The sequence below is a fragment of the Pseudomonas sp. GW822-FHT04H02 genome (assembly GCF_058800645.1).
Map to the genome: position 1 here is coordinate 68857 of NZ_JBXAMM010000005.1, position 55704 is coordinate 124560.

Genomic DNA, 55704 nt, shown 5'->3' on the forward strand with positions numbered 1-55704 from the left:
ACCAGGAAAAATGCGAGGGCCGGGCCGGTCGCCGCCACGGGGCGGCGACCGAAGCGGATCAGCGCTTGGTGTTGGAGCGGATGTTCCAGCCGTACTTGATCGGGCCGCCGTCCTTGGTGCCGTCGGCTTTCTGCGGCTGGTACTCGACCATCACCTGAGCGAAGTTCAGGGTGATGTTTTCGGTCAGGCGGTCATCGCTGCCCGAACCGCCGGTGCTCAGCGAAGTGATCAGCACTTCTTCCAGATCGATGATCATGTACTCGACCTGGCTTTCGCCGCCGGCCTTGCGCACGGTCAGGCGCACCTTGTCGATGTGCTTGCCGCTGGAGCAATGCATCATCAGGTTCGGCGATGCCTTGTCCACGTACTTGGTCAGAGACAGGTCCTGGATGTTCACCTTGCCCGCGCCGCCGCCACCGCCAACGTGCATGTTGCCGGACTGGGACATGCCCCAGCTCCAGTTCAACACGTCGATTTCGTCCTTGTGGGCTTTGTCCATGGACTCGCCCTTGATGTCACCGATCTTGATGAAAATATCAACAGCCATGTTTTCTCCCTGTGTGGCACTTGCCACGATGTTGATTCAGCTTCTGTTGCCGCTGCGCGAGGCCCTGTGGACCTCGCGCGGCCTGTGGCTGCGGCCGCAGGTTTGAGTCGGTTATGGGTTAGGCGCCCTTGGCGGACGGCAGTTTGGATACCAGGCGCAACGACACGGTCAGCCCTTCGAGCTGGTAGTGCGGGCGCAGGAAGAACTTCGAGTTGTAGTAGCCGGGGTTGCCTTCGACTTCCTCGACCACCACCTCTGCCGCGGCCAGTGGGTGCTGGGCCTTGGTGGTTTCGGTGGAGTGCGCCGGGTCACCGTCGACGTAGTTGAGGATCCAGTCCTGCAGCCAGCGCTGCATCTCGTCCTTCTCTTTGAAGGAGCCGATCTTGTCGCGCACGATGCACTTCAAGTAGTGAGCGAAGCGGCAAGTGGCGAACAGGTACGGCAGGCGCGCGGCCAGGTTGGCGTTGGCGGTGGCGTCCGGGTCGTCGTATTCGGCCGGCTTCTGCAGCGACTGGGCGCCGATGAAGGCGGCGAAGTCGGTGTTCTTCTTGTGCAGCAGTGGCATGAAGCCGTTCTTCGCCAGTTCCGCTTCACGACGGTCGGAGATGGCGATCTCGGTCGGGCACTTCATGTCCACGCCACCGTCGTCGGTGGGGAAGGTGTGGGCCGGGAGGTTTTCCACCTCGCCACCGGACTCCACGCCGCGGATCCGCGAGCACCAGCCGAAATGCTTGAACGAACGGTTGATGTTCACGGCCATGGCGTAGGCGGCGTTGGCCCAGGTGTACTTGGAGCTGTCGGCGCCGTCGGTGTTTTCCTCGAAGGCGAAGGCTTCCACCGGGTCGGTCTTGGCGCCGTATGGCAGGCGCGCCAGGAAGCGCGGCATGGTCAGGCCGATGTAGCGCGAGTCTTCCGATTCACGCAGCGAGCGCCAGCCGGCGTATTCCGGGGTGGTGAAGATCTTGGTCAGGTCGCGCGGGTTCGACAGTTCCTGCCACGAGCCCATGCCCATCACGGTCGGCGAAGCCGCGGCGATGAACGGCGAGTGCATGGCGGCGCAAACCTTGGACAGCTCGCCCAGCAGCTCGACATCCGGTGGCGACTGGTCGAAGTAGTAGTCGCCCACCAGGCAGCCGTAGGGCTCGCCGCCGAACTGGCCGTATTCCTCTTCGTACATCTTCTTGAAGAGCGGGCTCTGGTCCCAGGCCGTGCCCTTGAATTTCTTCAGGGTCTTGTGCAGCTCCGGCTTGGAGATGTTGAGCACGCGGATCTTGAGCTGCTCGTCGGTCTCGGTGTTGTTCACCAGGTAGTGCAGGCCGCGCCAGGCGCTTTCCAGCTTCTGGAATTCCGGGTGATGGATCACCTGGTTGACCTGGGCGGTGAGCTTGGCGTCGATGGCGGCGATGATCGACTCGATCGACTTGATGGCGTCGTTGGACACCAGGTCGGTCTGCGCCAGGGCCTGTTCGGCCAGGGTCCGCACCGCGGTTTCCACGGCTTCGCGAGCACGCTCGGTCTTGGGCTTGAATTCCTGCAGCAGCAGCGATGCGAATTCGCTGGCCTGCTCGGTGGCGCCGGGTTGCGCCTGATTGTCACGCATCAATTCGGTCATGATCGTTGGTCCTGATTTACGCGTTCGGCTCGGAGTCAGCAGGCTTTGGCGCACTGGCCAGGGCCTGGAGCAACGCCGGATCCTTGATGGCTTTCATGATGATTTCTTCGGCGCCGGTCTTGCCGTCCATGTAGGTCAGCAGGTTGGCCAGCTGGGTGCGGGCTTCCAGCAACTGGTTCAACGAATCGACCTTGCGCGCCACGGCCGCCGGGCTGAAGTCGTCCATGCTCTCGAAGGTGATGTCCAGGCTCAGGTTGCCTTCGCCGGTCAGTTCGTTGGGCACGTGGAAGGCCACCCGAGGCTGCATGGCCTTGAGGCGCGAGTCGAAGTTATCGACGTCGATTTCCAGGAACTTGCGATCGGCCACGGCCGCCAGGGGCTCCACGGGCTTGCCGGCGAGGTCGGCCATCACGCCCATGACGAAGGGCAGCTGGACCTTTTTCTCGGCGCCGTAGAGTTCGACGTCGTACTCGATCTGCACCCGGGGCGCGCGGTTGCGCGCGATGAACTTTTGAGAACTTTGCTTCGCCACGTTGTGCTCCTGGTCGCTGCTGCGACGGTGTTGGCGTCGGTCGGTGGTTGCCGCTGACGATACTGCTCGGCTGTTCCGGGGTTAGTCGGATTCAGGGCCGCGCAGGTTTTCAAATTGGGACATGCCGTCGGGAATCAGATTGCGCACGATGGCCGCGAAGTCGGCGTTGACCAGGTTCTTGGCCCGGTTGAGCAGCACCGGCAACGGGCTCGAAGGCTCGTGGCGGCTGTAGTAGGCCAGCAGCCGGTCAAGGCTGCGCAGCACGTCTTCGCGGCTGCTGATCTCGCCGGAAATCCGTACCGGGGCTGGCGCTGCGGGCGCACCTGGCTCTTCGGTGGACGGCCCATCGGCGTGTTCCTCGACCGCGTTCTGCGCGCTTTGCGGGGCGTGCTGGCCCAGCACCTGCAGCGCCAGGCGCAGGGGTTGCTTGAGGGCCGTGAGGTCTACACCGCTGGCCGAGCCTACTTGTTCGCTGACCTGTTTCTCGATGCTTTCGGCCGCCGAGCGGGCTGCGCTCAAGGCGCTGCGAATCGCATCCAGGTGCTCGGGGTCGCTGTCTTGCAGGGCGCCGGCCAGGTGGTCGGAGCCCAGGCTCTCGCCGGAAAAGTGCTGCAGGCCGGCGGCGTTCAGCGCGGCTCGCAGGCTCACCGGGCCGAAGGTCCGGGAACGGGTCAGGATGGCTTCGCGGAGCAGGCCGATGGTGGTGTCGGACGCCAGGCCGGCCAGGGCGTTGATACGCACCGTGGGGTCGTTGTCGTCGTCGGCGTCCAGGCGCGGATGCAGGTCCGCCCAGTAATCCCGGAGCAGGCCGTCGATCAGTTCGAGGCTGGTGGCCAGGCCCGGCAGGCCTTCGAGGGCCAGGGTGCTCTGCAGGAGGAAGTGGGTGATGCGCAGGTCTTTGCTGCGCGCCAGCAGGTCTAGGCTCTGTTGCTGGATGCTGCGCCAGTCCGGCGGCTCGGCCGGCAGGATCGAGTCGCCCATGCTGCGCTCGGGCTGGCCCTGTGCGGCCCGCTCCAAGTGCAAGAAATCCGCGTCATATTCCAGGTCTTCGCCACAAGGCGAAGTTGCTGAAACCGCGGCGAGCAACATCGGTACATCCACCTGGTTTGATCTCCCTATCAGCCTGCAGGACAGTCAGGCAATTAATGCACTAGTTTGTTTGTGAACTCGCGCACATTTCTTGGTTTATATGGACTCGTTGATACTAGTGAGCCATCATCCGTGTTCAAGAAGTTGTGCATTTTTGGTGTAGTAGTTGTGCCTTGTCAAGGTAAGCTATTCGCCCCGCATGACAGTGTTATGTCGCCTTATTAGTTCCTTGACCGGCGAGTCAGATCGGGGCGGTACGAAAGGCTTTTGTCATGCGTGTAGTTTAAGTTGAGCGATCATGCTGTGAACGGCGCTGTTTAAAGGATTTTTTGCGGACTTTTCATTTTTTCACGGAACTTTTTTCCCTTCGCCGGTTCGCACGCGGAAGTACAGCAAGGAGGCGCGATGTCGCTGTGTTTGACTATCACTAGTTATCACAAGATTACCCCTGGTCAATGCCCTGAAAAACTAATGGACCAGGGAATGATGGCAATTGGCCGCAGTTCCGATAATGACTGGGTACTTCCTGATCCCGAACGCTTAGTTTCCGCGCGGCACTGTGTCATCCAATACAAGGATGGCCGTTATTATTTGACCGATAACAGTACTAATGGTGTGGAGTTAGTCCGTGCCGGTATTCGTATGCGCCGGGGTAGCAGCGAGCCACTGGAAGATGGCGAGGTTATTCGCATTGGCGATTATGAAATCAGTGCGCGCATCGATTTCAGTCTGAACCGCCCGGGGGCTGAACCCTTTTCCGGGGACAGCTCCAATAGTTTCGAGGCGCTGATGGGGCGTCAGGCGTCGTCGCCGACCCCTATCGAACCGATTTCCATGGCCCCGGTGGCGCACTTCCAGGGTGCCTCGGCCCAGGACACCTTTCCCGATCTGTTCGACTTTCTCGCCCCCAGCGCGACCCCGCCGGCCACCCAGCCGGACCACGTGCCGGCCGAGCAGCACGATTTTCGCCCGCCGACCCCCACCGCGGTGCCCCAGCCCGTGGCACCACCAGAGCCATCGGCGCCCCAGGGCGGGGCGATGATTCCGGAGGACTGGGACCTGTTCGGCTCGACGCCCGCAAGCCCTGCGCCAGTGTCCAGTGCGCCGCCCGTGGTTGCCCCGCCGGTGGTTGCCGCCGCGCCGATTGCCCACCAGGCCTCGTTTGCGGCAGAACCCGCGCAGCCGCAGCCGCAGCCGCAGCCGCAGCCGATCGCCCAGGCGCCCGTGGCACCGGTGGTTTCCGAAGTGGAGCTGGCTCCTGTTGTCACGCCCGCGCCGGCCCCGGTCGCCCCCCAGGGGGATCTGCTCCAGGCCTTCCTGCGCGGGGCCGGGCTCGATCAACTGCGTATCGAGCCGCAGCAGGCCCAGGCCCAGATGGAAAGCCTGGGTCGCAGCTACCGGTTGATGGTCGAGGGCCTGATCGATGTGTTGCGTGCCCGCAGCAGCCTCAAGGGCGAGTTCCGCATGCAGCAGACGATGATCCGCCCGGTGGAAAACAACCCGCTGAAGTTCGCCCCCAATGTGGACGAGGCCATGCTCCTGCTGCTGCGCCACAGCAACCAGGCATTCATGGCTCCGGATCAGGCCGTGCAGGACAGCTTCGATGACCTGCGGGCCCACCAGCTGGCGGTCATGGCCGGTGTGGAAGCGGCCATCAAGCACCTGCTGGGGCGCTTCGAGCCCACTGAACTGGAAGCCCGCATGGCTCGCCCCGGCGGCCTGGGCAACCTGTTCAGCGGCTCGCGCCAGGCGCAGAACTGGCAGCAGTTCACTGCACTCTACAAACAGATTTCCCAAGAGGCCCAGGACGATTTCCAGGACCTCTTCGGTCGTGAGTTCAGCCGCGCCTATGAAGAACACACCCACCGGCTGCGCCGTTCCTGAGCGCGCCTGGAACACCCGAAAAACACGGATACACGGACAGCTGATACGTCATTGAGGACGCAGGATGATTCAACGATTGCTGACATTGGTTGCCATGCTGGTACTGGCGGCCTGTGCCAAGGACACACCACCTCCCGGCGAACTGGCCAAGGAAGCGCCCGGCGCCACGACTGTGGAGCTGCATTTCCAGGCGGTCAGCGGGCTCAACCCCGGGCCTGATGGCCAGAGCACGCCGGTGCGGGTACGGATCTTCGAGCTGAAGAATCCGGCCACCTTCATGCGCGCCGACTACTTCGCCCTGGCGGAGCGGGCGCCGGCTACCCTCGGCCCGGACCTGATCGACCAGGATGAAGTGCTGGTCAAGCCCGGCGACCAGTTCACCCTCAAGCGCACCCTGGACCCGGCCACCCGTCAGGTCGGCCTGCTGGTGGGCTATCGCGAAGTGGACCAGGCCCTGTGGCGGGTCGGGGTCAACACCGCGCAGCGCCTGAGCAACCAATATCAGATCGTCCTCGACGTCCGCGCGGTCAGCGCCGAGCTCGTGGCATCCCCATCCAGCCCTGCCCAATAGGCAATCGGAGCAACCATGTCCTGGAACAATCGCGTGGTCTGGTCGGAAGGCATGTTCATTGGAACCCAGCACTTCCAGCAGCATGACCGTTACCTGGAAAACCTCATCGACGCCCGCAGCCGCCCGCTGTCGACGGGAGCCTGGGGGTTCTCCGAGCTGCGTATCGATCAGGGCCTGCTGGCCCAGGGCAAGCTGGCCATCGTCAGCGCCCGTGGCCTGCTGCCCGACGGCACGCCGTTCAACATTCCCCATGACGACCTGGCGCCCAGCCCGCTGTGCATCGACGACAACCTGCGTGACGGCCTGGTGTACCTGGCGCTGCCCCTCAAGCGCGCCGGCGCCCGGGACACCGTGGACGAGGGCGAAGAGCTGGGCGGTGCCCGCTACCTGAGCCAGGTGCGCGAGGTGCGTGACGACAACGCACCGTTCGAGAACCGCGCGCCGGTGGCCGTGGGCTCTCGGGCCCTGCGCCTGCTCACCGCCCAGGACGGCCTCAGCGACTACGCCGCCATTGGTGTGGTGCGGGTCAAGGAGAAACGCGCCGACCGTGCTCTGGTGCTGGACGACAGCTACATTCCGCCGGTGCTGGACGTGGCCGCGTCCAAGCCGTTGAGCGCCTTTCGCAGCGAACTGCTGGGCCTGCTGCACCAGCGCGGCGAGGCCCTGGCCGGGCGCGTGGTGGCATCGGGCGCGGGGGGCGCTTCGGAAATCGCCGACTTCATGCTCCTGCAGCTGGTGAACCGTGCCCAGCCCCTGGTCAACCACCTGAGCCAGATCAGCCCGCTGCACCCCGAGCGCCTGTTCAGCGAGCTGGTGAGCCTGGCCGGCGAGTTCTCGACCTTCACCCACAGCGCCCGGCGCCCTGAGCAATACCCGCAGTACCAGCACGATGAGCTGGCCATGAGTTTCGCCCCGGTGATGCAGGCCCTGCGTGAAGCGCTGTCGATGCTGATCGACAGCAAGGCAACGCCGATCCCCATCGTCGAGAAAGCCTACGGCGTACACGTGGCGATGCTGGCCGACCGCACCCTGCTGGAGAACGCCAGCTTCATCCTGGTGGTGCGTGCCGACGTGCCGGGCGAAACCCTGCGCGGGCGCTTCGCCCAGCAGAGCAAGGTGGGTTCGGTGGAGCACATCCGCGACCTGGTCAACCTGCAGCTGCCGGGCATCGGCCTGCTGCCGCTGCCGGTGGCGCCGCGGCAACTGCCGTACCACGCAGGCTCGACCTACTACGAGCTGGACCGTGGCAGCGAGCACTGGAAACAACTGGTTCACTCCGGCGGCTTCGCGTTCCACGTCGCGGGAGAATTCCCGGGCTTGAACCTGGCCTTCTGGGCCATTCGAGGATAAGTCGCGATGCATCCTTTCGACGATTCGCCAGGGCAGCCGTCCCCGCCCAACGACCGTACCCAATTCATGCCGCGCCCCGGTGGCCGTGCTCCCGAGCCCGGGCGCCCGGCTGCTGCGCCCGCGCCGTCGCTGGCCATGCCGGCGGCGCCGCTGCCGGCCGGCCAGGCCCGTGGCCTGAACCCCCTGGAAAGCGCCGCGGGCCCACTGCTGGCCTTGCTCACAAGGCTGCGCAGCACCCTGGCGCACCCGGCGCCGGCCAGCCTGCGGGCGCAACTGCTGGCCTACCTGCGCCAGTTCGAGGAGCGCGCGGAAGCCGCCGGCGTGCCGCGCAACGACGTGCTGCTGGCGCGCTATGCGCTTTGTACTGCCCTGGATGAAGCCGTGCTGAGCACGCCCTGGGGCAGCACCAGCGACTGGGGCAAGCAGAGCCTGCTGATCACCGTGCACAACGAGGCCTGGGGCGGCGAGAAGGTCTTCCAGCTGCTGGAGCACTGCCTGCAAAGCCCGCGCGAGCGCCTGTACCTGCTGGAGCTGTTGTACCTGTGCATGTGCCTGGGTTTCGAAGGCCGCTACCGGGTGATGATCGATGGTCGCAGCCAGCTCGAGGCCCTGCGCGAGCGCACCGCGGCCACCATCCGCAGCGCCCGTGGCGAGCACGAGCGCGAGCTGTCGCCACACTGGCGCGGGGTCACCGTGGCCCGTGACCGGCTGGCCCAGTTCATGCCGCCCTGGGTCGGCATCGCCATCGGCGTGGCCCTGCTCCTGGCGCTGCTGTTCGGCCTGCGCCTGAAACTGGCGGCGGACGCCGAGCCGGTGTTCAAGAACATCCATGCCCTGGGCGAGATCCCGGTGCAGACCCTGGACCGCCCGGTGATCCAGCCGAAGATTGTCGAGCGTCCGCGCCTGGCGGGCTTCCTCGCCGAGGACATCAAGGCCGGGCGGGTGGCGGTGGAAGATGCCGTCGACCGTTCGGTGGTGACCATCCGTGGCGACGAGTTGTTCGCCTCGGCCAGCGCCAGCATCCTCGACGACTACCAGCCGCTGATGCTGCGCATCGCCGACGCCGTGCGCAAGGTCAAGGGCCAGGTGCGGATCACCGGCCACAGCGACAACCGACCGATCGCCACCTTGCGCTTCCCGTCCAACTGGAAGCTGTCCCAGGCGCGCGCCGAATCGGTGCTGCAGATCCTCGCGGCGAAGACCGGGCAGCCGGAGCGCTTCAGCGCCGAAGGCCGCAGCGACACCGAGCCACTGGCAACCAATGCCACCGCCGAAGGGCGGGCACGTAATCGTCGGGTAGAAATCAGCGTATTGGCGGAGGGGGTCGAGTGAAGGCGTTTTTCAGTTTTGTGATTCGCTGGGTGATCCCGCTGCTGGGGCTGATCGCCCTGAGCCTGATCATCTGGTTCATTGGCCCGTTGCTGGAGTTCCTGGTACCGGAAGGCCGGCGTTGGGCGCTGATCATTTTCATCTTCGCGCTATGGATCGGCTACCGGGTGTTTTGCATCATCCAGGCCCGTCGGAATGCGGCCAAGGTCTTGCAGAGCCTGGCCGCCGACACCCCGCCGGACCCGGACAGCGTGGCCACTGCCGAGGAACTGGCCGCCCTGCGCCAGCGCATGGACGAAGCCCTGGCGCTGCTGAAGAAGGCCAAGCTCGGCGGTGACGAGCGACGCAATCTCTACGAGCTGCCGTGGTACGTGATCATCGGTCCGCCGGGTTCCGGCAAGACCACCGCACTGGTCAATTCCGGCCTGCATTTCCCCCTGGCCGCCCAGTTGGGCGCCGGTGCCGTACGCGGCGTGGGCGGCACCCGCAACTGCGACTGGTGGTTCACCGACCAGGCCGTGCTGCTCGATACCGCCGGCCGCTACACCACTCAGGACAGCCATGCCACGGTGGACAAGGCAGCCTGGCTGGGCTTTCTCGACCTGCTGAAAACCCAGCGCTCGCGGCGGCCGATCGATGGCGCCTTCGTTGCCATCAGCCTCTCCGACCTGCTGCTCGGCAGCGAAGCGGAGCGCGCTGCCCACGCCGCAGCGATCCGCCTGCGGATCCAGGAGCTGTACACCCAGCTGGGAGTGCGCTTCCCGATCTACCTGATGCTCACCAAGCTCGATCTGGTGCCGGGTTTCATGGAGTTCTTCGACTCCCTGAGCAAGGAAGAGCGGGCCCAGGTCTGGGGCATGACCTTCGCCCTGGACGACGGCAAGAGCGGTGACAGCCCCCTGGCCCACCTGCCGGCGGAACTGGCGGCCCTGGAGCAGCGGCTCAACGAGCGCCTGGTGGAACGCCTGCAGCAGGAACGCGACCCGGCGCGGCGCGACCTGATCTACGGCTTCCCGCAGCAGTTCGCAGCGCTCAAGGAATCCTTGCAGAGCTTCCTGGAAGGGGTGTTCAAGCCCAATGCCTTCGAAGAGCGGGTACTGCTGCGCGGGGTGTACTTCACCAGCGGCACCCAGGAAGGCAGCCCGATCGACCGCCTGATCGGCGCCATGGCCCAGAGCATGAACCTGGACCGCCAGCACCTGGCGCGGCAGACCGGCACCGGGCGCAGCTACTTCATCGAGAAGCTGTTCAGTGCCGTGGCCTTTGCCGAGCGCGGGCTGGTGGGGGTCAATCCCAAGGTCGAGCGCCGGCGCCAATGGATCGCCCGTGGCGCCCTGGCTGGCACCGTAGCCCTGGTGCTGGTGGTCAGCACCTTGTGGATCATCAGCTACAGGGCCAACCAGGCCTACATTGCCCAGGTCGACCAGCGCGTCGGCCCGGTGCGCCAGGACGTGCAGAACCTCAGCCCGGCCCAGCGCGATGTGCTGGCGGTGCTGCCGCTGCTCAACGCCACCCGCCACCTGGCCGGCGACGCACCGGGCTGGGCCGAAGGCCTGGGCCTGTACCAGGGCGACATGCTCGAAGCCGAGTCCGCCAGCGTCTATCGCAAGCTGCTGGTGGCGGTGTTCGCCCCACGGTTGATGACCCGCATCGAAGAGCAACTGCACAGCGGCGGCAACTCGGACTTCCTCTACGAGGGGCTCAAGGCCTACCTGATGCTGGCGGACAGCGAGCACTACGACCCGGACTTCATCAAGGCCTGGATCACCCTGGACTGGGATCACACCCTGGCCCGCGACCTGCCGCCCGAGCAACGCCAGGCCCTGACCGGCCACCTGCAGGCGCTGTTCGAGAAGCATCCGCCCAACGCGCGCCTGGACCAGCGCCTGATCGACGACCTGCGCCGCCAGCTGCAACAGCTGCCGGTGGCCCAGCGGGTGTATGACCGGGTCAAGCGCGCCAAGCTGCCGGACGGCGTGCCGGACTTTCGCCTCAGCGAGGCCGGTGGCCGTGACGCCGCGCTGGTGTTCACCCGCAAGAGCGGCAAGCCGTTGAGCGAGCCCCTGAGCGGGCTGTTCACCGCCAAGGGCTACCGCCAGGGCTTCCTCCTGGCCAGCCTCAACCAGGCAGGCACCCTGGCGGAAGAACAGTGGGTGCTGGGTCGCGATCAGGCCGACCAGCAGAACGTCGCCAGCCTTGCCGCCGACGTGCGCCGCCTGTACTTCCAGGATTACCTGCGCCAGTGGGACGCCCTGCTGGCGGACATCGACTTCGTGCCGATCACCAGCGTGGCCCAGGCCGCCGACGTGCTGCGGATTCTGTCCGGGCCCACTTCGCCGCTGAAGAAGCTGCTGGTGGCCGTGGCCAAGGAAACCGACCTGCAACAGGAAGAACGCCTGCTGGCGGCCCAGGGCCAGAAGGTCGAGGGCGGTGTGGACCAGCTCAAGCAACGCCTGGGTAACCTGCTGGGCCAGGAACAGTCGGCCAACCCGGCTGCCGTGGCCAGCAGCGAAGACCCGGTGAGTGCGCACTTCGCCGAACTCAACAGCCTGGTGAGCAAGGGCGAGGGCGAGCCGGCGGCCATCGACGGCCTGCTGGCGGACATGAACGCCCTGTACGTGCAGGTCAGCGCCATGGTCGGAGCCAGCGGCGACGCGCTGCTGGGCGAGGCCAAGAACCAGGCCAGCGCCGCTGCGGCGCGGGTCAGCCTGACCGCCGAGCGTCAGCCTCCGGTGGTCCAGGGGCTGGTCAAGTCGGTGGTGGGCTCCACCACCAACACCATGATGGGCGGGGTGCGCAACCAGCTGAACGCGGCCTGGGTCAGCGAAGTGGTGAACGTCTATCGCCAGTCCCTGAGCGGCCGTTACCCGATGTCGCCGGGCAGCTCCCGGGACGCGACCCTGGAAGATTTCGGCCAGTTCTTCGGCACCGGCGGGGTGATGGACAACTACTTCCGCAAGTACCTGCAGCCCTACGTCAACACCTCGACCACCACCTGGAGCTGGCAGCCAGGCGCGGCGCAGAAGCTGGGGATTTCCCCTGGCGTGCTGCAGACCTTCCAGCGCGCTTCGAACATTCGCGACGCCTTCTTCCGCTCCAGTGGCGGTACCCAGCCGGCCGTGCGTTTCGAACTCAAGCCGGTGGCGATGGACGCCAATATCAGCCAGTTCCTCCTCGACCTGGACGGCCAGCAACTGAGCTACGACCACGGCCCGAGCCGGCCGGTGGCCATGCAATGGCCCAACCCGGGGAGCATCGGCGTGGTGCGCCTGTCGATCATGCCGCCTTCGGCCACCGGGCGTTCCGGGATCACCCTGGATGGCCCCTGGGCCTGGTTCCGCCTGCTGGAGCAGTCGGACCTGACCGCCACCAATTCGCCGGACCGCTTCAACCTGCGGCTACGGGTGGACGGTGCGAGCATTTCCTACGAGCTGCGGGCCAGCAGCGCCTTCAACCCGTTCAAGAGCCGGGTGCTCAGTGGCTTCAGCCTGCCGGAGCGGCTATGACGGCGCCGGGCCTGTACGGCAAGTTGGCCAGCCGCGGCGATTTTGTCAGCCGTGGCCTGCCGCAGAGTTTCATCGGCCCCTGGGACAGTTGGCTGGCGGCGGGGCTGCTGGCCAGCCAGAACGCCCTGGGCGAGCAGTGGCTGAACGCCTACCTGATCAGCCCGTTGTGGCGCTTCGCCCTGGCCCCCGGGGTCTGCGGGCCCCAGGCGGCGGTCGGGGTGGTGATGCCGAGCATCGACCGGGTGGGGCGCTATTTCCCCCTGACCGTGGCTGCACTGCTGGAGCCCGAGGCTGACCTGGCTTCGTTGGTCGGCGGCCCGGAGCAGTGGTTCGAACAGGTGGAAGAGCTGTTGCTGGCGACCCTGGAAGAGGGCGCCAGTTTCGAAGCCCTGGAAGAGGGCTTGCAGGCCCTGGGCGCGCCAAGCCCGGCCAGCCGGATCGAAGGCAGCCACTACGCCGGCCTGCAGCGGTTTTACGTCAGCGATCCACAGGCCCGGGGCGCGGTACTTGCAGCCCAGGCCTGCGCGGGATCGAGTGCCTGGTGGGGGCGCGGTTCGCAGTACATCAGCCCAATGCTGTTGCGCTGCCAGGGCTTGCCGCCGGCCAGTGAATTTGCGCAATTTTTGCTCGGACAAGAGGGTGCCGTCTAAATGCGTTCAGCGCCGCAACTGTCCTACCAGTCCGCCAGCTACAGCCATGTCGGCATGGTGCGGAAAATCAATGAAGACGCCTGGCTCGAAGCCCCGGAGACCGGCCTGTGGCTGGTGGCCGACGGTATGGGCGGGCACGCCGCCGGGGACTATGTCAGCAGCCTGATCGTCGACAGTCTGCGGGCGGTTCCGGCCGCCGACAGCCTGGACGACTATGTCGCCGCGCTGCGCAACGGCCTGGCCGCGGTCAACGCCGCGGTGCGCGAGGAAACCGCCAACCGTGGGGTGACCATGATGGGCAGCACCGTGGTGCTGCTGGCGGTACGCGGGGCCCGGGCCGTGTGCCTGTGGGCCGGCGACAGCCGCCTGTACCGGTTGCGGGACGAACAGCTGGAAGGCATTTCCCGGGACCACAGCTACGTCCAGGACCTGCAGGACAGCGGCCTGCTCAGCGAGGCCGAGGCGCGGGTGCACCCGCGGGCCAACATCGTGACCCGGGCGATTGGCGTCGAGGCCCAGCTGGAGCTGTCCCAGATTGACCTGCAGGTGCAGGACGGCGACACCTTCCTGCTGTGCAGCGACGGCCTGAACAAGACCGCCGAGGACTTTGAGCTGCGTGACGTACTCAGCCACAGCGAGCCCAATGACGTGGTGCGCAGCCTGATCCACCTGGGCCTGACCCGGGGCGCTCCGGACAACATCACCGCCATCGTGATCAAGGCCGCAGGACACTGACCATGGACATTCTGATTCCCGGCTTTGACATCCAGGGCGAAATTGGCGAAGGCGCCATGGCCAGCGTGTACCTGGCGACCCAGCGTTCCCTGGAACGCAAGGTGGCACTCAAGGTGATGGCCGCGGCGCTGGCCGCCGACCCGAGCTTCTGCGAGCGCTTCCTGCGCGAGGGCAAGACCCTGGCGCGGCTGTCGCACCCGCACACCGTGACCATCCACGACATCGGCAATGTCGGCGAGCTGTACTACATGGCCATGGAGTACCTGCCCAATGGCACGCTGAAAGAGCGCATCGCCGCCGGGCTGACCCCGGAGCAGGGCCTGACCTATATCCGCCAGATCGCCTCGGCCCTGGGCTATGCCCATGCCCAGGGGCTGGTACACCGCGATGTGAAGCCGGCCAACATCCTGTTCCGCGCCGACGGCACCGCGGTGCTCTCGGACTTCGGCATCGCCAAGTCCCTGGACGACCGCACCCAGTTCACCCAGGCCGGTTTTGCCGTGGGCACCCCGAGCTACATGAGCCCCGAACAGGCTCGTGGCCAGGACATCGACGGCCGCGCCGACCTCTATGCCCTGGGGGTGGTGCTGTATGAAATCCTGGTGGGCGAGCTGCCTTACAACGGCACCGACGCGCTGTCCACGGCCCTGGCCCACCTGACCGAGCCGCTGCCGGAGCTGCCGCTGCACCACGGTCGCTACCAGCACATCCTGCGCAAGCTGCTGGCCAAGGACCCGGCCGAGCGCTACCCGGATGCCGCCGCCTTGCTGGCGGCCCTGGACAACCTGCCGGCCGCCACCGCCGAGGTGGAAGCGACGCTGATCCAGCCCTTGCCGCTGCCACCCCAGGCTGCGTCGCAGCCTGTACCTCAGGGCAACGACCTGGCCGGGCTGACCCCGGTGTCCATCGAGATCCCGCAGCAGGCGCCCCGACCGGCGCCGCGCCGCGAGCCGCCCGAGGAGCCGCCTGCGCCGCCGCGCACGGCCAATCTGCCGCCAGCCGGCAGCGGGCCTTCCGAACAGCGGCGCGGCCCGGTGCTGGCCCTGGCCGGCGTCGCTGTGGCGGTGGCCCTGGCAGTGGCGGGCGCCGGTTACTGGTGGCTGTCGGGCGACAGCCCGGCGCCAGAACCCAAGACCGCCTCGACAGCCGGCACCACGCCTGCGGTGGTGGCGCCCCCGGCCAGTCAGCCGGTGGCCGCGGATGTCGACGGCGGCCAGCGACCGCTGCTGATGCCGGGCAAGAAAACCCTGTTCCAGCGGGTGCTGAGCAAGCCAGGGGCGAGTTTCTCCAGTGAGCCTGGGGCTGCGCCGGGCCAGGCGGTGCCGGCGTTCTCGGTGCTCTACGTGTATCAGCGCAAGAACCTCGACGGCCACTCCTGGCTGCGCCTGGGGGCCGCCAGTGACGGTCGCAGCGCCGGCTGGTTGCCGGCCGAACAGGTCAGCGACTGGAAGCAGAGCCTGGTGCTGAAATTCACCGAGCGTTCCGGTCGTGCACCGGTGATGTTCGTGCGTCAGCCCAGCGAGCTGGAGCGTTTGTTGGCGGACCCTGCGGCGGCCAAGAACCTGCTGCTCAAGGCACAGAAGAATCCCCAGGACGAACAGCAGGTGCTGGCCCTGGAACCCAATGCCAGCGCGGTGCCCCAGGACCAGTTCTACCTGCTGCCGATCTTCGATTCCAAGGAGAGTTTCGACGACAACGGCCAGCCGGTGCAGTTGCTCAATGTGGCTTCCATCGACCCGGGCAACAGCCAGCAGAGCATCAGCGACAGTAGCGGCAAGCGCCTGCCGGCCAATGCTCCGCCGGCGGCCGGCGATGCCTTCCGCACTGCGGTGGTACTGGTGGTGGACACCTCGGTGTCGATGCAGCCCTACATCGACCAGGTGCGCGATGTGGTGCACGAGCTGCAAAGCAAGATCGCCCAGCGCGGCGAGCTGGACAGCGTCAGCTTCGGCCTGGTGGGCTTTCGCAACAACACCAGCAAGACCCCGGGCCTGGAGTACGTGACCAAGACCCTGGTGACCCTGGACCAGGGTCGCGATCCCCAGCGCTTCCAGGAGCTGGTGAGCCAGGTCAAGGCCACCAGTGTCTCCAGCCATTCGTTCAACGAAGACGCCTTTGCCGGCGTGATGCAGGCCGTGGAGGGCATGGACTGGAAGGGCTATGGCGGTCGCCTGATCCTGCTGGTCAGCGATGCCGGGGCGCTGCGCAAGAACGACCCTTACAGCCGCACCCAGATGAACGAGGCGGAAGTGCGCCAGGCAGCCCTGGGCAAGCAGATCAAGATCTACGCCCTGCACCTGCGCACCGATGCCGGCAAGAAGAACCACGCCCAGGCGGAAACCCAGTACCGGGTGCTGACCGCCGACGCCAACCCGAAGATCGGCGACCTGTACATTCCGGTGCCCGGTGGCGATGTGGGCAAGTTTGGCGAGCGGGTCGACGAGATCGGCACGGTGTTCGCCGACCTGGTGCATCAGGTGCGCAGCAACCAGAGCCAGGAAGTCCCGGTGCTGGCGGCGGCGCCGAGTATCGCGCAGAAGTCGGCGGCCATCGGCTACGCCATGCACATGGATTTCCTCGGCCGCAAGTCCGCCAGCCAGGCGCCCCAGCTGGTCAGCGCCTGGACCGCCGACCGCGACCTGACCAACCCGGCGCTGCCGGCGTTCCAGGTCTGTGTGATGCTCACCAAGCTGCAACTCAACGACTTGCAGCAGTCGCTGAAACTGATCGTCGACGCGGCGCGCAAGACCCAGACCTCGCCCAAGGATTTCTTCCAGGAAATCGCCAGCGCCAGTGCCTACATGAGCCGCGACCCGTCGGCCCTGCGCAAGGGCGGCAACCTGGCCGACGGCGGCGTGCTGGGGGAATACCTGGAAGGCCTGCCGTACCGCAGCAAGTCGCTGAACATGACCCAGGACCTGTGGCTGTCCCTGAGCGTGGCCGAGCAGGAAGACTTCATCGACGAGCTGGATTCGAAGATCCGCCTCTACGAAACCTTCCACAACGACCTGGCCAACTGGGTGCGCTTCGGTGATGCCGAGCCGGGTGATGCCCTGTACCGCGTTCCGTTGTCGACCCTGCCGTGATGCTCAATCTGGCGCAGGTGCACAAGAGCCGCGGCGAGGGTCGCCAACGCTACAGCCTGGTGATCCCCAGGCTGCAACTGCGTGCCGGTGATCAACTGGCGGTGGTCGGCCCCAGCGGTTGCGGCAAGAGCACGCTGCTGGACCTGCTGGCGCTGGTGCTGGCCCCGGATTCGGCGGCGCGCTTCGAGTTCTCCCCGGCCAGGGATGCCATCGACATTGCCGGGATCTGGCGCGGCGACGGCCACAGCGCGCTGGCACAGTTGCGCAGCCGGCACCTGGGTTATGTGCTGCAGACCGGCGGCCTGCTGGGCTTTCTCGACGTGCGCGCGAATATCAGCCTGCCCCGGCAGTTGCTGGGGCTGGCGGACGAGGGCATTCCCCGGCGCCTGGCCGAGCGCCTGGAGATCGCCGACCAGTTGCACAAGAAACCCGCCGCGCTGTCGGTGGGCCAGCGCCAGCGGGTCAGCTGCGCCCGGGCCCTGGCCCACAATCCTCAGGTACTGCTGGCGGACGAGCCGACAGCGGCCCTGGACCCCTTGAACGCTCAGCGGGTGATGCAACTGCTGGTGCAGCAGTCGCGGGACCAGGGGGTGTGCTGTGTGATCGCCACCCACGACGAACCCCTGGCCCGGGCCAACGGCTTGCAGGTACGACGCATCGCCTGCCAGCGCGACGCCGATGGCGGAGTCACTGCCACGCTTGGGGAGGCCTGCTGATGCGCGCCTCCCTGACCGCGGCACTGGCCTGGCAGGACTACCGGGCCGACAGTTGGCTGTCGGCCTGTTCGGTGCTGGCCCTGGTGGCGGTGATCGCCCCCTTGCTGGTGCTGTTCGGGCTCAAGTTCGGGCTGGTGAGCAGCCTCACCGAGCGCCTGGAAAAGGACCCGGCGGTGCGCGAGATCATTCCCCTGGGCGGCGGGCGCTTCAGCGCCGACTTCATCGCCCAGTTGGGGCAGCGTCCGGACGTGGCCTTTGCCTTGCCGCGTACCCGGCAGATCGCCGCCACCGCGGACCTGTCCCGGGGCACGGGGGATATCGGCCTGACCGTGGAAATGCTCCCCACCGCGGCCGGCGACCCCTTGCTCGGGCGCTTGCCGGCGCCCCGGGGCATGAGTGGCGTGCTGCTCAGCCGCACCGCCGCCGAGAAGCTTGGGGTGCAGCCGGGGGACTGGTTGCAGGCGACCTTTGGCCGGCAGGTGGCGGGGCGCAGCGAGGTACAGCGGACCCGGGTCCAGGTGGAGGGCGTTCTGCCGCTGGAGGCCTTTGCCCGGGACGCGCTGTTCGCCCCGCTGGCGCTGCTGGAGGCCGCCGAGGATTACCGCGACGGACGCGCTGTGGCGGCCCTGGGCTGGCTCGGCGATGCCCAGGCAACTGCCGGGCAGCGGGTTTACCCGGCGTTTCGCCTGTATGCCCGCGACCTGGGGGATGTCGAGCCATTGCGTCTGTATTTCGCCGAGCGCGGCCTGCTGGTGTCGACCCAGGCCCAGACCATAGCCCAGGTGCAGTCCTTGAGCCGCAACCTGGCCATCGTCTTCTGGGTGATCGCCGGGCTGGCCCTGGCGGGTGCCTTCGCGGCGATCTTCGCCGGGGCCCTGGCGGCGGTGGAGCGCAAGCGCCGGGAGCTGTCGGTGTTGCGCCTGCTGGGGTTTTCCACCGGTGCGCTGCTGCTGTTCGTGGTGGCCCAGGCGCTGTACAGCGCCGGTTTTGCCGCGCTGTTGAGCGGCGCCCTGTATGGCCTGGCCCAGGCCGGGCTGAATCATTTGTTCATGCAGGCGCCCGGCGAATACGCCAGCCACCTGCTGCCGGCCCATTACGGGCTGGCCCTGTTGGCGACGCTGGGCGTCAGTACCCTGGCCGCCGCGCTGGGCGGCTGGCGGGTGTCGCGCATAGAAGCCTGTGAAGGAATTCGCGATGTATAAGTTGATCAGCACCGTGCTGGCCATGACCCTGGCCGGGGCCGTGTGGGCCGAAGAACCGGCGAACAAGATGGACAACCCCAAGCCGTTGCCGGACGACGTCAGCCTGCCGCTGCCCTGCGACGGCGAGATGGTGTTCCGCTACGTCTACGTGCTGGCCCAGGGCACCCTGGACGACCGTGAGGTGAACCTCGGCTACCCCTTCAGCGAGGGTGAGAGCGGTTACCAGCAGTCGTTCATTTCCGGCTATCGCCGGGACTACATCAACGGCCAGTTCACCCTCAAGGACCTGCCTGGCGCCTGGGGCAAGACCATTGGCCCGGCGCTGCCGAAAAGTGGCGCCGGGGTGCCCCTCAAGCCAATGCTGTATTTCATCGGCAAGTACGAGGTCACTGCCCGCCAGTACGCTCAGGTCATGGCCCAGGCCCAGTCCCTGGCCAGCGGTGATCCGGCCCCGGCCTGTGAGGCGCCGGAGGGCCTGCAGGGGCGCCTGCCCAAGGTCAAGCTGTCGCGCTTCGAGGCCGAGCGCTTTGCCGCGGTGTACAGCGCCTGGCTGATGAAGAACCACCGCGACCTGCTGCCGGTCAGCGGCCGTGGCAGTTCCTCGGAAGACGGTGGCCTGGGCTTTGTGCGCCTGCCCACCGAGGTGGAGTGGGAATACGCCGCCCGCGGCGGCCAGGCGGTCAGCCGCCAGGAGCTGGAAGGCCGCCTGTTCCCGCGGCGCGTGGAGGGCAGCGAAGACGACGGCCCGCTGGCGGACTGGGCGGTGTTCAACCAGGTGGCCGGCGGCACCGGCCAGGCCGCGCGCCTGATGCCCATCGGCACCAAGCTGCCCAACCCCATCGGCATGTTCGACGTGATCGGCAACGCCGCCGAGATGGTCCAGGAGTCCTTCCAGCTGGTGCGCGCCGGGCGCCGCCAGGGCACCTACGGCGGTTTCGTGGTCAAGGGCGGCAACTACCTGGAAGGCGAAGGCACGCTGTTCACCGGGATGCGCCGCGAGTACCCGCTATTTGGCGCCGACGGCACTGAGCAGAGCAACGAAACCACCGGTTTCCGGGTGGCCATCGGCGCGCTGTCGGCGCCCCGTTCGCGCTACAAGGAGCTGTTTGCCCAGTGGCAGAAGGAGGGCCGCCTGGCGTCCCTGACCGATGCCATCGACGACGCCCAGGACCCCACCAAGCGCCTGGACGCCATCATCGCCGCCAGCGTCGACCCGCGCCTGCAGGCGGAGCTGGGGCTGGTCAACGAAGAGCTCAAGCGCAACGTCTCGCTGATCGCCCAGCAGCGCGAGGAGGCGGCCGGCAACCTGATCCAGTCGTCGGCCCTGGTGGCCGAGACCATCAACAACTACAACATCCGCCTGACCAACCTGAAGAAGAGCCAGCAGCAGGCCATCGATGCCAAGGACGAGCCCAGCGCCAAGCTGTTCGCCGAAGCCATCGACAACGGCCGCAGCGCGCTGGACGGGGCGGTGGCGATCTACATCGACAACCTGGCCACGGGCACCCGTTACACCGACGCGGTGATCCAGGCGCAATTTCAACGAATCAAGGAAGAGCTCAATCGCAAGCCGGTGCTCGGCAAGAGCCTGGTGACGCGCGCTACGTTATTCGTTCGCCATGTCGGGAATTATCGCCAGCAACGGCGAGCCGACCCGGCGACGATTTTGAAGGAACTGCTCGCATCGACCGGTCAGAAGTCATGACCGGCCGCTGTCTGTCGAGCCTGGAGGATCTCGGACGACATTGCGTCGCGCCGAGTTGGTCAAACTTAATCGAGATCACGAACATGCTTTTTTCCCGCAACCCATTTGCTTCAACGTCCAAGCGTCACCTGCTGTTGGTTGCCGCCGGGTTCAGCACCGTATTGACCGGTTGCGCGACCTCTCCGGTGTCCAAGGTCGCCTCGACCACCAAGGTCGAGTACTACCCGAGCTGCTACGAGCCGGTGCAGCACCTGCGCGCCACGGATTCGGACATGACCAAGTCGGTGGTCACCGGTGCTGCCCTGGGCGCTGCCGGCGGCGCTTTGCTCGGTGCCCTGACCGGTGACGGCGACCACCGTGGCCGCAACGCCGCCATCGGTGCCGCAGGCGGTGCCCTGGCCGGTGGCGCAGCCGGTTACTACACCGAGCGCCAGAAGCAGATCGCCGACGACAACCAGCGCATCGCTTCCTACGCTGCCGACGTCAACAAGAGCGCGGCCGACATCGACCGCAGCACGGCCTATGCCCGCGCTTCCCAGACCTGCTACCAGCGCGCCTTCGACAGCCTGATCAGCTCCCGCAAGGCCAACACCATCAATGACGTGGAAGGGCGCAAGCGCCTGGCGGAAATCGTCAGCGGCCTGAAGGAGTCCAACGACCTGATCACCGCGGTGAACGGCCGTGCCAGCGAAGACCTGAGCAAGTACAACCAGGCCTACGAGCAGGATCTGCAGCAAGTGGGCGTGCAGCGTACCGACGTGGTGAAAGTCGCCACCGCCGATACCACCACGGTGACCACCGGTGGCAAGAGAAAACAGCCACAGAAGGTCAAGCAGCCCAAGCTGCCGACCGTGCCTCAGGAAGCGGTGAGCACCGAGAGGTCGATCCAGGATGCCAAGATCAAGCAGGCCGAGAGCAACAAGGTCGCGACCACCGGCCAGACCCAGGTCAACAGCATGTGCAAGAACCCGGACCTGGGTGACTGGGCACCGGTGCCTTGCCCTAACGTCTGAGTTGGCGATTGTCTGACAAGATGTCGCGATAAGCGTTGAACGCCAGCCGATCTCCGAGCAATCGAACAGATCGGCTGGCGCTCTTCGAGTTACAGGTTAAACTGCGCCGGCCATCCAATAATTCCACTGAGGCGCCGTGCATGAAATTCCGTTTTCTTCTCTGGGTGCTTGGCCTGTTGATGGGCAAAGCCAGCCGCAACAATCCTGCTTTCCAGCAACAGTTGGGTGACAAGGAGCTGGTGTTCCAGCTGCAGACGCTCGACGGCAAGGTTGCTCGGCATTTTTTCGTCAAGGACCAGCGCGTCACCAGCCGTTCGGGGTTCTATCCCGAGCCGGCATTCGCCATCGCCTTCAAGGATGCCGCCTACGGCTTCGCCACCCTGCAGGCGAAGAACAAGCAGTTGGCATTCATGACCGGTATTCAGGACAAGTCGATCCAGATCAAGGGCAACCCGGCCCTGGTGATCTGGTTCCAGGGGCTGACCAAGTACCTGAAACCGAAAAAGGCCAAGCCCAAGGCTTGACCGGGAAACTTCGCCGGCAAGCCGCCTCCTGCAGGAGTGGGCGGGCCGGCGAATGGACTCAGGCCTGGCTGAACTGCGAAGCCAGTTCCCGCAGCAGTACTTCGGCTTCCAGCACCTTGCTCACCACGTCGTCCGCCTTGTCCCGGGTCAGGCCCAGGCGTTCCAGCAGGGCGTCGGGGATATCCTCGTGGGGCCCGGAGCCGATGCCCCGGCTGCGCAGCAGGCGCACGGCCAGGCACACCAGGTTCGGGTACTCGGCATAGGCGCCGTCGTAGCTCGGGTCGTGCTGGAAGCGCAGGGCGGTGCACAGCTCTTCCGGCATGTCCCAGTAGCGCATCAGCCAGGCGCCGATCTGTTCGCGGCTGATACCCAGCAGGTGCTGCTCGACGTAGCTGTGGCACAGGTGCGGGTTGACCTCCAAATGCCGGCAGATCAGCGAGAAGTGCGGCGGGAACACGTGGGCCAGTAGCAGGTAGCCGAAGTTGTGCAGCAGGCCGGCCAGGTAGGTTAGGCCGGCTTCCGGGCGCTGGGCACGGGGCATGGCGCGGGTCAGGCCCTCGATCACCGCGGCGGTGTAGATCGACTGCTGCCAGTAAGGCGTGGCGTGCTGCGGCTGGTCCTTGGGCAGGCTCAGGGTCTTGCCCAGGGCCAGGCCCAGCGCCAGGTTGATCACCAGGTCGAAGCCCAGCACGCGGACGATGGCGTCTTCCACCGAGCGGATCTTGCCGGGCGAGGCGTAGTAGGGCGAGGCGGCCCAGCTGACCACCTGGGCGGCCAGGGCCGGGTCGGTTTCCACCACACCGGTGATGTCGTCGATGGTGGCGTTGGGGTCGACCCGCAGCTTGATGATCTTCTGCGCGGTTTCCGCCAGGGGCGGGATCTCGATGGTGGCTTCCAGGCGCTGCTGGATGCGCCGCGCGGTGAAGGCCTGCATCGCCTGGGAGATCTCCTCGCGGTCATCGTCCGGGCGGTCGAGGTTGGGGCGAATGCTGCTCAGGGGCTCGCCGAAGTTGCCGGCGCTGGCTTTGCTGAGCATGCTCTTGAAGGCTTCGCTGGTGATCTCCAGCAGTACCCCGGGCTCGCCGGAGTTGATCAGCAGGCAGGGCTCGCGCAGCAGGCTTTCTTCGTACAGGCACGGTGAGCTGGTGAGCGCCGGCAGGCCGGGCAGCAGGCTCAGGCTGTGCTTGCCGAGCATGCGCTCCAGGCGTTCGGTGGAAACGGCGGTCAGGCGGCGGCCGGTGAGTTCGGCCAGGCGGTTGAGGTCCAGTAACTGGCTCTGCGGGAACAGCACCATCAGCGCGCCGACGGCGTCGTCCAGCAGTACCGCCTGGACCTTGCGCGCAGCCGGCAGGCCCGGCTGGTCGATCACTTCGTTGTAGCTGATGGCCAGCTTGCCGAGCAGCAACCGGATAACAGACGGAGCGTGTGGGGTTGCAATGTCGAGGGCAACTTCTGTCATGGTCTGGTATCCGTTTTTCTACAATTTGACGAGTATAACCAGCTTGGTTATGGCGAGGGTTCACTAACTGAGTGTTGGTTCACACTTGGCCGTATTGCTGTCCGTGGCGCAGCCAGCGCTCCAGCAACGGGCTGACATGGTCCGGCCAGCGCTCCAGCAGGGCCTGGGCGGCATCGCGTACCGCCGGCAGCAGGTCGGCGTCGCGCATCAGGTCGGCGACCTTGAATTGCAGGAGGCCGGTCTGCCGGGTGCCGAGCATTTCCCCGGGGCCGCGCAGCTCCAGGTCCTTTTCGGCGATGACGAAACCGTCGTTGGTTTCACGCATGATGCCCAGGCGCTGGCGACCGATCTGTGAAAGCGGTGGGTGGTAGAGCAGCACGCAGTGGCTGGCGGCGCTGCCGCGCCCGACCCGGCCGCGCAGCTGGTGCAACTGGGCCAGGCCCAGGCGTTCGGGGTTTTCGATGATCATCAGGCTGGCATTGGGTACGTCGACCCCGACCTCGATCACCGTGGTGGCCACCAGCAGTTGCAGGTTGCCGGCCTTGAACTCGGCCATCACCGCGGCTTTCTCGGGGGCCTTCATGCGGCCGTGGATCAGCCCTACGCGCAATTCGCCGAGGGCGCTGGAAAGGTCTTCGAAGGTGGTTTCCGCGGCCTGGCAGGTCAGTTCCTCGGACTCTTCGATCAGGGTGCAGACCCAGTAGGCCTGGCGCCCTTCCGCGCAGGCGGCGCGTACCCGCTCGATGACTTCGATGCGCCGGCTGTCGGTCACCAGCACGGTGTTCACCGGGGTGCGACCGGGAGGCAGTTCGTCGAGGATCGAGGTGTCCAGGTCGGCGTAGGCGCTCATGGCCAGCGTTCGCGGGATCGGCGTGGCGGTCATGATCAACTGGTGCGGGCACAGGCGGCCGCCCACGCCTTTCTGGCGCAGGGCCAGGCGCTGCTGCACGCCGAAGCGGTGCTGTTCGTCGATGATCACCAGGGCCAGGTTCTTGAACTGCACTTCGTCCTGGAACAGCGCGTGGGTGCCCACCACCATCGGTGCGCCACCGGCAATCTGTTCCAGGGCTGCGCTGCGGGCCTTGCCCTTGAGCTTGCCTGCCAGCCAGGCGACTTCCAGGCCCAGCGGCTCGAGCCAGCGCTTGAAGGTGATGAAGTGCTGCTCGGCGAGGATTTCCGTCGGCGCCATCAGTGCCACCTGGTAGCCGGCCTCCAGTGCCTGCAGGGCGGCCAGGGCGGCGACCACGGTCTTGCCGGCGCCCACGTCGCCCTGGATCAGCCGCAGCATGGGCTCGGGCTGGCTCAGGTCGTAGGCGATCTCGTTGCCCACGCGCTGTTGCGCGCCGGTGGGAGCGAAGCCCAGGTTCCTCAGGTACTTGACCGGCAGTTTCCTGGCCAATGGCAGCACCGGGGCGCGCTGTGAGCGCAGGCTGTCGCGCAGACGCTGCTGGGACAGCTGGTGGGTCAGCAATTCCTCGAACGCCAGGCGGTGCTGGGCCCAGTGGTGCCCCAGGGCCAGTTCGTCGACATCGGCGTCCGCCGGCGGGTGATGCAGGTAGCGGATCGCATCGTCCAGGGGCGCCAGCTGATAGTCCCGGGCCAGCTCTTCCGGCAGCCAGTCGGGCAGGCTGCGCGGGCCCAGCAGGGCCAGGCTCTGTTGGCACAGCAGGCGCAGGCGCTGCTGGGTCAGGCCTTCGGTCAGGGGGTAGATCGGTGTCAGGGTCTGGTCCACCGGCGGCGGCTCGTCGCCGCTGATGGCACGGTATTCCGGGTGGTAGATCTCCAGGCCCGAGGCACCGGGCCGGGCTTCGCCATAGCAGCGCACGCGGGTGCCGCGCTTCAGGCCGTCCTTCTGCGCATTGCTGAAATGGTAGAAGCGCAGGCTCAGGCCGCCGGTACCGTCCTGCAGGCGCACTAGCAGGCTGCGGCGCTTGCCCATGACCACATCGGCGCCACTGACGGTGCCTTCGATCACAGCATCCTGGCCAGGGCGCAGGGCGCCGATCGGCACCACGCGGGTGCGGTCCTGGTAGCGCAGGGGCAGGTGGAACAGCACGTCCTGAAGGTTTTCCAGGCCGACCTTGGCCAGCTTCTCGGCCATGGCTTCGCCGACGCCCTTGAGTGCCGTGACCGGCACTTTCGACAGCTCAGTCATTGCGAGCGCTTAACTCGCGGCGGGCGGCTTGGCCACCGAGCACAGGCGGATCGAGTCGGCGAGGATCTCGATGGCCTTGGGCCGCGGGAAGCTGGCGCGCCAGGCGATGGCCACGGTGCGGAACGGCACGGGCGGGGTCAGGGGGCGGACTTCGATCACCCCGGGGGCGTAGTGATGGCTGTCCACGGCCGACAGCGGCAGGATCGAGATGCCCAGGCCGGAGGCGACCATGTGGCGGATGGTTTCCAGGGAACTGGATTCCACGGTGGTGTGCTTGGCGCCGTCGTTGCCCTTGGTCAGGGTCGGGCAGGCCTCCAGGACCTGGTCGCGGAAGCAGTGGCCTTCGCCCAGCAGCAACAGGCTCTTGTCGTTGAGCAGGTTGGCGTCGATGGTTTCCTTCTTGGTCCAGGGGTGGCCGCTGGGCATCAGCACATAGAAGGGTTCGTCGTACAGCGGCAGGGTCAGGACATCGGCCTCGTTGAACGGCAGGGCGATGATGATCGCGTCCAGCTCGCCGTTGCGCAGTTTGTCGCGCAGTACGTGGGTGAAGTTCTCTTCTATATACAGCGGCATCTGCGGGGCGACCCGGTGCAGCTGGGGAATCAGGTGCGGGAACAGGTAGGGGCCGACGGTGTAGATCGCCCCGACCTTGAGCGGTGCGGTCAGCTGGTTCTTGCCGGCCTGGGCCAGCTCACGGATACCCTGGGCCTGCTCCAGGACCTTTTGCGCCTGGGCGACGATGGTCTCGCCCACCGGGGTCAGGCGCACGGCGCTCTTGCTGCGCTCGAAAATCAGCACGCCGAGTTCGTCTTCAAGCTTTTTCACGCCGACCGACAGGGTGGGCTGGCTGACATGGCAGCGCTCGGCGGCATGGCCGAAGTGCTGCTCTTGGGCGAGGGTAACGATGTAGCGCAATTCTGTAAGAGTCATAGCGGGCGTCCGTGAGGTTGCGGCCAAGCATAACGGCTGCAATCGATAGACGCACGTTATCAGACCGAGGGTGGAATGCGACACCCGTCAATGCCTGCTCCAGGCGACACAAACGCGAAGGGCACCTTGAAGGTGCCCTTGCGGTGGATCAGCGGCGGCCGCGGCTGCGGTCGATCTCGTAGTTGTACGAGGCGGTGATTTCCACGCTGCCGTTGTTGAGCATGTCTGCCGGTGGCTTGGGCAACGGCTGGGCACGACGGATCATGTCCAGGGTGGCCCGGTCCAGATCGGCATTGCCCGATCTGCCTACCAGCTCATAGGACAGCACCTTGCCTTCGGCATCGACGACGAAGCGCAGGGAGTTGGTGCCTTCCTTGCCTCGACGCTGAGCCTCGCTCGGATAGCGCTTGTACTTGGCCAGGTGCGCCTGCAATTCCCCCTGCCAGTTAGCCTTGGCGGCGGCCTGGGCCGGTGACGGGCCAGGGGTCGCAGGAGCGGGCTGCTTGGACGGAGCCGGTGTGACCGGGGCGTCGCTGGGCTTTTCCTCGGAAGGCTTTTCCTTGGGCGGCTCAGGCTTGACCACCGGCTTTGGCGGTTGCGGCTTGGGCTTCTGCTTCACCGGCTTGGGTACCGAGATGGTCGGCTTCGGCGCTTCGGCCAGTTTCGGCAACGGCAGTTCTTCCACGGGGGCCGGCGGTTGTGGTGGGGTCACCACTTTCGGCGGCGCCGGTGGAGGCGGCACAGGGGCAGGTGCCAATTCCACCACCATGGCTTGGGGGGGGATGGGCATGGGCTGTGGCTTGGACCAGTTGAGGGCGAGCAGGATCGCCAACCCATGGACGCCCAACACCACCGCCAGGCTACCGCTGTAACGCGTCAGTCTTTGGCGCGTCGTGATCATTTCTTGGCTGCCGTCTCAAGTCCGACCAGGCCGACTTTCAGGTAGCCGGCCGCGCGCAGGGTGTCCATCACACTCATCAGGTCGCCGTAATCCACACCTTTGTCGGCCTGGAAGAAGATGGTCGTGTCTTTCTTGCCCTGGGTCCGGGCGTCGAGGATGGCGCCAAGGGTTTCAGCCTTGACTTCGTCTTCGCCGAGGAACAGGCGCTTGTCGGCCTTGACGCTGAGGAACACCGGTTTTTCCGGCCGCGGCGCCGGTTTGGCGCTGGAGGCGGGCAGGTCGACCTTGATGTCCACGGTGGCCAGCGGTGCGGCCACCATGAAGATGATCAGCAGCACCAGCATCACGTCGATGAACGGCGTGACGTTGATCTCGTGGTTTTCGGCCAGGTCGTCGCCTGCGCCTTCTTTCAAATGCAAGCCCATGGCTGATTACCCCACTTTCACCATGTGCGGTTGTGCGGAGCGCTCGTTCGGCTGGTGATCCAGGTCGCGGCTGACCAGCAGCAGGACCTCGGCCGAGGCGTCGGTGACCTGGGCCTTGTAGCCGGTGATGGAGCGGGCGAAGACGTTGTAGATCACCACCGCGGGAATCGCGGCAACCAGGCCCAGGGCGGTGGCCAGCAGGGCTTCGGCGATACCCGGGGCAACCACGGCAAGGTTGGTGGTCTGGGTTTTGGCGATGCCGATGAAGCTGTTCATGATGCCCCACACGGTGCCGAACAGGCCGACGAACGGCGCGGTGGAACCGATGGTGGCCAGCACGCCGGTGCCGCTGCTCATGTTGCGGCCGCAGGCAGCTACCAGGCGCTCCAGGCGGAAGCTGACGCGCTCCTTGATGCCTTCCTTCTCGCGGCTGTTGGCCGAGAGGCGCATCTCTTCCAGGGCATCGTGCACCAGCAGGTTGGCCAGGGTGCCCTCCTTGGTGGCGGTGGCGCTGGCTTCCTTGAGGGTGGTGGCCTTTTTCAGTGCGGCGATTTCAGTGCGCAGGCGGCGCTTGGCACCCATCAGCTCGAAGCCTTTGGCGATCCAGATGGTCCAGGTGATGATCGAGGCGATGGCCAGGCCGATCATCACCAGTTTCACGATGATGTCGGCGTTCTGGTACATGCCCCACGGCGACAGGTCATGGGCCATGCCCAGGGTGTTGTCGGCCTCCAGGACTTCAGGAGCGTCTTCGCCGATAGCGGGCTGGCCTTCGGCCTGGACTGGCTCGCCGGCCACTGGGGCTGCGGCTGGAGCGGTCGGGTCGGTGGCCGTATGTTCAGCGGCTGGAGCGGTCGCGGCAGGGGCTGCGGCGGTGGCTGGGGCGTGCTGGTCGGCAAAGGCTGCGGTCGGTGCCAGCAGCAGGCTGCACAACAGCGCTGCAACCGCGCTCATGGCGCGCAGCGGGCTTGGGCGTTTGGTTGGCGAGACGGAGAGTTGGTTGCTTGTCATGCTGGCCGGACCTGAGAGGAGAAAAGGGTGAAATGTCCTTCTAGGCCTCGCAGGGCCGAGAACAAAATGGGCGGTTATTATTGCAAGTAATTCTTGTTAACAGAAGTAATAGAGTATCTTTTTTTCCTTGATTGCTAGCCGTTCGTCCAGTGCGAGGGCTAGTCTTGACCTTTCCCAAAGGAGTTTTCTGATGTCCTCCCCCTCTGTATTGATCGCCGGTTGCGGTGATGTCGGTAGTCGCCTGGCGACTCAACTGCTGGCCGAGCAATGGCAGGTTTACGGCCTGCGTCGCAACGTATCGCGCTTGCCACAGGGGGTGGTGGGCATTGCAGGTGACCTGTTCAGCGAGCAATGCCCCGGGCAATGGCCGCAGAAGTCGCCGGACTATCTGGTGTATTGCGCGGCGGCCACCGAGCATGACGAAGCCGGATATCGCGCGGCTTATGTCGATGGTCTGCAGCATGTACTGGGCTGGCTCAAGCAGCGCGGCCAGGCGCCCAAGCGTTTGCTGTTTGTCTCCAGCAGCAGCGTTTATGAGCAGAAGGACGGTGAGTGGGTCGACGAGACTTCCGTGGCCGAGGCCCTGGCCTACTCCGGACGCATGATGCTGGAAGCCGAGCAGGTGGCTCTGGGCAGCGGTATTCCCGCCACTGTGGTGCGCTTGACCGGCATCTATGGCCCGGGTCGCGAGTGGCTGCTGACCCAGGTGCGCCGGGGTTATCGCGTGGCGATCGAGCCGCCGTTGTACGGCAACCGTATTCACGCGGACGATGCCGCGGGCCTGCTGGCGTTCCTGATCAAGGCGGACCGCAGTGGCACGGCGCTGGATGATTGCTATATCGGCGTGGACGATGCGCCCGCGCCTCTGGCGGAGGTCGTCGACTGGCTGCGCGATTACCTGGGCGTCACCGAATGGGCGGACGATGCCAGCGTGCGTCGTACCGGCAGCAAGCGTTGCAGCAATGCCCGGGCCAGGGCGCTGGGCTGGGTGCCGCGCTATCCGAGTTATCGCGAAGGTTATGCTGCGATTCTGACGACGCAGGGCTAAGTTGCCCGAGCAGCTTGGGGTCGCGGTCGAAGGCTGCGACCGGCTTCCCGAGGGCGTCGCTGCCGACAGGCCGAAGGTCCGGTGGACCTTGTCGCAGCCTGCGGCAGCGGCTACAGGGTAGTTACTGCTTTTCCAGCAACCACTGCTGGCTGCCCGGCGTCAGCGAGGGCACTTCATCCGCCAGGGCGGTATTCACCGCCTGGAAGATCTCCAGCTGTTGATCCTTGCGCACGAAGATCCAGGAGTTGCCCTGGCCGTTGAGCTGCAGCCAGATGCTATCGTTGCCGCCGCTCATCGAGGCGCAGTCGCCAGCCAGGCACAAGGCGTAGCGATCGGCGCCCGGCAGGCCCTGGACGGCGCCGTTTGCCTGGAACTGCACCTCGTTGCCCAGGCCCGGTCCGTTGACGATCTTCCACTTGCCACCCAGATACGCCGAGTACAAGGCGCGCTCGAAGTTGGCGCCTAGCGGCGCGCCTTCGGGGGCGGGGTCTTTGGGGCGGTCGAAGACCTGCTCGGGCTCATTGTCGTTGGCCACTTGCAGCAGTTGCTTGCCGTTGCGCTTCAAGTCGGTGGCGGCGCTGCCATAGAACTCGACTTTTGCAGTGCTGGAACCGTCGCCGATGATCTTGCCTTCGACGGTTTCGAAACCGTTGGTGTAGCGGGCCTGGCCAGCCTTGGTATTGAGCTCCCATTCCAGGTTCGGGCCGTAGGCCTGGAGGGCTTCACGCAAAGGGCCGCCCTTGGAGGCTGCGTCGATCGCTACCTGATTGATCCAGATGCCGCCCACATCGTTTTTGGCGGGGTCGCTGGCACAACCGCCGAGCAGTACGGCGAGCAGCGAAACAGCTAGCGCTTGGCGCATGACGAAATCCTTTCAGAACGAAAACGGCGCAGCCTTGAGGGCTGCGCCGCGGGTGTTACTCGATGACCAGAATGGCATCCATTTCAACCTGTGCACCCTTTGGCAGGGCGGCCACGCCAATGGCGGCGCGGGCTGGGTAAGGCTGTTGGAAATACTTGCCCATGATCTCGTTGACCTTGGCGAAGTGGCTCAGGTCGGTGAGGAAGATGTTCAGCTTGACGATGTCCTTGAACGAACCGCCAGCGGCCTCGGCTACCGACTTGAGGTTTTCGAACACCTGGACGGTCTGGGCTTCGAAGCCTTCCACCAGCTCCATGGTCTTGGGGTCCAGAGGGATCTGGCCGGACATGTAGACGGTGTTGCCAGCCTTGATCGCCTGGGAGTAGGTGCCGATGGCAGCAGGTGCCTTGTCGCTGGTGATAACTGTCTTGGTCATGAATGACTCCTTGTAATGGACGGGCTACGCACGCATGCGGGTGATGCGGATGACCCCGGTCAGGGCGCGCAGTTTCTTGATCACGCGGGCCAGGTGTACGCGGTCGTGCACGCTGACCACCAGTTGGACCACGCTGATGCGACCATCGCGTTCGTCCATGCTGATTTTCTCGATGTTGCCGTCGGCGGCGTTGACGCTGCTGGCCAGCAGCGCGATCAGGCCGCGTTGGTGTTCCAGTTCTACGCGCAGTTCGACGTTGAATTCGCCGGTGACATCCTTGGCCCAGGAGAGCTGGATGCACTTTTCCGGGTTATGGCGGATTTCGCTGATATTGCGGCAGTTGTCCAGGTGCACCACCATCCCCTTGCCGGCGGACAGGTGGCCGACGATCGGATCGCCCGGGATCGGCGTGCAGCACTTGGCGTAGCTCAGCACCAGGCCTTCGGTGCCGCGGATTGCCAGCGGGCCTTCCGGGCTTGGCAGCTGTTCGCCTTCGCCCAGCAGGCGGCGCGCCACAACGTAGGCCATGCGGTTGCCCAGGCCGATGTCTTCCAGCAGGTCTTCGATCAGTTCCAGGCGGTATTCCTGGAGAATCGCCTGGATGCGTTCGGCCGGGACCTTTTCCAGGGAGCTGTCGAAGCCGTTGAGCACCTTGTTCAGCAAGCGTTCGCCGAGGCTGATGGACTCGGAGCGGCGCTGCAGCTTGAGAGCATGGCGGATATGGGTGCGGGCCTTGCCGGTGACCACGAAATTCAGCCAGGCCGGGTTCGGGCGCGCGCCCGGGGCGCTGACGATTTCCACTGTGGAACCGCTTTGCAGGGGTTCGGACAGCGGCGCCAGGCGACGATTGATCCGGCAGGCGATGCAGCTGTTGCCGACGTCGGTGTGTACCGCGTAGGCGAAGTCCACCGCGGTGGAGCCTTTGGGCAGCTCCATGATCCGGCCTTTGGGCGTGAACACGTAGACCTCGTCCGGGAACAGGTCGATCTTCACGCTCTCGATGAATTCCAGGGAGTTGCCGGCGCGTTGCTGCATTTCCAGCACGCCCTTGACCCATTGGCGGGCGCGGGCGTGAGTGCCTTTGGGCTGTTCGTCGCCACTGGATTTGTACAGCCAGTGGGCGGCGATGCCGTTATTGGCCATTTCTTCCATTTCCCGGGTACGAATCTGGATCTCGATCGGTACTCCGTGCATGCCGAACAGCGTGGTATGCAGCGACTGATAGCCGTTGGCCTTGGGAATGGCGATGTAGTCCTTGAAGCGTCCCGGCAGCGGCTTGTACAAATTATGTACAGCGCCGAGTACGCGATAGCAGGTGTCTACCTTGTCGACGATGATGCGGAACGCATAGACGTCCATGATCTCGTTGAAGGCTCGACGCTTGCCGCGCATCTTCTTGTAGATGCCGTACAGGTGCTTCTGGCGACCGCTGACCTCGCCCTGGATGCCGTCGATGGCCAGGCAGTGGCTGAGGGATTCCTCGATCTTGTTGACGATTTCCTTGCGGTTGCCCCGGGCGCGCTTGACCGCCTGGTAGATCCGCGCGGAACGCATCGGGTGCATCGCCTTGAAGCCCAGGTCTTCGAATTCGATGCGGATGGCATGCATGCCCAGGCGGTTGGCGATGGGGGCGTAGATCTCCAGGGTTTCCTTGGCGATCCGCCGACGCTTCTCGCCGGAAAGTACTTCCAGGGTGCGCATGTTGTGCAGGCGGTCGGCCAGCTTGACCAGGATCACGCGAATGTCGCGGGCCATGGCCATGGCCATCTTCTGGAAGTTTTCCGCTTGGGCTTCGGCCTTGGTTTCGAAGTTCATCTGGGTCAGTTTGCTGACCCCATCCACCAATTCGGCCACGGTTTCGCCGAACTGCGCGCTGAGCGCTTCCTTGGCGATGCCGGTGTCTTCGATGACGTCATGCAGCATCGCGGCCATCAGGCTCTGATGGTCCATGTGCATGTCGGCAAGAATGTTCGCTACCGCGAGTGGGTGCGTGACGTACGCCTCGCCGCTGCGACGGCGTTGACCGTCATGGGCTTGTTCGGCGTAGAAATACGCTCGGCGGACCAGATTGACCTGGTCCGTGCCGAGATAGGTCGATAAGCGATCGGCGAGGGCGTCTATGCTCGGCATGATGTCTCCTGCCGTAAGCTGTGATCCCGCGCCGTGCTACGTCGACCAGGCATAGGCTCAGACGGCCTCGTTGGACTCGTCCTCGAAAGCAGCGAAAAGCGGCTCATCTTCAACGATTTCGGCTTCGGCGATGGCTGCGTAGTCGATCAGGCCTTCAGCGATTTCGCGCAGGGCGACAACGGTAGGCTTGTCGTTTTCCCATGCTACTTTCGGCTCTTTGCCGCCGGTGGCCAGTTGACGGGCACGCTTGGTAGAGAGCATGACCAGCTCAAAGCGGTTATCCACGTGTTCTAGGCAGTCTTCAACGGTTACGCGGGCCATGGTCTTCCTCGTAGCAAATGCAATATGCGCGCTGCCCGGATGGGCGAGCGGACTCGACAGTTTAAAAAATCACCAGCGTTAAGGGAAGCGCTGATTTTTTAACCAAGCCCTTCAACGCGCTGCAAGTGCCAATGTAAAGCGCTTGCAGCGGTTTTGGGAAGTGCTGTTTTAACCCAGGAGTTCAGCCAGCAATTTGCCGAAACGCTGCTGCTGGCGTTTCTGTTGCAGCTGATTGGCGCGGAAAATCGCCTTCAGGTCGCCCAGCGCGTGGGCGAAATCGTCGTTGATGATCAGATAGTCGTAGTCGACGTAGTGGCTCATTTCGCTGACGGCTTCGCGCATCCGCCCGTCGATGACCTCGTCACTGTCCTGCCCACGGTTGGTCAGGCGCTGGTGCAGGGCTTGCAAGGACGGTGGCAGGATGAAGATCGAACGGGCCTGGGGCATCAGCTTGCGTACTTGTTCCGCGCCTTGCCAGTCGATTTCCAGAATCAGATCGTGGCCTGCGTCCAGGGTTTGCTGCAGGTGGCTTTGCGAGGTTCCGTAGAGGTTGCCGAACACTTCGGCGCGCTCCAGGAAGTCCCCGTGCTCACCCATCTTCACGAACGTCTCGCGGGAGACGAAGTGATAGTTCACGCCGTCCACCTCACCGGGGCGCATGGCACGGGTGGTGTGGGAGACCGAGACGCGAATCTCCGGTTTGGCGTCGGTCAGGGCCTTGACCAGGCTGCTCTTGCCCGCGCCCGACGGCGCGGAAATGATGTACAGGGTGCCGGTGCTGTGGGTCATGTCAGTTGCCTTACTCAATATTCTGCACTTGTTCGCGCATCTGCTCGATCAACACCTTGAGGTTGACCGCAGCTTGGGTGCTGCGCGGGTCGAAGGCCTTGGAGCCCAGTGTGTTGGCTTCGCGGTTGAGTTCCTGCATCAGGAAGTCCAGGCGCCGCCCGGCCGCGCCGCCGGACTTAAGCACGCGACGTACTTCAATGATGTGGGTGCTCAGGCGGTCCAGTTCTTCGGCGACGTCGCTTTTCTGTGCCAGCAGCACCATCTCCTGTTCGAGACGGGTCGGATCCAGCTCGGCCTGCATGTCGGCGAAGCGGTCGAGGATCTTCTGGCGCTGGGTCGCGAGCATCTGCGGGACCAGTTCACGCAGGGTCGCCACGTCTTCCTCGATGGAGGACAGGCGTTCGTCGATCAGCCTGGCCAGTTCGGCGCCTTCCCGTTCGCGGCCGTTCTTCAGTTCCTTCAAGCCCTGGTTGAACAGGGCCAGGGCGTCACTGTTCAAGGCTTGCGGGTCAGTGGCGTCGGCCACCAGTACGCCCGGCCAGGCCAGGACTTCCAGAGGGTTGAGCGCGGCCGGCTGCTTGATCAGGCTGGCGACGGACTCGGCGGCGGCGACCAGTTGCGCGGCGCGCTCGCGATCCACCTGCAGCGGTTTGCCGGCGGTTTCCTCGATGAAGCGCAAGGTGCACTCGACCTTGCCGCGGGACAGGCCCTGGCGCAGGGCTTCGCGGACCGCGCCTTCAAGGTCGCGAAAGGCTTCCGGCAAACGCAGGTGCGGCTCCAGGTAGCGGCTGTTGACCGAGCGCAGTTCCCAGCTCAGGGTGCCCTGAGTGCCTGCCCGTTCTACCCGGGCGAAGGCGGTCATGCTGTGCACCATGGAGGTACCTCCGATTCAGCGCCGGCACCAACCGTGAGGGGGTTGGGCGGGCCTGATAAAGATGAATTGAAGCCGACAGGCTGCGAAGGCGCAGGATTGTAGCGCAGTGCGGTCGGAGCCCCCAAACCCTGGTGCTGCCAATGCATTGCAGCTCGTCGCAACAGGACTCATCCGCGGTGTAAATGCTCCTTTGACCTTTTTAGGCGTGCCCTGGCGCGGTTGCGGGCTTTATAATGCTCGGCAGTTTTCCGTCCCCGTACAGGTGTTCCCCTATGAAACGTCCAAGTGGTCGCGCCGCCGATCAGCTCCGCTCGATCCGCATCACCCGCAACTACACCAAACACGCCGAGGGATCTGTACTGGTCGAGTTCGGTGATACCAAAGTGATCTGCACGGTCAGCGTCGAGAACGGTGTGCCGCGCTTCCTCAAGGGCCAGGGCCAGGGTTGGCTGACTGCCGAGTACGGCATGCTGCCGCGGGCTACCGGCGAGCGTAACCAGCGCGAAGCCAGCCGTGGCAAGCAGGGCGGTCGGACCCTGGAGATCCAGCGCCTGATCGGCCGTTCGCTGCGCGCCGCACTGGACATGTCCAAGCTGGGCGACGTCACCCTGTATGTCGATTGCGACGTGATCCAGGCCGACGGCGGTACTCGTACCGCATCGATCACTGGCGCCATGGTGGCCCTGGTCGACGCCTTGAAAGTGATCAAGAAGCGCGGTGGCCTGAAAGGCGGCGATCCGCTGAAGCAGATGATCGCCGCGGTATCCGTCGGCATGTACCAGGGCGAACCGGTCCTGGACCTGGATTATCTGGAAGACTCGGCTGCCGAAACCGACCTCAACGTTGTGATGACCAGCACCGGTGGTTTCATCGAAGTGCAGGGCACTGCCGAAGGTGCGCCGTTCCAGCCGGCTGAACTGAATGCGATGCTGGCCCTGGCCCAGCAAGGCATGAACGAGATTTTCCAACTGCAGCAAGCCGCGCTCGCCGATTGATGGGCGCAGGTCTTCAGCAAGGAGAGCACCATGAGTGATGAACAACTGCCGCTGCCTACGCCGAGTCACGAAGTCCGGCAATGGGCGATGTTTTGTCACCTGTCCGCCTTGCTGGGGATCTGGGTTCCTTTCGGCACACTGATCGGACCGCTGATTCTGTGGCAGATGAAGCGCGAAACCGATCCCTTTATCGATGCCCAGGGCAAGGAAGCACTGAACTTCCAGCTGACCGTCGCCATTGCGTCGGCGGTGTGCTTCCTGTTGATGATCGTGGTGATCGGGTTCTTCATGTTCGGCCTGCTGGCGATCGGAGCCCTGGTGCTGACCATCATCGGCGGAGTCAAGGCTGGCGAAGGGGTGCCTTATCGCTACCCCTTCACCTGGCGCCTGATCAAGTAGCTCGAGCAAGCACAAAAAAGCCGACAGCGATGTCGGCTTTTTTGTGGCGGTGAAAGGACGCTTAGATGGTCAGCGTCCAGTCATAGTCCACGATCAGCGGTGCGTGCTGCGAGAAGCGTGGCTGGCGCGGCAGGCGAGCGCTGCGGACAAAGCGACGCAGGCCGGGAGTCAGCAACTGGTAGTCGAAACGCCAGCCCAGGTTCAGCATCTCGGCCTGTTCGTTGTCCGGCCACCAGCTGTACTGGTCGCCTTCACGGCTGACTTCACGCAATGCGTCGACATAACCCATGTTGCCAATGATCTCGTCCATCCAGGCACGCTCAGGTGCCAGGAAGCCCGGAGATTGCTGGCTGTCGCGCCAGTTCTTGATATCCAGCTTCTGTTGCGCCACGTACAGCGAGCCACAATAAATGTACTCGCGACGTTTGCGCCGCTGTTTATCCAGATAACGGGCGAAATCGTCCATTAGCTTGAACTTCTGGTTCAAGTCTTCATCGCCGTTCTGCCCTGATGGAAGCAGCAAGGTCGCGATGCTGACCTTGTCGAAATCGGCTTGCAGGTAGCGCCCGTAACGATCGGCTGTCTCGAAGCCGAGGCCGCTGATGACCGCCTTCGGCTGCAACCGCGAATACAAAGCCACACCGCCTTGGGCAGGGACTTCGGCATCGCAGGCATAAAGGAAGTAGCCATCCAGTTGGAAGGCTGGGTCGTCCAGTTCAAAGGCAGAGGCGCGGGTGTCCTGCAGGCAGATGACGTCGGCATTCTGTGCCTGCAGCCAACTGAGCAAACCACGCTCCACTGCAGCCTGAATACCATTGACGTTCACACTGATGATCCGCATAAATGGCCCCAAAAATCACGTGCGTGTATGATACCCGAGCTCTACCTAATTAGCTAAATCCGTGGTATCTGGGGTTTTTTCATGCAGGCGTATCAGCGCGATTTCATTCGTTTTGCCATCGATCGCGGGGTTTTGCGCTTCGGTGAGTTCACCCTGAAGTCCGGGCGCACCAGCCCTTACTTCTTCAATGCCGGCCTGTTCAACAGCGGTTCGGCGCTGGCCCAGCTGGGGCGTTTCTACGCCGCGGCGATCGTCGAAAGCGGCATTCCCTTCGATGTGCTGTTTGGCCCGGCCTATAAAGGCATTCCTCTGGCGGCGGCCACTGCGGTGGCGCTTGCCGAGCATCACCAGCGCGATCTGCCCTGGTGCTTCAACCGCAAGGAAGCCAAGGCTCACGGCGAAGGCGGCAGCCTGGTGGGGGCTCCCTTGACCGGCGATGTGCTGATCATCGACGACGTGATCACCGCCGGCACGGCGATCCGCGAAGTGATGCAGATCATCGAGTCCCAGGACGGCGCCAAAGCGGCCGGGGTGCTGATCGCCTTGAACCGTCAGGAACGCGGCAACGGCGAGTTGTCGGCGATCCAGGAGGTCGAGCGTGACTTCGGCATTCCGGTGGTGAGCATTGTCTCCCTGACCCAGGTCCTGCAGTTCCTGGCGGATGATCCGGCGCTCAAGCAGCATCTGCCGGCGGTGGAAGCCTACCGCGCGCAGTACGGAATCTGACCTGTAGGAGCCGGCTTGCCGGTGAAGAGGCCTTTGGGCCTTGAGTTGCCCGCGTGAGTGCCTTCGCCGGCAAACCGGCTCCCACAAAGATTGCGTCGATAAAAAAGCCCCCGCCCGGGATCCCGGGCGGGGGCTTTTTTGTGCCTGGTGCTTAAGGACGCTTGCGGTTGCTGATCAGGGTGCCGACACCCGTATCGGTGAAGATCTCCAGCAAAATCGCGTTGGGCACGCGACCGTCGATGATCAGCGAACTGCCGACCCCGCCTTGCACGGCTTCCAGCGCGCAGCGGATTTTCGGCAGCATGCCGCCGTAGATGGTGCCGTCGGCGATCAGCTCGTCGACCTGCTGGGTGCTCAGGCCGGTGAGGACCTTGCCCGACTTGTCCATCAGGCCGGCGATGTTGGTCAGCAGCATCAGCTTTTCGGCTTTCAATGCTTCGGCCACCTTGCCAGCCACCAGATCGGCGTTGATGTTGTAGGACTCGCCGTTGGCGCCGACCCCGATCGGTGCGATCACCGGGATGAAATCACCCTTGACCAGCAGGTTCAGCAGGTCGGTGTTGATCCCGACCACTTCGCCCACATGGCCGATATCGATGATTTCCGGGGTGGTCATTTCCGGCGTCTGGCGGGTCACGGTGAGTTTTTTCGCCCGGATCAGCTCGGCATCCTTGCCGGTCAGGCCGATGGCGCTGCCGCCGTGACGGTTGATCAGGTTGACGATGTCCTTGTTGACCTGGCCACCGAGGACCATCTCCACCACGTCCATGGTTTGCGCATCGGTCACGCGCATGCCATCGACGAAGTGGCTTTCAATGGAAAGGCGCTTGAGCAGGTCACCGATCTGCGGGCCGCCACCGTGCACCACCACCGGGTTGATCCCGACAGCCTTCATCAGCACGATGTCGCGGGCGAAGCCGGTTTTCAGCTCCTCGCTTTCCATAGCGTTGCCGCCGTACTTGATCACCAGGGTCTTGCCGACATAGCGGCGAATATAAGGCAGCGCTTCGGATAGGACCTTGGCGGTATTGGCGGCGGCATCGCGTTCGATGGTCATTCAGGGCTCCGGTGCTTCAAACAATCAAAACGGTAGTTGGAGATCAGGTGCAACACGTTTCAGCTGGGTGTGGAACACATCCTTGATGCGCTGCAGTTCGGCTGCATCATCAGCCTCGAAGCGCAGCACCAGCACAGGGGTGGTGTTGGAGGCGCGAACCAGGCCCCAGCCCTTGGCATAGTCGACCCGCACCCCGTCAATGGTGGTCAGGTCGGCGCCTGCACCCCACTGCGCGTCGTGCAGGGCGTCAATGATGCTGAATTTGCTCTCTTCGGTCACATGGATATTGATTTCCGGCGTAGAAATATCGTTCGGGAAGGTGGCGAACAGCTCTTCCGCGGTGGATTTTTCCTTGCTGAGGATCTCCAGCAACCGTGCGGCGCTATAAATGCCGTCGTCGAAGCCGAACCAGCGTTCCTTGAAGAACACATGGCCGCTCATTTCGCCGGCCAGCAGAGCGCCGGTCTGCTTCATTTTCTTTTTGATCAACGAGTGACCGGTCTTCCACATTAGCGGGCGACCGCCATATTCCTTGATCAGTGGAATCAGGCGTCGGGTGCATTTGACGTCGAAGATGATCTCCGCATCCGGGTTGCGCGCCACCACGTCCTTGGCGAACAGCATCAGCAGGCGGTCGGGGAAGACGATGCTGCCGGTGTTGGTCACCACGCCGACGCGGTCGCCGTCGCCGTCGAAGGCCAGGCCCAGGTCGGCGCCGGTTTCCTTGACCTTGGCAATCAGGTCCTCGAGGTTCTCGGGCTTGCCCGGATCCGGGTGGTGGTTGGGGAAGTTGCCGTCCACTTCGCAGAACAGCGGGATCACTTCGCAGTTCAGGGCTTCGATCAACTGTGGGGCAATCACCCCGGCGGCGCCGTTGCCGCAATCCACCACGACTTTCAGGCGGCGGGCCAGCTTGACGTCACGGATGATCTCCTCGGCGTAGCGCGGCAGGATGTCGACCTGGGTGACGCTGCCCTGGGCGCTGCTCAGGTTGTTGCTCTTGAGGCGCTCGTGCAGGGCCTGGATCTGTTCATTGGCCAGGGTGTCGCCGGCGATGACGATCTTGAAACCGTTGTAGTTCGAGGGGTTGTGGCTGCCGGTGAGCATTACGCCGGACTTGCCGGCCAGTACGTTGGCCGCGTAATACAGGGCCGGGGTCGGCACCAGGCCGACGTCGCTGACGTGGCAGCCGCTGTCGTGCAGGCCCTGGATCAGTTGCGCCACCAGTTCCGGCCCGGACAGGCGGCCATCGCGGCCCACGGAGACGTTCGGCTCACCCTGGGCCAGGCTCTGGGAGCCGATGGCGCGGCCGATCCAGTAGGCGGTTTCAGCAGTCAGGGTTTGCGGTACAACGCCGCGGATGTCGTAGGCGCGGAAGATGCTGTCGGGGAATTTCGGGGCGACTTTAGCTGCGTTGCTCATCACTGAGGGTGCTCCATCTGAAGGGGTGCAGTACGGCCGTGGGAGGACAGGCCGGCAGGCTCAAACTGAAGGGTATGACGGCGTTTTCAGCATAGAGTTCGTACTGCGAAAGTGCCATCTGACGGGCTCCGTCCCCTCCGGAACCGGTCAGCAGCCCGGCCTGGCGGGGGCCAGGCACCCTGCAAAAAAATGCTGGCCCTCGGTCCTTGATTGCTCTCGCAAGGGGGCGGAGCAGGCAGGCTGCCCACTCCGAGAGGCAGATCAGTGGCTGCCGGAGTGGCCGAAGCCACCTGCGCCGCGCTGGCTTTCATCAAAGGCTTCGACCACTTCGAAATGCGCCTGGACCACAGGCACCAGCACCAGTTGGGCGATGCGCTCGCCGACGGCGATGTTGAAGGCGGTCTGGCCACGGTTCCAGCAGGACACCATCAGTTCGCCCTGGTAGTCCGAGTCGATCAGGCCCACCAGGTTGCCCAGCACGATGCCGTGCTTATGGCCCAGGCCGGAGCGCGGCAGGATCAGCGCCGCCAGGCCCGGATCGCCAATGTAGACCGACAGCCCGGTAGGGATCAGCAGCGTCTGGCCTGGCTCCAGAAGGGTGTCTTCCTTGAGCATGGCTCGCAGGTCGAGGCCGGCGGAGCCCGGCGTGGCGTACTGCGGCAGAGGGAATTCGTTGCCGATGCGTGGGTCGAGGATCTTGGCTTGTAAAGCGTGCATGCGAGTTAAACCTGGTTCAGCCGTTCGGCGATAAAAGAGATCAGCTGGCGGGCAATCTTGCCCTTGCTGGTCTGGGCGAAGAGAGTTGCGTGCAACTCCCGGTCAATCACGCTGCAGGCGTTTTCCTCGCTGTTGAAGCCAATGCTCGGGTTGGCAACGTCGTTGGCGACGATCAGGTCGAGGTTCTTGTCCTTCAATTTGCGTGCAGCGTAGTCGAGCAAGTTTTCGGTTTCTGCGGCGAAACCGACACTGAAAGGCCGATCCGGACGGCTGGCAATGGTGGCCAGGATGTCCGGGTTGCGCACCATCTGCAGCAACAGGCCGTCACCTTTCGTAGGGTCTTTCTTTAATTTCTGTGGGGCGACGACTTCCGGTCGGTAGTCCGCGACCGCCGCAGAGGCGATGAAAACGTCGCATGGGATCGCCGACTCACAGGCCGCGAGCATGTCCCGGGCGCTGACAACGTCGATCCGCGTGACTCTATCGGGGGTTGGCAGGTGTACCGGCCCAGTGATCAGGGTCACCCGGGCACCGGCTTCAACCGCGGCCTCGGCCAGGGCGAAGCCCATTTTTCCTGAGCTATGGTTGGTGATGTAGCGCACCGGATCGATGTTTTCCTGGGTCGGCCCGGCGGTAATCAGCAGGTGCTTGCCGGTCAGCGCCAGATGCTGGAAGCAATCGGCGGCGCACTGGGCCAGGTCGTTGGCCTCCAGCATGCGGCCCAGGCCGACATCGCCACAGGCCTGGCTGCCGGAAGCCGGGCCGAAGACCTTCAGGCCACGGCTTTGCAGCAGTTGGGTGTTGGCTTGGGTGGCAGGGTCGCGCCACATGGCCTGATTCATCGCCGGTGCGATGGCGACGATGGCATCGGTGGCCAGCACCAGGGTGGTCAGCAGATCGTCGGCAATGCCCTGGGCCAGGCGGGCAATCAGGTCCGCGGTGGCCGGCGCGATCAGCACCAGGTCGGCCCACTTGGCCAGCTCGATATGGCCCATGGCGGCTTCGGCAGCCGGGTCCAGCAGGTCGAGGTGGACCGGGTGCCCGGAGAGCGCTTGCATGGTCAGCGGGGTAATGAATTCACTGCCGCCCCGGGTCATGACCACGCGCACTTCGGCGCCCTGGTCGAGGAGTCGGCGAACCAGCTCCGCGCTCTTGTAGGCGGCAATGCCGCCGCCGACGCCGAGCACGATGCGTTTCCGATACAGCCGCTGCATAGGCCTGTCTTTCCGTTCAGTGATTGCTGCGTGGCATGCCCCCTCCCCAGGTGAAATACCACGCAAAAAAGAGGGGGCTAAGATAGCACAGCGCCCGCTGTCGAACAGCGGCGCCATGCACAGGGAGGTGTGATGAGTATTCGTGACTGGCCCGCGGCGGAGCGTCCGCGGGAACGGCTTCTGGAGCAGGGCGCCATCAGCCTTTCCGACGCCGAGCTACTGGCTATTTTCCTGCGCACCGGGGTGGCCGGTAAAAGCGCGGTGGACCTGGCGCGGCATCTGTTGCGGCGCTTTGGCAGCCTGCGCAGGCTGCTGGAGGCCGATCAACTGACCTTCACCCGCCAACTGGGGCTGGGCCCGGCCAAGTACGCCTTGTTGCAGGCGGTGCTGGAAATGGCCCGCCGGCATCTGGCGGAGAAACTGCATCGCCAGTCCGCGTTGGAGAACCCGCTGGTGGTGCGCGATTACCTGAAGTCGATGCTGCGCCACGAGCCCCATGAAGTGTTCGGTTGCCTGTTTCTCGACACGCGGCATCGTGTACTGACCTTCGAAGTGCTGTTTCAGGGCTCCATCGACAGCACCACGGTGTACCCGCGGCAGGTGATCAAGCGCGCCTTGGCGCACAATGCAGCGGCGGTGATCCTCTGCCACAACCACCCGTCAGGCATTTGCGAGCCCAGCCCGGCCGACCGGGTAGTGACCCGACGTTTGCAGGAGGCACTGGAGTTGATCGATGTGCGGGTGCTGGACCACTTCATCGTGGGGGAGGGCGACCCGCTGTCGATGGCCGAGTACGGCTGGATCTGAATGCAGCCGGCTTCAAGGCCTGGGTGGGCCTTGAAGCCGGCTGGCAGTTCACTTGATGCTGACTTTCGAATAGTCCTGGCGCCCGAAGGGGCTCACCTGGTAGCCCTCGACCTGCTTGCGAGTCAGGGCGAATGCGGTCGGGTGTGCCAGGGGCAGCCACAGCGCCTGCTGCTGGATCTGGGTCTGGGCCTGTTGGTACAGCTTGCTGCGCACACCCTGTTCGCTGGTGGTCTTGCCGGCCGTGATCAGCTTGTCCAGGTTCTGGTCGCAGTAGCGGGCGAAGTTGGTGCCGGACTTGACGGCGGCGCAGGTGAACTGTGGCGAGAGGAAGTTATCCGGGTCGCCGTTGTCGCCAGCCCAGCCCATGAACAGCAGGTCGTGCTCGCCGGCCTTGGCGCGGCGGATCAGTTCACCCCATTCGATCACGCGGATTTCCGCCTGGATCCCTACTTGGGCCAGGTCCGATTGCAGCAACTGCGCGCCCAGGCTGGGGTTGGGGTTGAGCAGGCTGCCAGAGGGGCGGGTCCAGAGGGTGGTCTGGAAGCCGTTCTTCAGGCCAGCCTTGGCCAGCAGTTGGCGAGCCTTTTCCGGGTCGTGGGCGTACCCGGGCAGGTCCTTGGCGTAGCTCCAGGTATTGGGCGGGTAAGGGCCGTTGGCGGCTTCAGCGGTGCCTTCAAAGACCGCCTTGAGGTAGCTGCCCTTGTCGAAGGCCAGGTTGATTGCCTGGCGTACCTCGGGTTTGTCCAGGGGTGGGTGCTGGCTGTTGATGGCGACGAAGGCGGTCATGAAGGCTGCGGTGTGCTCGACCTTCAGTGCCGGATCCTCGCTGGCGGCCTGGACATCCAGGGGCTTGGGCGACAGCGCGATCTGGCACTCGTTGCGGCGCAGCTTCTGCAGGCGCACGTTGGCGTCCGGGGTGATGGCAAAGATCAGCGAATCGACCGCAGGCTTGCCGGCAAAGTAGTCGCGGTTGGCCTTGTAGCGGATCGAGGCGTCTTTCTGGAAGCGCCCGAAGATGAACGGGCCGCTGCCGATCGGCTGGCTGTTGAGCTTCTCCGGGGTGCCGGCCTTGAGCAGTTGCTCGGCGTACTCCGCCGAGTAGATCGAGGCGAAGCCCATGCTCAGGGTGGCGAGGAAGGTCGAATCGGCGTGGTCCAGGGTAAAGCGTACGGTCAGCGGGTCCAGGGCATCGATCTTCTTGATCAGGCTGGGCAACTGCAGGGATTGGGCGTGGGGAAAGCCGCTCTGGGCGATCTTGTGCCACGGATGGGCCGGATCGAGCATGCGCTCGAAGCTGAACTTGACGTCTTCGGCGGTCAGCTCGCGGCTGGGGTTGAAATACTCGGTGCGGTGGAACTTGACCTTGGGGTGCAGCTTGAACACGTAGGTCAGGCCGTCGGCAGAGACCTCCCAGCTGTCGGCAAGGCTGGGGACTACCTTGCCGCTATCGGCGTCGAACTCCACCAGGCGGTTCATCAGCACGTCGGCGGATGCGTTGGTGGTGGTCAGTGAGTTGTACTGCACCACGTCGAAGCCCTCCGGGCTGGCTTCGGTGCAGACGCTCAGCGCGGCAGCCTGGGCCAGGGGGCTCAGGAGAGGGGCGAGCAGGAGCGGGAGGGCGGCAAGACGCATGGTCGGGTTCCTTGTGCAGATCGAAAGCCCATCTGCGAGTGCAGTCTGGAAATGCCTTACCCTAGTGGGCTCTTTGTAAAATGACTATCCCTTTTGTATCGAGTGACGAAACCTCGGGCTCGGCCGGGGTTCCAGGCGTGATTTTCCGCATGCATGACCGCGCCCAATGGCGGTTTTGTGCCTGGGGTTTCGGGAGAAATATATTCTGCGACGAGCGGTAGATTTCTGCGGTAGCCTTTGCCGCAGGCGTCCGGCGCAAGAAAATCAGGACTTTTCGTCATCCTGGGCACAGCGGTTGTTGTTGCTCTGGGGTCTTTCTGGTATAAAGCAGCGCTCTTTTCTAGGGGCCCGGTTCCTTCGCTTGTAGGTGTAGCCGGTAAGACCCTAAAGAAACGCGGCGCCTGGCGCCAAATGACTGAGAGATTAAGCGGCCAACCCATGCCGGGTTGGGCATGTGGTTTTAGAGGGCTGAGGCATGTCTAGAGTCTGTCAAGTTACCGGTAAGGGTCCGGTGACTGGGAATAACATTTCCCACGCAAACAACAAAACCCGTCGTCGTTTCCTGCCGAACCTGCAGCATCACCGCTTCTGGGTTGAGTCCGAGAAACGTTTTGTGCGTCTGCGCGTATCTGCCAAAGGCATGCGTATCATCGACAAGCGCGGCATTGATGTCGTGCTGGCCGAAATCCGTCGCGATGGCGGCAAGGTTTAAGGGAGCTAATCATGCGTGAATTGATTCGTTTGATCTCGAGCGCCGGTACTGGTCACTTCTACACTACCGACAAGAACAAGCGTACTACTCCGGACAAAATCGAGATCAAGAAATATGATCCGGTTGTTCGCAAGCACGTGATCTACAAGGAAGGCAAAATCAAGTAATTGATTTTTCTTCTGACAAAAAAACCCGCCTTCAAGCGGGTTTTTTTGTGCCCGGGATTCAGGCTTTCTGTTCGAAGGCCACATAGACCTTGCGGCAGGGCTCCAGCACTTCCCAGGTGCCCTTGAAGCCGGCCGGGATCACGAAGCGGTCGCCGACCCGCAGAGTCTTGGCATTGCCGTCGTGATCACGCAGTACCGATACGCCCTGGAGGATCTCGCAGTATTCGTGTTCGGTGAAGTTCACCGTCCACTGGCCCACGGCGCCTTCCCAGATCCCGGAATTGAGCTGGCCGCACGGGCTGGCGTAATGGTTGAACACCGCCTGCTCGGGGTCGCCCTTGAGGATTTTTTCCGCAGCGGGGCGGTAGCGTTCGCCCTCGGTGGTGGCCTGGCTGAAGTCGACGACGTTGTGGATGCTCATTGTTGTATTCCCCCGTGATTGCGGCGCGAGTGGCTATGAAGGCCAAAGTCTATGTTTATTAAAATGCACATAGCAATGGCGTTTGCCCGGGCTTTGTCAAATATATTGAAAGTACAGGTGTCGCTGGTTTAGGGTGGCGGGTGCCTTTGGCCGAAAACAGGCTGGCCGGGCAGAATTCTTCAGCAGTGCCGGCGTAGTTCGCATGGCGCTTGTATACAAATAAGAGGAGGACACTCGTATGACCACCCTGACTCGTGCCGACTGGGAACAACGTGCCCGCGACCTGAAAATCGAAGGTCGTGCCTACATCAACGGCGAATACACCGCATCGGCTTCCAGCGACACCTTCGAATGCATCAGCCCGGTAGACGGTCGCGTACTGGCGACCATCGCCAGCTGTGATGCCGCCGATGCCCAGCGCGCCGTGGAAAACGCCCGCGCCACCTTCAACTCCGGCGCCTGGTCGCGCCTGGCGCCGGCCAAGCGCAAGTCGGTGATGATCCGCTTTGCCGGCCTGTTGAAGCAGCACGCTGAAGAACTCGCGCTCCTGGAAACCCTGGACATGGGCAAGCCCATCAGCGACTCCCTGGATATCGACGTTCCCGGCGCCGCCCAGGCCCTGAGCTGGAGCGGCGAGGCCATCGACAAGATCTACGATGAAGTCGCTGCCACCCCTCACGACCAGTTGGGCCTGGTCACCCGTGAGCCGGTAGGCGTGGTCGCGGCCATCGTGCCGTGGAACTTCCCCCTGATGATGGCTTGCTGGAAACTGGGCCCGGCGCTGTCCACCGGTAACTCGGTGATCCTCAAGCCTTCGGAAAAATCCCCGCTGACCGCCATCCGCATCGCTGCCCTGGCAGTGGAAGCCGGGATTCCGGCGGGCGTGTTCAACGTACTGCCAGGCTACGGCCACACTGTCGGCAAGGCCCTGGCCCTGCACATGGACGTGGACACCCTGGTGTTCACCGGCTCCACCAAGATCGCCAAGCAGTTGCTGGTCTACTCCGGCGAATCCAACATGAAGCGCGTGTGGCTGGAAGCCGGCGGCAAGAGCCCGAACATCGTGTTCGCCGATGCTCCGGACCTGCAGGCCGCCGCCGAATCCGCCGCCAGCGCCATTGCCTTCAACCAGGGCGAAGTCTGCACCGCCGGCTCGCGCCTGCTGGTGGAGCGCTCTATCAAGGACAAATTCCTGCCGCTGGTGATCGAGGCCCTCAAGGGCTGGAAGCCGGGCAACCCGCTGGATCCGGCCACCAATGTCGGTGCCCTGGTGGACACCCAGCAGATGAACACCGTGCTGTCCTACATCGAAGCCGGGCATGCCGATGGCGCCAAGCTGGTGGCCGGTGGCAAGCGCACCCTGGAAGAAACCGGTGGCACCTACGTCGAGCCGACCATTTTCGATGGTGTCAGCAACGCGATGAAAATCGCCCAGGAAGAGATCTTCGGCCCTGTACTGTCGGTGATCGCCTTCGACAGCGTGGAAGAGGCGATCCAGATTGCCAACGACACGCCTTACGGCCTGGCAGCTGCGGTGTGGACCGCCAACATCTCCAAGGCCCACCAGACCGCCAAGGCCCTGCGTGCCGGCAGCGTCTGGGTCAACCAATACGACGGCGGCGACATGACCGCGCCGTTCGGCGGCTTCAAGCAGTCGGGCAACGGTCGCGACAAGTCGCTGCATGCGTTCGACAAGTACACCGAGCTGAAAGCCACCTGGATCAAGCTCTGAGTCTTGTCGTTTGAGGCGGGGGCAGTGCCCCGCCTGATGTCGATCCATAGCGCAGCCGGACTTTCCGCAAGGGGAGTCCGGCTGTGTTGTCTGTGCCTTGCGAAACAATGATCCACAGGAGCGTGGAAATGCGTTGGGCGACCTATTTCGCCGTTTTGGCCGCAGTCTTGAGTGTCGGCCTGGCCCTGGGCGTGACCATGCCCCTGGTGTCGTTTCGTCTCGAAAGCTGGGGCTACGGGCCTTTTGCAATTGGCGTGGTGGCGGCGATGCCGGCCATTGGCGTGTTGCTCGGGGCGAAGATCTCCAGCCGCCTGGCGGCGCGCTTCGGCACCGCCAGCCTGATGCGCCTGTGCCTGTGGGGTGGGGCGATCTCCATTGCCTTGCTGGCGCTGCTGCCCAGCTATCCGTTGTGGTTGGTGCTGCGCCTGATACTGGGAGTGGTCCTGACCATCATCTTCATTCTGGGGGAAAGCTGGATCAATCAACTGGTGGTCGAGCAGTGGCGTGGCCGGCTGGTGGCGCTGTATGGCGCAAGCTATGCCTTGAGCCAGCTGGCCGGGCCCCTGCTGTTGGGCGTGCTGGGTACTGAGCATGATTACGGCTTCTGGACCGCGGTGGGTTTGCTGGTGGTATCACCGCTCCTGCTGTTGGGGCGCAGCGGGGCGCCGAGCACCGAGTCGTGCAGCGTGACCCTGTTTGACCTGTGGCACTTCTGTCAGAAGTTGCCGGCGATTGCCTGGGCAGTTGCATTGTTCGCTACTTTCGAGGCGCTGATTCTGACCCTGCTGCCGGTGTATTGCCTGAGCCAGGGGTTCACCGAAGACATTGCCCTGGCCATGGTCAGCACCGTGGTGGTGGGGGATGCACTTTTGCAACTGCCGATTGGCGCCCTGGCGGATCGGATTTCCCGGCGCGGCCTGTTCACCGGCTGCGCGGTGATCTTGCTGTGTTCCAGCCTGGCCATTCCGCTGTTGCTGGGCACCGTGCTGATCTGGCCACTGTGGGTGTTGTTCGGGGCCAGCGCCGGGGGCTTGTTCACCTTGTCGCTGATCCTGATCGGCGAGCGTTACCGCGATGACGCACTGGTGCGGGCCAATGCCCATGTGGCGCAGCTCTGGGGTATTGGCTGCCTGATCGGGCCGCTGGTGGCAGGGGCCGGCAGCCAGTGGGTGAGCGGCCACGCCATGTTGCTGCTGGTGGCGGCCGGGGCTTTTGGCTTGCTTGTCCTGCTGCTGCGCCAGGGGGCCTTTGGCGAAGCCCAGGCTGCGTTGTAGCCACTCAGAGCATGCGTTCCAGGCCGATGCGGGTGCTCAGCCAGGCATTGAAGCGGCGCCACCAGTTGCCGGGTTCATGGTCCAGGCTGTGCAACTGGCCCTGATCCTCGGTCACCCAGACCAGCTTGCCGTCCAGCAGCTTGACCTGGTAGCTCAGGGCCGGCGCCATCCCCTGCAGGGCCAGGGCGCGGACATGTTCAGCCAGCTCGGGGCTGTCCACCAGCACCCCGATCTCGGTGTTCCACAGCACCGAACGGGGGTCGAAGTTGAACGAGCCGATGAAGCTCTTTCGTCGGTCGAAGATCATCGCCTTGCTGTGCAGGCTGGAGTCGGAGCCCTTGTAGGAGCCGCTGTGGAACAGGTGCGGCCCGCTGCCACCGCGCTCGCCGGGTTGTCGGCGCAGTTCGTAGAGCTTCACTCCATGTTCCAGCAATGCCTTGCGATAGGGCGCATAGCCGCCATGCACCACTGGCACGTCGGTGGCTTCCAGGGAGTTGGTCAACAGGCTCACCGAGACTCCGGCGTCCGCGCGCCCGGTCAGGTACACCAGCCCAGGCTGCCCCGGAACGAAGTAGGCCGAGATCATGATCAGCTCCTTGCCGACCCCGCTCAGTTCCGGTGCCAGCTGGGTGGTGAGCAGCAGGTGCGGATCGGGGTCACCCTTGGCCAGGACCTTGGCCGGAGCGTCCCACAGGGCCTGGTTCCAGGCCCAGATCAGTTCCTTGCGCCAGATGTCCATGCGCGGCTGGGTCTGGTAGGTCATCAGTTGCCGGTACAGCGCCTGGTTCTGCCGGCGGCTGTCCTGCAAGGATTCCTCGAGGCGCAGCCGGGTGTTGTCCAGCGCCTTGGTGGAAGGTGTGCTGGACAGGAACTCGCCGATGGGGCGGCTCAGGGCGCTGTTCCAGTACTGGTCGAAGCTGTGGCCCAGTTGCTCGGCCACCGGACCCACGCTGAACATGTCGATGTCGGTGAAGTTCAGGTTGGGCTGGGCGTCGAAGTATTCATCCCCCAGGTTGCGCCCACCGACGATGGCCACGCTGTTGTCTGCCAGCCAGAGCTTGTTGTGCATCCGCCTATGCTGCTGCGACAGGTTGAACAGGCGGCCCATGGCCCGGGTCAGGCCGGTGCTGCGGCCCAGGTGCAGAGGGTTGAACAGGCGGATCTGGATCTGCGGATGGGCGGCCAGGGTGGCGATGATCTGGTCCAGGCCGTCGCTGGTGGTGTCGTCCAGCAGGATGCGTACCCGCACGCCACGATCGGCAGCCTTGAGCAGCTCGTCCACCAGCATGCGGGTGCTGATGCCGTCGTGGACGATGTAGTACTGCAGGTCGAGGCTGCTTTGCGCGTTGCGGATCAGCTCGGCGCGAGCCATGAACGCTTCGGTGCTGTTGGGCAACAGACGAAAGCCGGAACGCCCCTGGTAGGGCGCGGCCTGGGCCCGGATCGACTGGGCAAAGCCCGAATCACGGGCGGGCAGGGCCTGGCTGGGTTGGTACGGCACCTCGCGGGTAGCGCAGCCGCCCAGCCCGAGGCTCAGCAGCAGAAGCCAGGTGAAGGCCTGTATAGGGTTCAAGTCAGGTCATCTCGCATCACGGCACGGGTTGGCATGGGACGGCTGGCTTCCTGCTTCGGATCGGGGTCAGTCCGAGGTATCACTGAGCAGCTTGATGGCTGCAGCGCCGACCTTGCGTACCGCGTCTTCGATCTGCGCGGTTGGCTTGGCAGCGTAGTTCATCCGCAGGCAATTGCGGTACTTGCCCGAGGCGGAAAAGATGCTGCCCACGGCAATCTGCACCCCTTGCTCGAGCAGCACTCGGTTGAGCTTCAGAGCATCAAAGCCCTCGGGGAGTTCGATCCACAGCATGAAACTGCCCTGTGGCCGGCTGGCGCGAGTGCCGGCGGGGAAGTAGCGGCTGACCCAATCGAGCATCAGGTCACGATTGCGCTGGTACTGGGTGCGCATCTTGCGCAGATGCGGCTCGAAGTGGCCGCTCTTGAGAAACTCGGCGATGGCTACCTGGGGCTGCGGGGCCGTGGAGCCGGTGCTGATGTATTTCATGTGCAGTACACGTTCAAGGTAGCGGCCGGGCGCCACCCAGCCGATGCGCAGGCCTGGGGCCAGGGTTTTCGAGAACGAGCTGCACAGCAGCACCCGGCCATCATCGTCGAAGGACTTGATGGTGCGCGGGCGCGGGTAGGTGTAGGCCAGTTCGCCATACACATCGTCCTCGATGATCGCCACGTCGAAGCGCTGGGCCAGGGTCAGCAGTGCCCGCTTGCGCGGCTCGGGCATGATGTAGCCCAGGGGGTTGTTGCAGTTGGGCGTCAACTGTATGGCCTTGATCGGCCACTGTTCCAAAGCCAGTTCCAGGGCTTCCAGGCTGATTCCGGTAATGGGGTCGGTGGGGATCTCCAGGGCCTTCATGCCCAGGCCCTTGAGGGTCTGCATGGCGCCGTGGAAGCTCGGCGAGTCCACGGCGACGATGTCCCCCGGTTCGCAGATGGCGCGAATGCTGGTGGACAGCGCCTCGTGGCAGCCGGTGGTGATCACCAGGTCGCCGGCCCCCAGTTGGCAGCCGGAATCCAGCATCAGTCGCGCGACCTGTTCGCGCAGCTCCAGTACGCCGTAGATGTTGTCGTAGTGCAGGCCTGGCATGTCCTGGCGCCGGCTGAGGCGGTCCAGGGCCCGAAGCAGAGGCTTGAGGGTGGGTGTGGTGATGTCCGGCATGCCGCGGCCCAGTTGCACCACGTCCTTGCGCGGCACGGCGCGAATCAGTTCCAGCACCTGGTCCCACTGCGAGATCTCTACCGGTCGCTGGGCCGGGCGGCCAACGGCGGGCAGGGCGGGCAGTTCGCGGCTGGGCGGCACGAAGTAGCCGGACTTGGGCTTGGGCATCGCCAGGCCGTTGTCTTCCAGCAGGCGGTAGGCCTGCTGCACGGTGCTCAGGCTGACCCCGTGCTCGACGCTCAGGGCGCGCACTGAGGGCAGTCGATCGCCGGGGCGGTAGAAGCCCTGCTCAATGCGGGTGCCCAGGAGTTCGGCGAGGTTGACGTAGAGGGTCATGGCATTGGCTCGTAGTGGGGGGGCGCGAGGACCGGTACAGATGGGGCAAAAATACAGGATTCAGCAGGATTTTTGGCAAAACTGTATGGAGTTAATACCGCTGTATTGAGTCTGTAATGGTTTTTGCGCACCAAGCATCCTATTGGCTCATGGCAACTTTGAGCAAACAGGAGCAATACAGATGAACGGCTTGAGCGATGTGCGTCTGTCGTTACGGAGTCAGGAGCTGCAGGCAGAGCAGGAGCAGGCACTGGCGGCACGCCTGCCACGTTCTGCACCGCCCGGGCTGAGCCCGCTGGGTCTGTACTGGCATCGGCTGCGCACGCGTAAGTCGTTGCTGGAGCTGACTGCCGAGCAGTTGCGCGATGTCGGCCTGAGCCGGGAAGAGGCGCGGGCCGAAGGTCTCAAGCCGTTCTGGCGGCTGTAGGCCGACGCCGCGCAGCCACGGGGAGGGTCAGAGCAGTTCCTTCAAGCGGTGCCAGAGCATGCCCAGGGCCAGCAGCGGCGAGCGCAGATGCTTGCCGCCCGGGAAGGTGATGTGCGGCACCTTGGCGAACAGGTCGAAACCGCCGCCGTGCTGGCCGCTGATGGCCTCGCCCAGCAGCTTGCCCGCCAGGTGCGTGGCATTCAGGCCGTGGCCCGAATAGGCCTGGGCGTAATACACATTGGGCTGGTCCTTGAGCCGGCCGATCTGCGGCAGGCGGTTGGCGCCGATGCCGATCATGCCGCCCCACTGGTAGTCGATCTTCACTGCGGCCAGTTGCGGGAACACTTCCAGCATCTTCGGCCGCATGTAGGCGGCGATGTCCTTGGGGTCACGCCCCGAATAATGACAGGCACCCCCGAACAGCAGGCGCCGGTCAGCCGAAAGGCGGTAGTAGTCCAGGGCCACGCGCTGGTCGCAGACCGCCATGTTCTGCGGCAGCAGTTCCTGGGCCAGGGCCGGGCTCAAGGGTTCGGTGGCGATGATGTAGCTGCCGGCCGGAAGCACCTTGCCCCCCAATTCCGGATTGAGATCGTTGAGGTAGGCGTTGCAGCCCAGCACCAGGGTCTTGGCCCGGACGGTGCCGCGACTGCTGTGGACCTTGACCTCGGGGCCGTAGTCGATGCGGGTCACCGCAGAGTGCTCGAACAGTTGCACCCCCAGTTGCTGCGCCGCCCGGGCTTCGCCCAGGGCCAGGTTCAGCGGGTGCAGGTGGCCCGAACCCATGTCGATCAAGCCGCCAACATAGCGCTTGGAACCCACCACGCTGTGCATTTCATCGGCCTGCAGCAGCCGGGTCTGGTGGCGATAGCCGAGGCTGCGCAGTTCCTCGGCGTCTTCGGCGAAGCCGGCAAGGTCGGCCGGCTTGTTGGCCAGGTCGCAGTAGCCCCAGGTCAGGTCGCAAGGGATCTGGAAACGCTCGATGCGTTGGCGGACGATCTCCACCGCCTCCAGCCCCATGAGCTTCATCTGCCGCACTCCGTCCTCGCCTATCACCTTGGTGAACTGGTCGAGGCCGTGGCCGACGCCGCGAATCAACTGCCCGCCATTGCGCCCGCTGGCGCCCCAGCCGATCTTGTGCGCCTCCAGCAGGACCACGCTGAGGCCACGCTCGGCCAGTTCCAGCGCGGTGTTGAGCCCGGAAAAACCGCCCCCGACCACGCACACATCGGCTGTCAGATCGCCCGCCAACGCTGGGTAGTCAGGTTGCGGCAGGCTGCTGGCGGCATAGTAGGAAGCGGCGTGCTGAAGGCTGGCGGGCATGGGATGCGTCCTGATGATGGTGTCGGTAAAAATGCGCGGAGCATAAGTCGGGCCTTTGCGCCGGGGCAACCGCAGGACGCCCGGTCCTGTCTGCCGCCAGGCATTTAGGGCAGAATTCACGGCTATTCATGCCCCGGTAGTCTTTTTCATGAGCTGTAACCGTCAAATCGTCCGCAGCCTGCGTCAGCAGATTCCCTCTTTCGAGTGCGTTCCCGGCTGCCACGACTGCTGCGGCCCGGTGACCACCTCGCCGGAGGAAATGTCCCGCCTGCCGCGCAAGACCGCTGCCGAGCAGGAAGCTGCCATGGACGAGCTCAACTGCGTGCACCTGGGGCCCAACGGTTGCACCGTGTATGACGAGCGTCCGCTGATCTGCCGCCTGTTCGGCACCACGCCGAGCCTGCCTTGCCCCAACGGCCGGCGCCCGGTGGAGATGATCCACCCTCGGGTCGAAAAACAGATCCACGACTACATGGCCAGCACTCGCCAGGTCCTGGTCTAGCCCCGCGCACCCCGGCTTGCCGGAAGGCTTCACCCTCTCGCTTCAATCCGGAATCGGCAGGCTCAGGCTCTCCTTCACTTCTTCCATGACGATGTAGCTCTTGGACTCGCGCACGTGGGGCAGCTTGAGCAGGATGTCCCCCAGCAACTTGCGGTAGGACGCCATTTCCGAGATCCGCGCCTTGACCAGATAGTCGAAGTCGCCGGACACCAGGTGGCACTCCAGTACGTGGGGCAGCTTCAGCACCGCCCGGCGAAACTCCTCGAAGGTATCGCCGGACTTGTAGTCCAGGCTGATCTCGACGAACACCAGCAGGCTGCCCTTGAGGTGCTGCGGATTGAGCCGCGCGTTGTAGCCCATGATGATCCCTTCGCGCTCCAGGCGGCGCACGCGCTCGGTGCAGGGGGTGGTGGAGAGGCCCACTCGCTCCCCCAGCTCGGTGAAGGAAATGCGTCCGTCGGCCTGGAGTATCCGCAAGATATTGCGATCGATCTTGTCCAGGGCCCGACGGGTCTGATGGTTGGTGCGCATAGGGGATGCCCCTCCGTGAAAAGCAATATCGCCGAGAATTCTCGCCAAATATAGGCGGTTATATAGTGAAAATCACTGCTCAATGTTTCTTACACTGCGCCCATCTTTGCTCTGAATAACAAACGTCAGCGGTCAAGCCGCGATGAGGATATGAAAATGCGCGTTCTGGTCTTGGGCAGTGGCGTTATCGGAACCACCAGTGCCTATTATCTGGCTCGAGCCGGATTTGAAGTGACCGTAGTGGACCGTCAGCCGGCCGCCGCCATGGAAACCAGCTTCGCCAACGCCGGCCAGGTCTCGCCTGGCTATGCGTCGCCCTGGGCCGCTCCGGGTGTACCGCTCAAAGCCATCA

Annotated in this window: 51 protein-coding genes and 1 pseudogene (1 of these 52 only partly in view); 25 read left to right on the plus strand and 27 right to left on the minus strand. The window is 64.5% G+C overall.

Annotated features, from left to right (window positions below; all coding sequences use genetic code 11):
- Positions 1–58: 58 nt before the first annotated feature.
- From AC1RMG_RS22220 to tssA, 4 genes are all read right to left on the minus strand, one after another.
- Positions 59–547 carry an Hcp family type VI secretion system effector gene (locus tag AC1RMG_RS22220; RefSeq protein ID WP_011064257.1) on the minus strand — a complete coding sequence of 163 codons (489 nt, stop codon included), beginning with the start codon at positions 545–547 and terminating at the stop codon, positions 59–61.
- Between the two features lie 118 nt (positions 548–665).
- Positions 666–2159 (minus strand): type VI secretion system contractile sheath large subunit, encoded by a 1494-nt coding sequence (gene tssC, locus AC1RMG_RS22225; RefSeq protein ID WP_011064256.1) that lies wholly within the window; start codon positions 2157–2159, stop codon positions 666–668.
- Positions 2160–2175: 16 nt separating this feature from the next.
- A complete protein-coding gene (gene tssB, locus AC1RMG_RS22230; protein WP_011064255.1) occupies positions 2176–2691 on the minus strand; it encodes a type VI secretion system contractile sheath small subunit in 516 nt (171 codons plus the stop codon).
- An 81-nt stretch (positions 2692–2772) separates the two neighbouring features.
- Entirely contained in the window at positions 2773–3792 is a 1020-nt protein-coding gene (gene tssA, locus AC1RMG_RS22235) for a type VI secretion system protein TssA (RefSeq protein WP_492589317.1), read from the minus strand.
- A 393-nt stretch (positions 3793–4185) separates the two neighbouring features.
- Here tssA and tagH point away from each other — a divergent pair, with 393 nt between their 5' ends.
- The 13 genes from tagH to AC1RMG_RS22300 all read left to right on the plus strand — a co-directional run bounded on the left by tagH (position 4186) and on the right by AC1RMG_RS22300 (position 22051).
- A complete protein-coding gene (gene tagH, locus AC1RMG_RS22240) occupies positions 4186–5664 on the plus strand; it encodes a type VI secretion system-associated FHA domain protein TagH (RefSeq protein WP_493170308.1) in 1479 nt (492 codons plus the stop codon).
- Between the two features lie 64 nt (positions 5665–5728).
- A complete protein-coding gene (gene tssJ, locus AC1RMG_RS22245; protein WP_493170310.1) occupies positions 5729–6235 on the plus strand; it encodes a type VI secretion system lipoprotein TssJ in 507 nt (168 codons plus the stop codon).
- A 15-nt stretch (positions 6236–6250) separates the two neighbouring features.
- Positions 6251–7585: a type VI secretion system baseplate subunit TssK gene (gene tssK / locus AC1RMG_RS22250; RefSeq protein WP_011064251.1), complete on the plus strand. Its 1335-nt coding sequence runs from the start codon at positions 6251–6253 to the stop codon at positions 7583–7585.
- A 6-nt stretch (positions 7586–7591) separates the two neighbouring features.
- Positions 7592–8917: a DotU family type VI secretion system protein gene (locus AC1RMG_RS22255; protein ID WP_011064250.1), complete on the plus strand. Its 1326-nt coding sequence runs from the start codon at positions 7592–7594 to the stop codon at positions 8915–8917.
- The gene (tssM, locus tag AC1RMG_RS22260; protein WP_493170312.1) at positions 8914–12420 is read left to right on the plus strand and encodes a type VI secretion system membrane subunit TssM; all 3507 of its coding nucleotides are present in this window, start codon (positions 8914–8916) and stop codon (positions 12418–12420) included. Before AC1RMG_RS22255 ends, tssM begins: the two co-directional genes overlap by 4 nt.
- The gene (tagF, locus tag AC1RMG_RS22265; protein WP_011064248.1) at positions 12417–13070 is read left to right on the plus strand and encodes a type VI secretion system-associated protein TagF; all 654 of its coding nucleotides are present in this window, start codon (positions 12417–12419) and stop codon (positions 13068–13070) included. The genes tssM and tagF overlap by 4 nt, the downstream gene beginning before the upstream one ends.
- On the plus strand, positions 13071–13805 hold the full coding sequence (locus AC1RMG_RS22270; RefSeq protein WP_011064247.1) for a PP2C family protein-serine/threonine phosphatase: 735 nt from the start codon (positions 13071–13073) through the stop codon (positions 13803–13805).
- Positions 13806–13807: 2 nt separating this feature from the next.
- Positions 13808–16891 carry a serine/threonine-protein kinase gene (locus tag AC1RMG_RS22275; RefSeq protein WP_493170314.1) on the plus strand — a complete coding sequence of 1028 codons (3084 nt, stop codon included), beginning with the start codon at positions 13808–13810 and terminating at the stop codon, positions 16889–16891.
- Positions 16891–17607, plus strand: a complete 717-nt coding sequence (locus AC1RMG_RS22280) for an ABC transporter ATP-binding protein (protein WP_011064245.1) — start codon at positions 16891–16893, stop codon at positions 17605–17607. The genes AC1RMG_RS22275 and AC1RMG_RS22280 overlap by 1 nt, the downstream gene beginning before the upstream one ends.
- Entirely contained in the window at positions 17607–18809 is a 1203-nt protein-coding gene (locus AC1RMG_RS22285; RefSeq protein ID WP_015637478.1) for an ABC transporter permease, read from the plus strand. Before AC1RMG_RS22280 ends, AC1RMG_RS22285 begins: the two co-directional genes overlap by 1 nt.
- A 22-nt stretch (positions 18810–18831) precedes the next feature.
- Positions 18832–20514: a formylglycine-generating enzyme family protein gene (locus AC1RMG_RS22290; RefSeq protein ID WP_230493612.1), complete on the plus strand. Its 1683-nt coding sequence runs from the start codon at positions 18832–18834 to the stop codon at positions 20512–20514.
- 83 nt (positions 20515–20597) lie between these two features.
- Positions 20598–21527 carry a type VI secretion system-associated lipoprotein TagQ gene (tagQ, locus tag AC1RMG_RS22295; RefSeq protein ID WP_011064242.1) on the plus strand — a complete coding sequence of 310 codons (930 nt, stop codon included), beginning with the start codon at positions 20598–20600 and terminating at the stop codon, positions 21525–21527.
- A 140-nt stretch (positions 21528–21667) separates the two neighbouring features.
- Entirely contained in the window at positions 21668–22051 is a 384-nt protein-coding gene (locus AC1RMG_RS22300; RefSeq protein ID WP_015637475.1) for a hypothetical protein, read from the plus strand.
- A 58-nt stretch (positions 22052–22109) separates the two neighbouring features.
- On the opposite strand, the gene AC1RMG_RS22305 is transcribed toward AC1RMG_RS22300, so the two are convergent.
- The 6 genes from AC1RMG_RS22305 to exbB form a co-directional block, all read right to left on the minus strand.
- Positions 22110–23510 carry an aminoacyl-tRNA deacylase and HDOD domain-containing protein gene (locus tag AC1RMG_RS22305; RefSeq protein ID WP_011064240.1) on the minus strand — a complete coding sequence of 467 codons (1401 nt, stop codon included), beginning with the start codon at positions 23508–23510 and terminating at the stop codon, positions 22110–22112.
- A 79-nt stretch (positions 23511–23589) separates the two neighbouring features.
- Entirely contained in the window at positions 23590–25665 is a 2076-nt protein-coding gene (recG, locus tag AC1RMG_RS22310) for an ATP-dependent DNA helicase RecG (RefSeq protein WP_493170316.1), read from the minus strand.
- A 9-nt stretch (positions 25666–25674) separates the two neighbouring features.
- A complete protein-coding gene (locus tag AC1RMG_RS22315; protein ID WP_011064238.1) occupies positions 25675–26595 on the minus strand; it encodes a hydrogen peroxide-inducible genes activator in 921 nt (306 codons plus the stop codon).
- A 148-nt stretch (positions 26596–26743) separates the two neighbouring features.
- Positions 26744–27496, minus strand: a complete 753-nt coding sequence (locus AC1RMG_RS22320; protein WP_011064237.1) for an energy transducer TonB family protein — start codon at positions 27494–27496, stop codon at positions 26744–26746.
- Positions 27493–27921 carry a TonB system transport protein ExbD gene (gene exbD / locus AC1RMG_RS22325; RefSeq protein WP_011064236.1) on the minus strand — a complete coding sequence of 143 codons (429 nt, stop codon included), beginning with the start codon at positions 27919–27921 and terminating at the stop codon, positions 27493–27495. Before exbD ends, AC1RMG_RS22320 begins: the two co-directional genes overlap by 4 nt.
- A gap of 6 nt (positions 27922–27927) precedes the next feature.
- Positions 27928–28932, minus strand: a complete 1005-nt coding sequence (gene exbB / locus AC1RMG_RS22330; protein WP_015637473.1) for a tonB-system energizer ExbB — start codon at positions 28930–28932, stop codon at positions 27928–27930.
- 190 nt (positions 28933–29122) lie between these two features.
- Between exbB and AC1RMG_RS22335 the strand changes: the two genes are divergently transcribed.
- Entirely contained in the window at positions 29123–29980 is an 858-nt protein-coding gene (locus AC1RMG_RS22335; protein WP_493170318.1) for an SDR family oxidoreductase, read from the plus strand.
- A 121-nt stretch (positions 29981–30101) separates the two neighbouring features.
- Here the strand turns inward: AC1RMG_RS22335 and AC1RMG_RS22340 are convergent, their stop codons facing one another.
- The 6 genes from AC1RMG_RS22340 to AC1RMG_RS22365 form a co-directional block, all read right to left on the minus strand.
- Positions 30102–30842 (minus strand): hypothetical protein, encoded by a 741-nt coding sequence (locus AC1RMG_RS22340; RefSeq protein ID WP_011064233.1) that lies wholly within the window; start codon positions 30840–30842, stop codon positions 30102–30104.
- A 55-nt stretch (positions 30843–30897) separates the two neighbouring features.
- Positions 30898–31278 (minus strand): RidA family protein, encoded by a 381-nt coding sequence (locus AC1RMG_RS22345; RefSeq protein WP_007921133.1) that lies wholly within the window; start codon positions 31276–31278, stop codon positions 30898–30900.
- Between the two features lie 24 nt (positions 31279–31302).
- Positions 31303–33408 (minus strand): bifunctional GTP diphosphokinase/guanosine-3',5'-bis pyrophosphate 3'-pyrophosphohydrolase, encoded by a 2106-nt coding sequence (gene spoT, locus AC1RMG_RS22350; protein ID WP_011064232.1) that lies wholly within the window; start codon positions 33406–33408, stop codon positions 31303–31305.
- Between the two features lie 57 nt (positions 33409–33465).
- Positions 33466–33729 carry a DNA-directed RNA polymerase subunit omega gene (gene rpoZ, locus AC1RMG_RS22355; protein ID WP_007921129.1) on the minus strand — a complete coding sequence of 88 codons (264 nt, stop codon included), beginning with the start codon at positions 33727–33729 and terminating at the stop codon, positions 33466–33468.
- 168 nt (positions 33730–33897) lie between these two features.
- Positions 33898–34518 carry a guanylate kinase gene (gene gmk / locus AC1RMG_RS22360; protein WP_011064231.1) on the minus strand — a complete coding sequence of 207 codons (621 nt, stop codon included), beginning with the start codon at positions 34516–34518 and terminating at the stop codon, positions 33898–33900.
- A gap of 10 nt (positions 34519–34528) precedes the next feature.
- Positions 34529–35392: a YicC/YloC family endoribonuclease gene (locus tag AC1RMG_RS22365; protein WP_015637471.1), complete on the minus strand. Its 864-nt coding sequence runs from the start codon at positions 35390–35392 to the stop codon at positions 34529–34531.
- A 272-nt stretch (positions 35393–35664) separates the two neighbouring features.
- Between AC1RMG_RS22365 and rph the strand changes: the two genes are divergently transcribed.
- The gene (rph, locus tag AC1RMG_RS22370; protein ID WP_011064229.1) at positions 35665–36387 is read left to right on the plus strand and encodes a ribonuclease PH; all 723 of its coding nucleotides are present in this window, start codon (positions 35665–35667) and stop codon (positions 36385–36387) included.
- Positions 36388–36417: 30 nt separating this feature from the next.
- Positions 36418–36786 carry a DUF4870 domain-containing protein gene (locus tag AC1RMG_RS22375; protein WP_011064228.1) on the plus strand — a complete coding sequence of 123 codons (369 nt, stop codon included), beginning with the start codon at positions 36418–36420 and terminating at the stop codon, positions 36784–36786.
- Between the two features lie 61 nt (positions 36787–36847).
- Here AC1RMG_RS22375 and crc read toward each other — a convergent pair whose 3' ends face one another.
- Entirely contained in the window at positions 36848–37627 is a 780-nt protein-coding gene (gene crc, locus AC1RMG_RS22380) for a catabolite repression control protein Crc (RefSeq protein ID WP_011064227.1), read from the minus strand.
- An 81-nt stretch (positions 37628–37708) separates the two neighbouring features.
- Between crc and pyrE the strand changes: the two genes are divergently transcribed.
- A complete protein-coding gene (gene pyrE / locus AC1RMG_RS22385) occupies positions 37709–38353 on the plus strand; it encodes an orotate phosphoribosyltransferase (protein ID WP_011064226.1) in 645 nt (214 codons plus the stop codon).
- A gap of 151 nt (positions 38354–38504) precedes the next feature.
- Here the strand turns inward: pyrE and argB are convergent, their stop codons facing one another.
- The 4 genes and pseudogenes from argB to coaBC form a co-directional block, all read right to left on the minus strand.
- A complete protein-coding gene (gene argB, locus AC1RMG_RS22390) occupies positions 38505–39410 on the minus strand; it encodes an acetylglutamate kinase (protein WP_011064225.1) in 906 nt (301 codons plus the stop codon).
- A gap of 24 nt (positions 39411–39434) precedes the next feature.
- Positions 39435–40835 (minus strand): annotated as a pseudogene (locus AC1RMG_RS22395) (phosphomannomutase/phosphoglucomutase); the annotation flags it as partial.
- A gap of 258 nt (positions 40836–41093) precedes the next feature.
- The gene (dut, locus tag AC1RMG_RS22400) at positions 41094–41549 is read right to left on the minus strand and encodes a dUTP diphosphatase (RefSeq protein ID WP_011064223.1); all 456 of its coding nucleotides are present in this window, start codon (positions 41547–41549) and stop codon (positions 41094–41096) included.
- A 5-nt stretch (positions 41550–41554) separates the two neighbouring features.
- Positions 41555–42763, minus strand: coding sequence for a bifunctional phosphopantothenoylcysteine decarboxylase/phosphopantothenate--cysteine ligase CoaBC (coaBC, locus tag AC1RMG_RS22405; RefSeq protein WP_011064222.1), 1209 nt, complete (start codon positions 42761–42763; stop codon positions 41555–41557).
- A 132-nt stretch (positions 42764–42895) separates the two neighbouring features.
- On the opposite strand from coaBC, the gene radC reads away from it, so the two are divergent.
- A complete protein-coding gene (gene radC, locus AC1RMG_RS22410) occupies positions 42896–43570 on the plus strand; it encodes a RadC family protein (RefSeq protein WP_011064221.1) in 675 nt (224 codons plus the stop codon).
- Positions 43571–43618: 48 nt separating this feature from the next.
- Here radC and AC1RMG_RS22415 read toward each other — a convergent pair whose 3' ends face one another.
- Complete coding sequence (locus AC1RMG_RS22415) at positions 43619–45202, minus strand: ABC transporter substrate-binding protein (protein WP_015637469.1); 1584 nt, start codon at positions 45200–45202, stop codon at positions 43619–43621.
- Positions 45203–45677: 475 nt separating this feature from the next.
- Between AC1RMG_RS22415 and rpmB the strand changes: the two genes are divergently transcribed.
- Positions 45678–45914 carry a 50S ribosomal protein L28 gene (gene rpmB / locus AC1RMG_RS22420; RefSeq protein WP_011064219.1) on the plus strand — a complete coding sequence of 79 codons (237 nt, stop codon included), beginning with the start codon at positions 45678–45680 and terminating at the stop codon, positions 45912–45914.
- 11 nt (positions 45915–45925) lie between these two features.
- Positions 45926–46081: a 50S ribosomal protein L33 gene (rpmG, locus tag AC1RMG_RS22425; protein ID WP_003177274.1), complete on the plus strand. Its 156-nt coding sequence runs from the start codon at positions 45926–45928 to the stop codon at positions 46079–46081.
- Between the two features lie 58 nt (positions 46082–46139).
- Here rpmG and AC1RMG_RS22430 read toward each other — a convergent pair whose 3' ends face one another.
- A complete protein-coding gene (locus AC1RMG_RS22430; RefSeq protein ID WP_065365032.1) occupies positions 46140–46502 on the minus strand; it encodes a cupin domain-containing protein in 363 nt (120 codons plus the stop codon).
- 238 nt (positions 46503–46740) lie between these two features.
- On the opposite strand from AC1RMG_RS22430, the gene AC1RMG_RS22435 reads away from it, so the two are divergent.
- Together AC1RMG_RS22435 and AC1RMG_RS22440 are read left to right on the plus strand one after the other, a co-directional pair.
- Positions 46741–48234, plus strand: a complete 1494-nt coding sequence (locus tag AC1RMG_RS22435) for an aldehyde dehydrogenase (protein WP_011064217.1) — start codon at positions 46741–46743, stop codon at positions 48232–48234.
- Positions 48235–48362: 128 nt separating this feature from the next.
- Positions 48363–49508, plus strand: a complete 1146-nt coding sequence (locus AC1RMG_RS22440) for an MFS transporter (RefSeq protein WP_011064216.1) — start codon at positions 48363–48365, stop codon at positions 49506–49508.
- A gap of 4 nt (positions 49509–49512) precedes the next feature.
- On the opposite strand, the gene AC1RMG_RS22445 is transcribed toward AC1RMG_RS22440, so the two are convergent.
- Both AC1RMG_RS22445 and AC1RMG_RS22450 read right to left on the minus strand, forming a co-directional pair.
- Positions 49513–51081 (minus strand): phospholipase D family protein, encoded by a 1569-nt coding sequence (locus tag AC1RMG_RS22445; RefSeq protein ID WP_493170322.1) that lies wholly within the window; start codon positions 51079–51081, stop codon positions 49513–49515.
- Between the two features lie 66 nt (positions 51082–51147).
- Positions 51148–52572, minus strand: coding sequence for an aminotransferase-like domain-containing protein (locus AC1RMG_RS22450; protein ID WP_493170324.1), 1425 nt, complete (start codon positions 52570–52572; stop codon positions 51148–51150).
- A 181-nt stretch (positions 52573–52753) separates the two neighbouring features.
- Here AC1RMG_RS22450 and AC1RMG_RS22455 point away from each other — a divergent pair, with 181 nt between their 5' ends.
- Positions 52754–52999 carry a DUF1127 domain-containing protein gene (locus AC1RMG_RS22455; protein ID WP_065365034.1) on the plus strand — a complete coding sequence of 82 codons (246 nt, stop codon included), beginning with the start codon at positions 52754–52756 and terminating at the stop codon, positions 52997–52999.
- A gap of 27 nt (positions 53000–53026) precedes the next feature.
- On the opposite strand, the gene AC1RMG_RS22460 is transcribed toward AC1RMG_RS22455, so the two are convergent.
- Entirely contained in the window at positions 53027–54319 is a 1293-nt protein-coding gene (locus AC1RMG_RS22460; RefSeq protein ID WP_011064212.1) for an NAD(P)/FAD-dependent oxidoreductase, read from the minus strand.
- Between the two features lie 148 nt (positions 54320–54467).
- On the opposite strand from AC1RMG_RS22460, the gene AC1RMG_RS22465 reads away from it, so the two are divergent.
- A complete protein-coding gene (locus AC1RMG_RS22465; protein ID WP_011064211.1) occupies positions 54468–54821 on the plus strand; it encodes a YkgJ family cysteine cluster protein in 354 nt (117 codons plus the stop codon).
- Between the two features lie 42 nt (positions 54822–54863).
- Here AC1RMG_RS22465 and AC1RMG_RS22470 read toward each other — a convergent pair whose 3' ends face one another.
- Positions 54864–55352, minus strand: coding sequence for an Lrp/AsnC ligand binding domain-containing protein (locus tag AC1RMG_RS22470; RefSeq protein WP_011064210.1), 489 nt, complete (start codon positions 55350–55352; stop codon positions 54864–54866).
- A 156-nt stretch (positions 55353–55508) separates the two neighbouring features.
- Between AC1RMG_RS22470 and dadA the strand changes: the two genes are divergently transcribed.
- Positions 55509–55704, plus strand: partial view of a D-amino acid dehydrogenase gene (gene dadA / locus AC1RMG_RS22475; RefSeq protein WP_011064209.1) — the beginning only. The gene runs 1106 nt beyond the window's last position; the window shows 196 of its 1302 coding nt (coding positions 1–196); it begins with the start codon at positions 55509–55511; its stop codon lies off the right edge, out of view.

Excerpts from the sequence above, each read along its gene's own strand:
- AC1RMG_RS22220 (WP_011064257.1), bottom strand. The coding sequence starts at position 547 with ATGGCTGTTGATATTTTCATCAAGATCGGTGACATCAAGGGCGAGTCC.
- tssC (WP_011064256.1), bottom strand. The coding sequence starts at position 2,159 with ATGACCGAATTGATGCGTGACAATCAGGCGCAACCCGGCGCCACCGAG.
- tagH (WP_493170308.1), top strand. The coding sequence starts at position 4,186 with ATGTCGCTGTGTTTGACTATCACTAGTTATCACAAGATTACCCCTGGT.
- tssJ (WP_493170310.1), top strand. The coding sequence starts at position 5,729 with ATGATTCAACGATTGCTGACATTGGTTGCCATGCTGGTACTGGCGGCC.
- tssK (WP_011064251.1), top strand. The coding sequence starts at position 6,251 with ATGTCCTGGAACAATCGCGTGGTCTGGTCGGAAGGCATGTTCATTGGA.
- AC1RMG_RS22255 (WP_011064250.1), top strand. The coding sequence starts at position 7,592 with ATGCATCCTTTCGACGATTCGCCAGGGCAGCCGTCCCCGCCCAACGAC.
- tagF (WP_011064248.1), top strand. The coding sequence starts at position 12,417 with ATGACGGCGCCGGGCCTGTACGGCAAGTTGGCCAGCCGCGGCGATTTT.
- AC1RMG_RS22270 (WP_011064247.1), top strand. The coding sequence starts at position 13,071 with ATGCGTTCAGCGCCGCAACTGTCCTACCAGTCCGCCAGCTACAGCCAT.
- AC1RMG_RS22275 (WP_493170314.1), top strand. The coding sequence starts at position 13,808 with ATGGACATTCTGATTCCCGGCTTTGACATCCAGGGCGAAATTGGCGAA.
- AC1RMG_RS22280 (WP_011064245.1), top strand. The coding sequence starts at position 16,891 with ATGCTCAATCTGGCGCAGGTGCACAAGAGCCGCGGCGAGGGTCGCCAA.
- AC1RMG_RS22285 (WP_015637478.1), top strand. The coding sequence starts at position 17,607 with ATGCGCGCCTCCCTGACCGCGGCACTGGCCTGGCAGGACTACCGGGCC.
- AC1RMG_RS22290 (WP_230493612.1), top strand. The coding sequence starts at position 18,832 with ATGACCCTGGCCGGGGCCGTGTGGGCCGAAGAACCGGCGAACAAGATG.
- tagQ (WP_011064242.1), top strand. The coding sequence starts at position 20,598 with ATGCTTTTTTCCCGCAACCCATTTGCTTCAACGTCCAAGCGTCACCTG.
- AC1RMG_RS22300 (WP_015637475.1), top strand. The coding sequence starts at position 21,668 with ATGAAATTCCGTTTTCTTCTCTGGGTGCTTGGCCTGTTGATGGGCAAA.
- AC1RMG_RS22305 (WP_011064240.1), bottom strand. The coding sequence starts at position 23,510 with ATGACAGAAGTTGCCCTCGACATTGCAACCCCACACGCTCCGTCTGTT.
- recG (WP_493170316.1), bottom strand. The coding sequence starts at position 25,665 with ATGACTGAGCTGTCGAAAGTGCCGGTCACGGCACTCAAGGGCGTCGGC.
- AC1RMG_RS22315 (WP_011064238.1), bottom strand. The coding sequence starts at position 26,595 with ATGACTCTTACAGAATTGCGCTACATCGTTACCCTCGCCCAAGAGCAG.
- AC1RMG_RS22320 (WP_011064237.1), bottom strand. The coding sequence starts at position 27,496 with ATGATCACGACGCGCCAAAGACTGACGCGTTACAGCGGTAGCCTGGCG.
- exbD (WP_011064236.1), bottom strand. The coding sequence starts at position 27,921 with ATGGGCTTGCATTTGAAAGAAGGCGCAGGCGACGACCTGGCCGAAAAC.
- exbB (WP_015637473.1), bottom strand. The coding sequence starts at position 28,932 with ATGACAAGCAACCAACTCTCCGTCTCGCCAACCAAACGCCCAAGCCCG.
- AC1RMG_RS22335 (WP_493170318.1), top strand. The coding sequence starts at position 29,123 with ATGTCCTCCCCCTCTGTATTGATCGCCGGTTGCGGTGATGTCGGTAGT.
- AC1RMG_RS22340 (WP_011064233.1), bottom strand. The coding sequence starts at position 30,842 with ATGCGCCAAGCGCTAGCTGTTTCGCTGCTCGCCGTACTGCTCGGCGGT.
- AC1RMG_RS22345 (WP_007921133.1), bottom strand. The coding sequence starts at position 31,278 with ATGACCAAGACAGTTATCACCAGCGACAAGGCACCTGCTGCCATCGGC.
- spoT (WP_011064232.1), bottom strand. The coding sequence starts at position 33,408 with ATGCCGAGCATAGACGCCCTCGCCGATCGCTTATCGACCTATCTCGGC.
- rpoZ (WP_007921129.1), bottom strand. The coding sequence starts at position 33,729 with ATGGCCCGCGTAACCGTTGAAGACTGCCTAGAACACGTGGATAACCGC.
- gmk (WP_011064231.1), bottom strand. The coding sequence starts at position 34,518 with ATGACCCACAGCACCGGCACCCTGTACATCATTTCCGCGCCGTCGGGC.
- AC1RMG_RS22365 (WP_015637471.1), bottom strand. The coding sequence starts at position 35,392 with ATGGTGCACAGCATGACCGCCTTCGCCCGGGTAGAACGGGCAGGCACT.
- rph (WP_011064229.1), top strand. The coding sequence starts at position 35,665 with ATGAAACGTCCAAGTGGTCGCGCCGCCGATCAGCTCCGCTCGATCCGC.
- AC1RMG_RS22375 (WP_011064228.1), top strand. The coding sequence starts at position 36,418 with ATGAGTGATGAACAACTGCCGCTGCCTACGCCGAGTCACGAAGTCCGG.
- crc (WP_011064227.1), bottom strand. The coding sequence starts at position 37,627 with ATGCGGATCATCAGTGTGAACGTCAATGGTATTCAGGCTGCAGTGGAG.
- pyrE (WP_011064226.1), top strand. The coding sequence starts at position 37,709 with ATGCAGGCGTATCAGCGCGATTTCATTCGTTTTGCCATCGATCGCGGG.
- argB (WP_011064225.1), bottom strand. The coding sequence starts at position 39,410 with ATGACCATCGAACGCGATGCCGCCGCCAATACCGCCAAGGTCCTATCC.
- dut (WP_011064223.1), bottom strand. The coding sequence starts at position 41,549 with ATGCACGCTTTACAAGCCAAGATCCTCGACCCACGCATCGGCAACGAA.
- coaBC (WP_011064222.1), bottom strand. The coding sequence starts at position 42,763 with ATGCAGCGGCTGTATCGGAAACGCATCGTGCTCGGCGTCGGCGGCGGC.
- radC (WP_011064221.1), top strand. The coding sequence starts at position 42,896 with ATGAGTATTCGTGACTGGCCCGCGGCGGAGCGTCCGCGGGAACGGCTT.
- AC1RMG_RS22415 (WP_015637469.1), bottom strand. The coding sequence starts at position 45,202 with ATGCGTCTTGCCGCCCTCCCGCTCCTGCTCGCCCCTCTCCTGAGCCCC.
- rpmB (WP_011064219.1), top strand. The coding sequence starts at position 45,678 with ATGTCTAGAGTCTGTCAAGTTACCGGTAAGGGTCCGGTGACTGGGAAT.
- rpmG (WP_003177274.1), top strand. The coding sequence starts at position 45,926 with ATGCGTGAATTGATTCGTTTGATCTCGAGCGCCGGTACTGGTCACTTC.
- AC1RMG_RS22430 (WP_065365032.1), bottom strand. The coding sequence starts at position 46,502 with ATGAGCATCCACAACGTCGTCGACTTCAGCCAGGCCACCACCGAGGGC.
- AC1RMG_RS22435 (WP_011064217.1), top strand. The coding sequence starts at position 46,741 with ATGACCACCCTGACTCGTGCCGACTGGGAACAACGTGCCCGCGACCTG.
- AC1RMG_RS22440 (WP_011064216.1), top strand. The coding sequence starts at position 48,363 with ATGCGTTGGGCGACCTATTTCGCCGTTTTGGCCGCAGTCTTGAGTGTC.
- AC1RMG_RS22450 (WP_493170324.1), bottom strand. The coding sequence starts at position 52,572 with ATGACCCTCTACGTCAACCTCGCCGAACTCCTGGGCACCCGCATTGAG.
- AC1RMG_RS22455 (WP_065365034.1), top strand. The coding sequence starts at position 52,754 with ATGAACGGCTTGAGCGATGTGCGTCTGTCGTTACGGAGTCAGGAGCTG.
- AC1RMG_RS22460 (WP_011064212.1), bottom strand. The coding sequence starts at position 54,319 with ATGCCCGCCAGCCTTCAGCACGCCGCTTCCTACTATGCCGCCAGCAGC.
- AC1RMG_RS22465 (WP_011064211.1), top strand. The coding sequence starts at position 54,468 with ATGAGCTGTAACCGTCAAATCGTCCGCAGCCTGCGTCAGCAGATTCCC.
- AC1RMG_RS22470 (WP_011064210.1), bottom strand. The coding sequence starts at position 55,352 with ATGCGCACCAACCATCAGACCCGTCGGGCCCTGGACAAGATCGATCGC.